Source organism: Tateyamaria sp. Alg231-49, from assembly GCF_900143535.1.
Lineage (GTDB): Bacteria > Pseudomonadota > Alphaproteobacteria > Rhodobacterales > Rhodobacteraceae > Tateyamaria.
The window spans coordinates 112,742-169,866 of sequence record NZ_FRFA01000007.1; the positions used below are offsets into that span (position 1 = coordinate 112,742).

Sequence of the window (57,125 nt, forward strand, 5' to 3'; positions counted from 1 at the left end):
CTCACCACGCAGATGCGGGCAGAGATTGACGTCGCTGTCACGCATGCGGGCAAGACAGCGCGTGTGGTGGTGATCACCGGGGCAGGGCGCGCGTTCTGCTCTGGGCAAGACCTTGGGGATCGGGCGAATGCCTCTGACCTCAACCTCGAGCGTACGCTACGTGATGAGTACGCGCCGATGCTGCGTGCAATCATCAACTGCCCGATCCCGACGATTGCGGCCGTGAACGGGGCCGCCGCTGGGGCAGGGGCAAACCTCGCGTTGGCCTGTGATGTGGTGATCGCGTCGGAAAGCGCGTATTTTCTGCAGGCGTTTACCCGGATCGGATTGATCCCGGATGCCGGCGGCACCTATGCGCTGCCGCGTTCCATGGGCATGGCCAAGGCGTTGGGGGCTGCGCTGTTTGCTGACAAGATCACGGCCCGTCAGGCGGACAACTGGGGGATGATCTGGGAGGCTGTGGCGGATGATACCTTTGATGCGCATTGGCGCGGGCGTGCGGCACATCTGGCCAGCGGTCCAACCAAAGCATTCGGAGCGGTCAAGCGCGTGATCCGTGACAGTTGGGAAAACGATCTTGAGGCGCAGTTGGCGCTTGAAGCGTCCGAACAGGGTATCTGCGGCCAAAGCCGGGACTTCCGCGAGGGCGTACTGGCCTTTGTTGAAAAGCGCAAACCGGATTTCGAAGGGCGCTGAGCCACAAAAAGGGCGCCCCGGGTCGGGGCGCCTTTCACAGTCCTACAGCTTGTGATGCAGGTTCGACTTAACCGCCCTAAACCACTGCCGCGGCGTTTGGATCGATCAAGTTCGTCGCGACGCCGCTGACGACTGAAATATCATCGGCACTGATTTTGCCAGCTCCGGCAACAACAACGCCGACGATCACTCCATCCAACAGGATCTCGGCATCAGCCCCATTGTCGTTGACAGTGACAACAGGATCCGTTTCGCGGGTATCAAACGTTGGATCAAGGATGATCACACGGTCTTCGGCGCTGTCATAGTCTGTGATTATCGCAGACGCATTACCCCCTGAAATCACGCCAAACAGGTCAGCCCCAGATCCACCCGTTGCAGTGTCACCTGCGCCAAAGAAGAGACTGTCGTCACCTCCACCACCGTCAAGTGTATCGACTGCACCATCATCTTCGAGGGTGATCGTGGCACCTATCTCAACGCCGCTCAACGCATCATTCAACGTCGCACCACCGCGCACGGCATTCAGAGCTGTGGTGGACAAAGGATCCGCCAGCGCTTCGCCCGCGACAAGGATATCGTTATCGTCGCCGCCGGTCAGCGCATCCGCGCCAAGGCCACCGATCACGGTGTCATTGTTTTCGCCGCCATCGACGGTATCAGCGTTGTCATTGCCATCGACCCAATCATCGTCTGCGCCACCACTTAGTGAATCGCTGCCGCCACGGCCTTGAATGAGGTCGTTGCCCGCATCGCCGTTGACCTCGTCAAAGCCAGCTTGCCCTTGGATCACATCGTTGCCTTCACCTCCGCTGACCGTGTCAGCGCCGCCGCCACCTTCGATGTCATCATCGCCGCCAAGACCGTTAATGGTTTCAGCCGCGCCCGTTCCAGTCAGGGTGTCGGGGTCTTCGGTGCCATCAATTGTAATCTCGGCCTGAACCGGAGGCTCCGGTGCGGCCTCGGCCTGAACAAACTCGAAGTCCTCAGGCATCACTTGGCCGGCAGCACCTATGATGCGCGCAACTTCCTCGTCATCGACGCTGACAACGGCGTCTTCACCGTCATCCTCGACGGTGACCACCGCATCGTCTGGCGACGCGTCCGATTGAAAGTACAAAAGCAGCGAATCTTCTTCGGCTGCGTAATCTTCGATTACGGCCGGGCCTGCTTCGTCGCCAGCGGAGTCTGCAAACACTGCGAACACATCCATGCCCGTGCCGCCGGTTGCCGAGTCTCCGGCGCCAAAGACCAGAATGTCATCGCCCGTGCCACCATCCAAAGTGTCGGCGTCGCCGTCATCAGTCAGTTCAACTGAATCAACACTTTCTACGTCGCCAGTCTCGCGGAGTTCAGCAAGTTCGGCATCACTCAAGGGGGAGCCGGGAGCCGCACCGGAGATCAGAAAATCGTCGCCTGCGCGGCCTTCAATTACATCGGCTCCAGTGCCACCGGCGACCACATCATCGTCTTCGCCGCCGCGCACCAGATCATCGCCGTCATTGCCATCAACCCAGTCATCGCCGGAAAAGCCCTGCACGGTGTCATTCCCACCGCGCCCTTGCAGCACGTCGTTGCCTTCGTTGCCGATGATCAGATCGGCCCCGGCGTTGCCTTGTGCGATGTCGTCGCCTTCACCACCTTCGATGGTGTCATCGCCAAAGCCACCAAACAGGTCGTCATCACCGCCTGCACCTGTGATGGAGTCGTTACCTTCATCGCCCGTCAGCGTATCCGCCCCTGACGTACCTTCCAGAACAAGACCCTCGATCTGTTCCTGCCCGACAGGCGGTTCTTCGGCGCTTTGGGTGACGACTTCATTGTCATCATCATCGTCATCAAAAATGTTAACCAAAAGAGCGATGCCAAGAAGGCTTAATAGTGCAATGCCAATTTCCATGCTTCCCCAACTCCAACTAATTACAACGCCACTAAGGGGCACATTCATGGGGCTGGTCGACAAAGCGCGCCTCATTGTTGCCGCAAAAGAAACACAATTTATTAAGTATCGGGATTAAACGAAAAAACGCCCCGACAGTGCGGAGCGTTTGAATTTTTTTAGCATGCTTGCGCCGAATTAACGGTTTTCGATGTCCACGTAATCGCGCGCGCTTTCGCCCAAGTACAACTGGCGCGGACGGCCGATCTTGTTTTGTGGATCTGCAATCATTTCTTTCCACTGCGAAATCCAACCGACGGTGCGCGACAGCGCAAAGATGGGTGTGAACATTGACGTCGGGAAACCCATCGCCTCAAGAATGACCCCTGAATAGAAGTCCACATTGGGGAACAGCTTTTTCTCAGAGAAGTAGGGATCAGCCAGTGCGGCGGCTTCCAGCTCCTTGGCCACAGCCAGAACCGGGTTGTTTTCCACACCCAGCAGCTCAAGAACTTCGTCAGCAGACTGTTTCATTACCGTCGCACGTGGGTCAAAGTTCTTGTAGACCCGGTGGCCAAAGCCCATCAGACGGAACGGATCGTTCTTGTCTTTAGCGCGCGCAATGAACTCGGGGATGCGATCTGGTGTGCCGATTTCCTTGAGCATCTCAAGGCAGGCTTGGTTCGCACCACCATGAGCAGGGCCCCAAAGGCAGGCGATGCCAGCGGCGATACAGGCAAACGGGTTCGCACCCGAGGACGAGGCAAGACGTACAGTCGATGTCGACGCGTTTTGTTCGTGATCCGCGTGCAACGTAAAGATGCGGTCCATCGCCCTGCTCAGGATTGGGTTCACTTCGTAGTCTTCAGCAGGCACAGCAAAGCACATGCGCAAGAAGTTGGATGCGTAATCCAAATCGTTGCGAGGATAGACAAAGGGCTGGCCAATCGAAAATTTGTAGGCCCATGCAGCAATTGTCGGCATCTTGGCAATCAGACGGATCGACGCCACTTCGCGTTGGTGCGCATCGTGGATGTCTGTGCTGTCATGATAAAAGGCCGACATCGCGCCGACCACGCCGGTCATGATCGCCATCGGGTGGGCGTCCCTGCGGAACCCGCGATAGAAATAAACCATCTGTTCGTGCAGCATGGTGTGGTTGGTCACCAGGCTTTCGAACTTTTCCAGTTCTTGCGCGGACGGAAGGGCACCATACAAAAGCAGATAGCAAACTTCGAGATAGTGTGATTTTTCAGCCAGTTGACCAATAGGATAGCCCCTGTGCAGCAGCACGCCTTCATCACCATCGATAAAGGTGATGGTGCTGTCGCAACTGGCAGTCGAGGTGAAACCGGGGTCATAGGTGAACACGCCCGCCTGACCATAAAGCTTCCGAATATCGACAACATCGGGGCCTTCGGTGGGCGAATGTATCGGCAGATCGTAAGCGTCGTCGCCTATCGTGAGTTTCGCGGATTTGGGACTATCAGCCATCGGGTTGTTCCTTTCGTCGCAGGGTGGCGCATGCCACCTGGATCTCGGCAAGGGCCGCGATCCGATCATTTGGCCACCAACGGAATCGATCCCCGTATCAGATGGCAGCATCCTCAAGCCGCGCCAGGGTTTCATCGCGCCCCAGCACCAGCATCATGTCAAAAACCGAAGGCGTTACGGCCCGACCTGCAAGGGCCGCGCGAAGCGGGCCAGCGAGCTTGCCGAATTTTGTGTCCTGAGACGCAGCAAAGTCGTTCAGGACAACCTCCAAACTGTCACGGTCCCAACTAACGCTTTGCAGGTGCGGCGTCAATTGTTTGAGTATACCACGGGATACCGGATCAAGAGCCTTCGCCGCTTTTTCATCTGTTGTGATTGGGCGGTCTGTCAGTATAAATTGAGCCTTATCAAGAAGTTCAGGGAAGGTTTTGGACCGTTCTTTGACAAATGGCAAAGCGGCGCGCAACCCATCCATATGCGCAATTGTGATCGCGGGCAGGTCTGCTGCGCTTAGATATGCACCGATTTCTTGCTGCAACGCAGCGTCATCTATCTGCGCCATGTGTTGACCACACAGATTCTGCAGTTTTTTGACATCAAACCGGGCCGGGCTTTTGCCGATCCCGCCAAGATCAAACCATTCGAGGGCCTGCGCGTCGGTGAAAAATTCATCATCGCCATGGCTCCAGCCCAGCCGCGCCAGATAGTTGCGCATGCCAGCCGCCGGATAGCCCATCGCCTGGTATTCCTGCGCACCCAATGCACCATGGCGTTTTGACAGCTTTTTGCCGTCCTCCCCATGGATCAGCGGGATGTGCGCCCACACGGGCACGTCCCAGCCCATCGCATCATAGATCATCATCTGGCGCGCGGCGTTGTTGAGGTGATCGTCGCCCCGGATCACGTGGGTGACGCCCATATCGTGATCGTCCACAACGACGGCCAACATGTAGACCGGCGTGCCGTCCCCGCGCAGCAGAACCATATCGTCCAGTTGCTCATTGCTGATGGTCACATCGCCCTGCACCTGATCCTTGATCACGGTCTGACCACTTTGGGGGGCCTTTATGCGCACAACGTATGGCGCATCCGGATACGTGCTGGCGTCTGCCTCCCGCCAAGGCGAGCGGAACAATGTTGATTTTCCTTCGGCGCGCGCTGCGTCACGAAAGGCGGCGATTTCTTCTTGGGTGGCAAAACACTTGTAGGCCTTCCCCTCGGCCAAAAGTTGGTTGGCGACCTCCGCATGCCGGTCTGCACGCTCAAACTGACTGATCACGTCGCCATCATGGTCCAGACCCAGCCACGTCATCCCGTCCAGAATCGCCTGTGTCGCTTCGGGGGTCGAGCGTGCCCTGTCTGTGTCTTCAATCCGCAACAGGAACGTGCCGCCATTGGCGCGGGCATAAAGCCAGTTGAACAGCGCCGTGCGCGCGCCGCCGATGTGCAAGAAGCCAGTGGGCGAGGGGGCAAAGCGGGTGACGACGGGAAGGGACATAAGAGCGATCTTTACCTTTGTTTAACCATGACGGTCCTAGGGTTCGGCCTCCTGATACTCACCAAGGGCGACAGGGGCAAGCATGGGCCTGATCGGGCACTTTGGCCAAACGTTGTTGTTTCAGAAGGGCAGTCTGTTTGGCTGGTTGCCCGTGGGCATGGCCATGGGCATTGCCCTGTTTTTCGGACTGACATTTGAACCTTCGCTGGCGTTGCTTGCGGGCATTGGAGTGGGCGGTGCAGCACTTGTTTGGGTGGCGCGCATCAGCGATCAAAGCCTGTCTCCGGTGCCCGTATTTCTTTTTATGATGGTCCTTGGATTTGAACTGGCTGCGTGGCGCGCTCATTCGGTCGCGGGGCCCGTGTTAAGCTGGCGATATTATGGCCCGGTCGAAGGGCGGATCGTGGGCATGGATCGCAGCAGCTCTGACGCGGTGCGCCTCACATTGGATCGGGTCAAACTGGACCGGGTTGGCCCCGACAAAACCCCGCACCGCGTGCGCATATCTTTGCATGGTGATGCGACCCTTGGGGTGCCGCCCGAACCGGGGCTGCGTGTGATGACCACCGCCCACATTAGCCCGCCCAGCGGGCCGGTGGAGCCGGGCGGCTTTGATTTCCAACGCCATGCATGGTTCGCCGAACTGGGGGGCGTAGGATACACGCGCGTGCCCCTGATGGCGATTTCCAAAGCCGAGTTCGACCTGCGTCAAACCGTATTCCGCATCCGCATGATCGCCTCGATGCGGGTGCGTGACGTCCTTCCTGGGGACGTTGGAGGCTTTGCCGCCGCTGTGACGACCGGCGATCGCAGTGGGATCAGTCAGGACGGTCTGGAGGACTTGCGTGCCTCAAATACGGCCCACCTGTTGGCCATTTCGGGGCTGCATATGGGGCTTTTGTCTGGGTTCGTGTTCTCACTGCTGCGGCTGATCTTTGCACTCATTCCCGCTATCGCCCTGCGGTGGCCCGCGCGCAAAATGGCTGCCGTCGGCGCGCTCATCGCGGCCTCAGTCTACCTCGCACTGTCAGGGGGCAACGTGGCGACTGAGCGGGCGTTTATCATGGTTGCTGTTGCGTTGTGCGCGGTTCTGGTCAACCGGCGTGCCTTTTCCCTGCGCGGCGTGGCCATTGCCGCGATGATCGTGCTGACATTGCGGCCCGAGGCGCTGATGGGGCCGGGCTTCCAGATGTCATTTGCCGCGACGACGGCGCTCGTGGCGGTGTTTGGCTGGATGCGGGATGGGCAGATATCCATGGGGCCCAAGTGGCTGGCTCCGGTGGTGGCCGTCGTGATTTCGTCGAGTGTTGCGGGGCTTGCGACGGCACCCATCGGGGCGGCGCATTTCAATGCCATTGCCCATTATGGGCTGATTGCCAACCTCGCTTCTGTCCCGCTCATGGGGGTTTTGGTCATCCCAGCCGCTGTTTTGGCGCTGCTTTTGGCACCTTTCGGTCTGGATTGGATCGGGCTGTGGATCATGGGCTGTGGGCTGCGCTGGATTCTGTGGGTTGCCGATACGGTCGCCAACCTGGACGGCGCGCGTGGGTTCGTGGCGGGGCCGGGGCCTTGGGTGCTGCCGGTTATGGCGCTTGGAGCGCTGTTTGTCGTCTTATGGCAGGGCCGGGGGCGCTATGCTGGGATTGCAGGTGTCGGGTTGGCCATTGCGCTTTGGCAGTTCAGTGACCGGCCGCGGGCCCTGATCGCGGACACCGGGGGGCTGATCGGTGTGATGACAGACGCGGGCCGCGCGCTCAGTCGTGAAAAAGGCACTGGATTCGTTGCGCGCAACTGGCTTGAGAACGACGGGGATGGCGTCGCACAGGATGTGGCGGCGGCACGTTGGTCGGCTGGCAAAGTTGGGGCCTTCAACCTGATCCAGGTGAGCGGCAAGCGCGCCATCGCCAGCTTTGCAGGCTGTCGTCCCGGCGACATCGTGGTGATGAACGGTGAATTGGCGCAGCCAGCGCTGCCAGACTGTTTGGTTCTTGACCCTAAAACGCTGCGTGCAACGGGGGCCGTGGCCCTTGTGGGCGAAGGAAAAGACGCACGGCTCGTCTCTGCCCGCGACGTGGGCGGGGACCGCATGTGGTCAGGCTGGGCACGTTATCCAAAGGCCACGCTGGCCTTGCCGGAAATCCAGAACAAACTGGCCCATCAAAAGCAGTAAGGCGGACCTGTTGGCCCGCCCATCTGTCAGATTTTCGCAGTGTATCAGTATGTGCGGATCAAACCGACCAATTTGCCTTGCACCTTGACGTGGCCCACCGGGAACACGCGAGTTTCATAGGCGGGGTTGGCGGCCTCAAGCGCGATGCTGTCACCCTTGCGCTTGTAGCGTTTGAGTGTCGCCTCGTGATCCTCAACCAATGCAACAACGATATCGCCATTTTCGGCAACAGACGTTTCTTGGATTACAACCACATCGCCATCGTTGATCCCGGCATCGATCATCGAATCGCCTTTGACCTCAAGGGCATAGTGATCGCCCTTGCCAGATAGCATCTGACCCGGAACAGCGACGGAGTGGGACACTTCTGAGATGGCGGAAATCGGAACACCCGCTGCAATCCGGCCCATCACGGGCAGTTCAACCGCGTGTGCCGTTTCAACGTTAAGGGCGGCTGGGGGCGGCGGCCCATCGGGGCGGTCGCCATCAATTACACGGGGAGTGAACCCGCCAGTTGTGCTTGCTCCGCCCATGCTTTCGGGCAGTTTCACGACCTCGATCGCACGCGCGCGGTGCGCAAGACGGCGGATGAAGCCGCGTTCCTCAAGGGCAGTGATCAGGCGGTGAATGCCGGATTTTGAGCGCAGGTCCAGCGCCTCTTTCATCTCGTCAAAACTGGGCGGCACACCGTCGCGCTGCACCCGCTTGTGAATGAATGCCAGTAGATCCAGCTGCTTTTTCGTCAACATGCCCTGTCCTCCGAAACAATGGTCACCACCTATGCGTGGTTTGGGTTTGTTCTACGGACGTTCTTGTTTTGTGTCAACTGTTCAACTTAGGGTTAGAACATCCACCAGGTCGCCAACATCCCGCGCAGGGTCGTGGGGTGGCCGGATGATCAGGGCGTTGGCACGCGCCAAGACGCTCAGCAGTGAACTGTCCTGCGCACCTGCATCCGCGACTGCGCCGTCTGACACGATGGCGCGCATATAATGTTCGCGTGGCCCGTTCTTGCCCAGCGGCGCAGACAAAGGCATCACGATCCGTGGGGCCGGTGCCCGCCCAAGACCCAACATCGCGTTTATCATGGGTGTCAGAAATACCGCGCCACACACCATGGCCGAGACCGGGTTGCCGGGCAGGCCAACCATCGCAGTGCCGTTCAAACGCCCCGCCATCAGCGGTTTCCCGGGACGCATCGCAACTTTGTAAAATGCCTGCTCCATGCCAAGCTTGGCGGCCACACCCGCAACCAGATCGTGATCGCCCACTGACGCTCCGCCAATGGTCACGATCAGGTCTGCATCCTGTGCCAAGCCAAGGACGGTCTGAAGTGAACTTTCGGTGTCACGCGCAATGGGCAGAATACGCGCGCGCGCGCCAACCCCTTCAAGCATCGCAGCTAGCCCAAAGGTGTTGGACGCAATGATCTGATCGGGGCCCGGATCTTCGCCTGGCACAACCAATTCATCCCCTGTCGAAATCAGCGCAACCACGGGCGCGCGTCGCACAGGCACCTCGGGAACGTTCATCGAAGCAAGCAAGGCAATGTCACCGGGGGACAGGCGGCGTGGCGCGTCGATCACCATGCCCTGTTCGAAATCGACACCTGCGGGGCGGATGTTGTCCTTGGGGCCGGGATCGTCCGTGATTGAAATCATGTCACCCGAGCGCGTGACATCCTCTTGGATGACAACCTTGTCGGCACCTTCGGGCACAGGCGCGCCAGTAAAGATGCGCACCGCCTGTCCGGGGCCCAATGTGCCGTTCCAACGATGCCCAGCAGCAGATTCGCCCACCACTTTGAACTGCGCGTGCAAGTCAGCCTCAACCGCTTTGAGAGCGTAGCCATCCATGGAAGAGGCCGGGAATGGGGGCTGTGTTCTGCGCGCGCTCACCGACTGTGCAAGAATCCGACCAGCGGCCGCGCGCAAAGGTACGGTTTCGATGTCGATGGGATCGGCCAGAGCGAACAAGTGGTCCAGCGCAGTTAAAACTGGGATCATGTCGCCTCGTAACGGCCTGATTTTCCGCCATCTTTCAATACAACGCGCAGTCCGCCAATCTCCATGCCCTTATCGACAGCCTTGGCCATGTCATAGACCGTTAGTGCAGTCGTTGAGGCCGCAGTCAGCGCTTCCATTTCTACACCGGTTTGGCCCGTCGTCTTGACCGTGGCCGTGATGCGCAGGCCTGGCAGCGCCGCGTCAGGTTCCAGATCAACGGCCACTTTGGTGATCGGCAGCGGGTGGCACAGCGGAATAAGGTCTGACGTCCGTTTCGCGGCCATGATCCCGGCAAGGCGTGCCACGCCGATCACATCGCCCTTTTTGGCGCGACCTTGCGTAATGATATCAAAGGTTTCTGGCTGCATTTTGATCCATGCTTCAGCCACGGCAACCCGGTCAGTCACGTCTTTGTCCGACACATCGACCATATGGGCCGCGCCGTCTGCATCAAAGTGGGTCAGTGCCATCTACATACCCCCGCCTGAGGTTAGCGGATTGGCCAGCAGCGTCCGCGTGGCATTCGCCACATCGTCCTGTCGCATCAGGCTTTCCCCGATCAAAAAGGTGCGCGCACCATACATCGCGAGGTCGGCGAGGTCGGCTGGGCTGTTCAGCCCGCTTTCTGCCACGATGGTGCGGTCGGCAGGCACATGCCGCGACAGCTGGCGCGTCGTGTCGAGCGTGACATCGAAGGTCTTGAGATTGCGGTTGTTGATGCCCATCAGCTTGCTCTTAAGGCCGCAAGCACGCTCCAACTCTTCGGCGTCATGCACTTCCAGCAGCACGTCCATACCCCATTCTATGGCGGCCTCTTCCAGCTCTTGGGCCTGTGCATCGCTGACGCTGGCCATAATGATGAGAATGCAATCGGCCTCAAGCGCGCGTGCCTCGGCGACCTGATAGGTGTCGTACATGAAATCCTTGCGCAAGGCGGGCAGGGCACAAGCAGAACGGGCTTCGCTCAGAAATGCCTTGGCTCCCTGAAAACTGGGGGTGTCCGTCAGGACCGAAAGGCAGGTCGCACCACCTGCCTCATAGGCGGCAGCCAACGTGGCGGGATCAAAGTCTTCACGAATCAAACCTTTGGATGGACTGGCTTTTTTGATCTCGGCGATCAGACCGTATCCTTCGCGGTTGGCGCGCTGGAGGGCGGCGGCAAAGGGGCGCACGGGCCCCGCTTCACGCGCTTCGGCCTCGATCGCTTCAAGCGGCTTGGCGGCCTTGTCGGCGGCGACCTCTTCCAGCTTGTAGGCTTTGATTTTGTCGAGGATCGTTTCAGTCATGATGCGGTTCTTTTTGTGAGTACGTGCGCGGAGGCAAACCCCCGCAGCTTATTTGGCGAGACGAAGCGGGTCAGCTTCCGTGAGTAATTTGGGTCACTGCCTTGATCTTGGCCTTGGCAGCGCCCGTGTCGATGCTTTCTTTGGCGAGCGCGACCCCGTCTTTGAGGTCAGAGACCTTTCCGGCCACTTTCAGTGCAGCAGCGGAGTTGAGCAATACCGCGTCGCGATACGCGCCGGGCGCGCCGTCAAGCAGGGCGGTAAAGGCGATTGCGTTCTCTTCAGGGCTGCCGCCAAGGATGTCGCTGAACGGGTGGATGGGCAGGCCGGCCTCTTCGGGATGTACTTCGAATTCACTGACTGCGCCGTTTTCCAGTGCCGCCACCCATGAGGTGCCGCAGATTGTCAGCTCATCTGTTCCGTCAGAGCCATGGACCAACCATGCGGCCTCTGATCCCAACTGCCCAAGCGTTTCGGCCATAGGGCGGATCAGGTCGCGGTTGAAGGCGCCGGTGAGTTGCCGTTTGACCCCAGCGGGGTTGGTCAGGGGCCCGAGAATGTTAAAGATGGTGCGCGTGCCCAATTCAGCCCGCGTTGGCATCACATGCGCAATGGCTGGGTGGTGCATGGGGGCCATCATGAACCCGATGCCTGCGCCCGCCAGCGACGCCTCGACCACGTCCGGGCCAACCATCACGTTGATGCCCATCTGGGTCAGCGCATCTGCCGCCCCTGATTTGGAACTGAGGTTGCGGTTGCCGTGTTTGGCCACGGTGACGCCTGCACCCGCGACGACAAAGGCTGTGGCGGTCGAAATGTTAAGCGTGCCCTTGCCATCCCCACCGGTGCCGACGATGTCCATTGCCCCCTCGGGCGCACGCACCGCGTTGCATTTGGCGCGCATGACTGCGGCAGCGGCGGCAAATTCGTCGACCGTTTCGCCCCGCGTGCGCAAAGCCATCAACAGGCCGCCGATCTGGCTTGGCGTTGCCTCTCCTTCAAACAGAATCTGAAACGCCGCCTCGGCCTGATCCCGGGTTAGTGGGCCATTGGCAGCGGCATCAATCAGCGGTTTAAGTGCGTCGCTCATGCGGTCACCGGCATCAAGTCTGTAAAGTTCTTGAGCAGCGCGTGGCCATGTTCCGACCTGATGGATTCGGGGTGAAACTGAACCCCATGGATCGGCAGTGTCTTGTGAGACAGTCCCATGATCGTGCCATCGTCAATCTCTGCGGTGATCTCTAGGCAGTCGGGCACGCTTTCGCGCTCGACCGTCAGCGAATGGTATCGCGTGGCCTCGAACGGGCTTGGCAGGCCGGCAAAAACGCCGCGGCCTTTGTGCTGCATCACGCCCATCTTGCCATGCACAATATCGGGCGCGCGCACCACCTTGCCGCCAAAGGCCTGCCCAATTGTCTGGTGCCCAAGGCACACGCCCATCAGCGGCGTGCGGGTTTCCGCCGCCGCCAGAGTAAGAGGCAGACAGATGCCCGCCTGATCTGGATCGCAGGGACCGGGGGACAGCAGGATGCCCGCAGGGCGCATAGCCATTGCTTCTTGTACATCCAGCGCGTCGTTGCGGCGCACCACAACGTCGGTGCCCAACTCGCCCAGATAGTGCACGAGGTTGTAGGTAAAACTGTCGTAATTATCGATCAGCAGCAGCATGGCGAAATCTCATGTTCCAAGGGGGGCCGTTGGCCCTTATAGTTGCGCGCATACATGCTCAGGCTCGCCCCCCTTCGTCAAGAGGACGGCGCGGTTCAGGCAAGTGAGGTAAAGCAGACCGGGGCGACACATCGCAAAGCGAGGTCGGGCCCGGGCAGGACATAGGGACAAAGACATGGCCAGAGGATTTCTGAGCGGCATTATCTGGGGCGGGGTGGTCAGCGTGATCGGGGCCGGTGTGGTGTCGGTGATGTCAGAGGACCGCGTTGCGCCATTGGCTGAGGTCACCGCGCCCAGCAGCACCGATGCGCCAGAGGCCAGTGAAAACGGCGCGGCGATGGCTGTGACAGACGCGGATTTGGTGCAGGATGAAAGTGCACCGCAGGTCAGCACACCTGAAGCTGACGATGTAACAGCCGCGACTGCGGCGGGTGACGATACGCCTTTGGTCCCTGAAACAGGGCAAGCCGACGATCTGGCCGACCCGGCAAACACCGCAGAAGCAGGTGCACTGGCTGTGGTGGATGACACGCCAGTGGCGCCCAGTGCCCCGGCAGTGGCCCCCGAGGCTCCGCAAGCTGAAACGGAACTGTCGATTTCGACCGAACCCGCCCAGCCCGCGCCGCCCTCTGTGCCAGAGGCTCCGACAGCTTTTGCCGAGGAGGAAACCTCAGCACCCGAAGCTCCAGCTTCCGAAGCCCCCGCGCCCGAAACCCCTGAGGTGGCTGAGGCGCCTTCAGCGGCAGAAGCGGATGCGCCCGCTGCCGCAAATGAAACAGCACCAACGCCCCCGGCATCGGATGACGACGCGGGCGAACAGATCGCAGCTCTGCCGAGCGCGGACGATCCAACGCCGAACACGGGCCCCAAGATTGGCAAACCAGCGATTTCGCTTGTCGACCGCACGCCAGACGTTCCCGATGCAGACGCGGATGCCATAATCGAAGATGCACTCCTCGACCCGCGCGCAATCGTCGCCTATGCCACGCCCTTCGAAAACCCCGAAGACAAGCCACTGATGGCCATCGTTCTGATGGACGGTGGCGTCGACCTCTCCGGGGGCGCTGTCGGGCTGGCCGCGTTGCAGAGCTTTCCCTATCCGCTCAGCTTTGCGGTCGACGCCTCGCTAGAAGATGCAACGAAGCGGATGGCCGACTACCGCGCGCGAGGGTTTGAAGTGATGGCGCTGATTGACTTGCCCACAGGTGCGACGGCGGGTGATGCCGAAGTGGCACTGTCGGCCGCACTTGATGCAGTTCCGGAGGCCGTTGGCGTCATGGAAGGGATGAGAACCGGTCTGCAAAACAGCCGCGATGCGTCCGAACAGATCGCACAGGCGGTGCTCGACACAGGCCACGGCCTCGTCTTGCAGTCAAAAGGGCTCAATACCACACACAAGCTGGCCGTGCGTGACGGCGTGCCGGCTGGCCTGATCTTCCGAGACTTTGACAGCGCGGATCAGACGCCCTCAACCATCCGCCGGTTTCTTGATCAAGCGGCGTTCCGCGCAGCGCAAGAGGGCGGCGTGATTATGGTGGGGCGGGTGCGGCCTGACACGATCTCGGCCCTGTTGCTCTGGGGGCTGCAAGACCGGGCAGAACGGGTGGCACTCGCGCCCATTTCTGCGGTGTTGACGGCATTGGTGCCTGCACCTGAATAAAGATCAGATGATCTCATCCTCATCAAACAGAGGGTCGGCTTCTAGCTGAGCAGTAAGGGCGTCCACGGTGTCTTCATTGGCCGATGCGCTCAGCTCGGCCAGATGAAACACCGCATCGCCCTCATTCACCACAGGCAGCACCGCGCGCCCGATCAGGATGCCGGGGCCGGGGGCGAGCAATTCGGTTTCAACATCACCCGCCGGGTCCGAGATCGCTGCCAAAACGTCGCCTTCGTCCACAATCTCGCCTTCGGCACGAAAGGTGCGCAGCAAGCCGCCCACCGGCGCGCGCAACCAGCTGGAGGCGCGGCAGATCAGAGACGGGGTGCGGGCCTTGGCAATGCCTTTGGCCGCCAGCATGCCTTCGTCCCGCATGACGCGCAGGATACCGGCAACGCCGACGCGCACGCCAAATTCGTCAAACCGCAATCCTTCGCCAGCCTCATAAAGCAAAACCGGGGTGCCCCGTTCAGCGGCCTCACCGCGCAAAGATTTATCGCGCAAGGCCGAGGTCAGAATCACCGGCGCTCCGAAGGCACGGGCCATGCGGGCCGTGGTGGCATCCTGCGGCGTCACACGGATTTGGGGCAGGTTGGTGCGATGTTCGGCGGCAGAATGCAGATCGATGCCAAAATCACATCGCAACACCACCTCACGCAAAAAGATGTAGGCAAGGCGTGATCCCAAAGATCCCGACTCCGAGCCAGGAAAACATCGGTTAAGGTCGCGGCGGTCTGGCAGGTAACGCGACCGCGCCAAGAACCCAAAGCTGTTGACCACAGGAACCACCAAAAGGGTGCCCCGCAGATTGCTCAGTTGAGGCGTGCGCAGCAACCGGCGCACAATCTCTACGCCGATCACCTCATCGCCGTGCACCGCGGCGCTGACGAACATCACAGGGCCTGCGCGTTTACCGTGAATAACTTCGACGTTCAGACCAACAGCCGTGTGATCGGGCAGGGCAGAGACAGGCAGGGTGACACTGCGGCGCGTTCCAGGCGCAACATTGACGCCTCCGATCGAAAACGCCTCACGCGGCATGGATCAACGCCTTTCGTTCCCGCACACGTACACCTCGCCCAAAAACGGGATCACTGGTTCCCACCACCAAAGCGGGCCGCATCCTTGGCCGCGCGGCGGATGGCACCGGCCTTGTGCACCGTCTCCATAAATTCTGCCTCGGGGTCGCTGTCATAAACCACACCGCCCCCAGCCTGGATATAAAGCTTTTGATCCTGCACCACGGCAGTGCGCAACGCGATACACATGTCCATATCGCCGCCCGCACTGAAATACCCGACACCGCCGCCGTAGACGCCGCGCTTTTCGGGCTCCAACTCGTCGATGATCTCCATCGCGCGCACCTTGGGGGCACCCGAGACTGTGCCCGCAGGCATCCCGGCAAAGAAAGCGTCCAGCGCATCCTTGCCCTCATCCAATTCACCCACAACGTTGCTGACGATATGCATCACGTGGGAATAACGTTCGACGATGAACTCTTCGGTCGGACGCACTGTGCCGATACGCGCCACGCGGCCCACATCGTTGCGGCCCAGATCGAGCAGCATAAGATGCTCGGCCAGTTCCTTTTTGTCGGCCAGCAGATCAGCCTCAAGGGCGTTGTCTTCTTCGGGCGTGGCGCCGCGCGGACGGGTGCCTGCGATTGGGCGAATGGTGACTTCGTTGCCAAACACCCGAACCAAGATCTCGGGGCTTGCTCCAACGACCTGAAAGTCGCCGAAGTTAAAATAGAACATGAAAGGCGACGGGTTGGTGCGGCGCAGCGAGCGATAGAGCGCAAATGGCGGCTCGGTAAAGGATTGGGTCCAGCGCTGTGCCGGGACCACCTGAAAGATATCGCCCGCCTTGATATAGTCGCGCGCTTTCTCGACGGCCTCCATATATCCGGACTTGGTAAAGTTGCTGACTGGTTCAGGCGCTTCGACGGCATCGCCCAGATTGCGGGTCTCAGACGGCATGGCCCGTTCCAGATCGCGGACCGCGTCCATAACCCGTTCGGCGGCCTGCGCATAGGCCGCGCGCGCGGTCTGCCCGTCGCTGACCCAGGCAGGAGAGACCACAGTGACCTCTCCCTTTACCCCGTCCAACACGGCGATGACGGACGGACGCAGCATAATCGCGTCCGGAAGGCCCAGAACGTCTGTATTTACGTCCGGCAAATGTTCCACCAACCGGATCATGTCATAGCCAAGATAGCCAAAAAGGCCGGCGGCCGATTGGGGCATGTCGATAGGCAGGTCTATGCAGCTTTCGGCGATCAGATCGCGCAGCACATCCAGTGGGTTTCCGGACACGTCTTCAAACGCATCCGCGTCATAACGGGCTTGCCTGTTGATGGCAGATGTCTCGCCCTGACTGCGCCAGATCAGGTCGGGTTTCATGCCCACGATTGAATAGCGCCCGCGCACTTCGCCGCCCGTGACGGACTCAAGCACAAAGGCGTCTTTTTGCGCCCCCGTCAGCTTGAGCATCAGCGATACTGGCGTGTCCAGATCGGCGGCTAGTCGTGTATAGACCACCTGATTTTGCCCCGCCGCATAGGCCGCAGCAAAGCTGTCAAATTCAGGGACCAGAGCCATCAGGGAAAGTTCACATGCACCGCGTCCAGTGCCTGTTGATTGATCTGTGGGCCTGCACGCAACACCACGTCTTCACCAAACAAACTGAACAGTTCTGTGGCCACCGACTGACCGATTTCAGCGCTAAGGGCCTGCGTCTCGGTTGTCACCTCGTCGTTGGTTTCGACGGCGGTGATCTTGTCCAGCCGGACCATCAGGACCGAGCCAAAGCTTGGGATGATCCGCACGTCGCCGACCTCCATTTCAAACACCGCAGGCATGAAGGCGGGTGGGGTGCCTTGCACAAAGGCCGAGCGATCCAGGTCAATCTCCAAAATCGCATCCAACCCCTGTTCGGCAAAGCTCTCTCCGCCCGTCAAAGCAGGCAATGCAGCCTCGGCTTGGGCCGTCAGGCGCTCTTCGGTCTGTGCGGCCTCCCAATTGGCGCGCACGTTCTCGATTGCGTCTTCGTATGGCGCGGGGCGCGGCGGCAGGGTTTCTTCAAGACGCATTGCAAAGATGCCGCCATCGTCCAGCGAAATGATTTCGGGGAAATCGTCTTCGCTCAATCTCCGCGCAGCCTCGTGAAAGCTGTCATAGGCTGCGATGCCTTCGCCCTGGGCCGGGAACCAATCGATGGTGCCAATGGCCATGTCGGTCTCGGCATCAAGCTCTTCTAGCGTCGCACCACCGGCAAGCATGTCGTCAAATTCTGAGGCCAGCACGTCAACCTGACGGCGGGCGGCATCCCGTGCCAGACGGGTGCGCAACATGCCCGATGCGTCCTCGAAGGATGTTGATTGGGCGGGCAGCACACCGTTGACCCGGAACAGGGCCGGGCCAAGAGACGAGGGCAGAGGGCCGACAACATCGCCGACCTTGGCGCCAAACACAGCCTCACCGGCGGCGTCCAGTTCAAGGCGAGACACATCACCCATATCTACATCGCCCAGATCAAGCCCGCGCTCTTCAACAAGGGTTTCAAAGGTCGTGCCATCCACCTCAAGCTGCGCAACAGCACGCTCGGCCGCCGCTTCGTCAAGATACACCAGACGCTCCACAAGGCGGCGCTCGGGCTTGTTGAACTCTTCGGCTGCGGCCTCGTATTCGGCGCGCAGCGTCGCCTCGTCAATTTCCATTGAATCAAGGATCATGTCGGGCAGCAAGGCGGCGTAGGTGATGCGCTTGGTCTCGGGCATTTCATAATCGCCGAGGTTGGCCTCGTAATAGGCGCGCAATGTGGCATCGTCCGGAGTAGGCAGCGGTTCGGCCAGATCGGCCTGTCCGAGGCGCACCCACGTGAAATCGCGGGTTTCGCCCAGAAAATCGACCAGCGTGCGCGCGTAAACCTCGGGCATGCTCACGCCCGACATGATGGCGGCCTGCAACAAAGAACGGGCAACCTCATCGCGCAGCTGCGCTTCGAATTCGGCCTCAGAGCGGCCGGAATTGCGCAAGGCAAAGCTGTAGGCATCGCGGTCAAAGCTGCCATCAAGCCCCTGAAACGCAGGGATGTTCAGGATTTCGTCGCGCAGCGTTTCATCGCCCACGCTCAAACCCATTTCGGCAGCCTCATGATCAAGTGCACGGGCGCGCACCAACTGGGCCAGCACCGCTTGATCCAGACCAACTGCCTGAGCCTGCGCAAATGTCAGCTGGCTGCCAGTTTGGCGGCTTACGGCCTGAATTTCCTGTTGCAGCGTGCGCGCGTAATCGTCGATGTCGATATACTTGTCACCAACACTGCCCACGGTCCGGATGGTGCCTGACAAATTGGTCGCGCCAAAGCCGCCAAGGCCAAGGATCAGCAGACCCAAAAGGATCCAGACTGCAGTTTTTGAGATGGAGTTCGAGCCCTTGGCCATGCGTGCCCTCTTTTCGGGGAAATTTCAGTTTGGCGATGTCTATCTGTGCAAAGACGGACGGGCAAGGGCGGTTGGGCTCAGATGGCCAGTGCTGACAGCCTTTTGTAAAGCGTATCGATCCCGGCAGCATCCAGATTGGCAAAGGCGATGCGCAGTTGCGCTTTGCCCTCGGGCGCACCTTCCGGCCAGAACATGGTGCCGGGCAGGCACAGAATACCTGCCTCACGCACCAAAAGCGGGGCCAGATCGGCAGATGACATTTCGAAGGGATGGGCCACATAGGCGAAATAAGCGCCCAACCCCAGCAACTCCCAACCTTTGGCTTGGAGGACAGGAAAACCGGTCTCAATCGCGGCACGGCGGGCAAGGATTTCGTCCCGCTCGCTCGCTACCCACTGGCTTAGGTTCTCCACGCCCCAAAGTGCGGCGTACTGGCCAATCTGACCGGGACAGATCGCGACTGTATCAAGAAACTTTTCAGCTTCTGCCAGACGTGCCGGTGACGCCACCAGCGCGCCCACCCGGTGACCGGTCAGGCGGTAGGCTTTGGAGAACGAATAAAGATGGATAAACGTGTCTTCCCATCCGTCCTGCTGGAACAGCGGGTGCGGGGCACCAGAACGGCTGTCAAAATCGCGGTAGGTTTCATCCACGATCAACGCGATCCCGTGGGCGCGGGCCAGTTCATAGAAGGCCAGCACCAGATCAGACGGGTACTCAACGCCCGCTGGGTTGTTCGGGGTGACCAGCGCAATGGCGCGGGTCTTGGGGGTGATCAACGCCGCGGCTGCGTCCACATCCGGAAGCAAACCAGCGCCCACAGGCAGCGGGATGGAGGCAACCCCGGTCATGTCCAGCCACATTTTGTGATTGAAATACCACGGGGTTGGAAGGATAACCTCATCCCCTTCGGCACATAGGGTAGACAGGGCGGCGGCAAAGGCCTGATTGCAGCCCGAGGTGATGCAGATATTCTCTGCGCGCGTGTCAGCGCCGTAATGAGTGTTGATCTGTGCGCTCAACGCGGTGCGCAAAGCGGGCATGCCCAACACGGGGCCGTAAAGATGCGCATCGTCCTTGGTCAGGGCTGCATCCGCCATTGCCTGACGTAAGGCAGGTGGGGGCGGATCAACTGGCGCGGCCTGGCTCACGTTGATCAAAGGACGGTCGGGTGTAAATTCCACACCCTCCAGCCAGCGGCGGGCCTCCATTACCGGGGGCGGAAAGGTGGTCGCGGTGCGTGTCTGGGTCATGGGGCCGCTCCGGTGATCTGCGCCGGAGGCTCCGGCGCGCGTTTTCGGGCAAGTAAAACAGTCTGCGCGCGGGGATCAATCTGTCCCGCGATAGGGTTCCACATATTGCAAAGCCATATCCCACGGGAAAAAGATCCACGTGTCCTGAGAGACGCCTGTGATGAAGGTGTCTACCTGTGGTTCTCCGGATGGCTTGGCATAGACGGTCGCGAAATGGGCGTTGGGATACAAGCTGCGCACCAATTCCAGCGTCTTGCCGCTGTCCACAAGGTCATCGACGATCAGAATGCCGGTGCCGTCGCCCATCATCTCGGCGTTTGGGGCCTTGAGGACCTCTGCGTCGCGGCGCTGGTCGGCCTTGCCGCCGCCCGAATGATAGGATTTCACGCTGATCGTATCGACAGTGCGAATATCAAGCTCGCGCGCGACGATCATCGCGGGGGCCATGCCACCGCGCGTGATGGCCACCACCGCGCGCCAGCCGCCTTCGTCCGGGCCCTTGCCATCCAGTCGCCAGGCAAGCGCTCGGCTGTCGCGGTGCATCTGGTCCCAGCTGACGTGGAACCCTTTTTCGTGTGGTAGGCGATCAGCCATGGTTATTTCTCCAAAATCAAACGTAGCCCAAGCGCCCCCAGCAAGGTGGCGGCGATGCGGTCAAGAACGGGTTTGAGGCCGATATAAGCGCGCCGGGCAGGGGGCGAACTCAGCAGAACGGCGAAAACTGCATAAAAGGTGAGTTCGAGAACAAGGTGATTGGCAACAATGATCGCGATATCCACCGCGCCCAACCCTTGGGGAAAGACGACCACGATGACAGCGGCGGCAAATAGCATCGACTTGGGATTGCCAAAGTTCAGCAACAGCCCCGAAACAATGGCCCGGCCATGGGGCATCGGTGCCTCACCAAGCGGGTTGTGCGCATGACGCCATGTCTGAATCGCGATCCAGATCAGATAGAGTGCCCCGCCAATCTTGAGCGCGGTATAAGTCCACGGAAACACAGTGAATACAGCCTCAAGGCCCAAGAGGGCGGCCAAGGTCCAGAGTGCGGCAGCGATGCCAAGACCAACGCCAGTGAGCATGCCCGCAACGCGGCCAGAGCTCACGGTTGTTTTGATGAAATACAAAAGAGCAGCTCCCGGTGCGGCAATGGCTGCCATCAGCACAGCATTGAACGCGATCAGGTCTGCAAGCGTCAGAGACATGCGCTACCCTTTTGAGATGTCAGGGGCATCCACTGCCTTCATACCCACGACGTGATAGCCCGCATCCACGTGCAGGTTTTCACCTGTCGTGCCGCTCGACAAATCCGACAGCAGATACAGCGCTGATTTGCCCACATCTTCGATGGTCACATTGCGGCGCATGGGGGAATTGTATTCGTTCCACTTCATGATGTAGCGGAAATCGCCAATACCACTGGCGGCCAGTGTCTTGATGGGGCCAGCTGAAATCGCATTCACGCGGATGCCGTCTTTGCCCAAATCCTCGGCCAGATACTTGACCGAAGCCTCTAGGGCCGCCTTGGCCACGCCCATCACATTATAATGCGGCATGACCTGCTCGGCCCCGTAATAGGTAAGGGTCACGGCACTGCCGCCGGGGTTCATCATCTTTTCGGCACGCGCCATCACGGCGGTGAAGGAATAGACAGAGATGTCCATAGTCATGGTGAAATTGTCACGGCTGGTGTCGACATAGCGCCCGCGCAACTCGTTCTTGTCGGAAAAGCCAATGGCGTGGACCAAGAAATCAAGGGTCCCCCAACGCTCTTTGAGATCGGCAAAAAGCGCATCCATCGACGCCTCGTCACCCACATCGCAGGGCAGAACGATGTTGCTGTCCAACTGTGCCGCCAAAGGATCAACGCGTTTCTTCAGCGCATCCCCCTGATAGGAAAAGGCCAATTCTGCGCCAGCCCCATAAAGCGCGCGGGCAATCCCCCACGCGATCGACTTGTCGTTGGCCAGCCCCATGATAAGGCCTCGTTTTCCTGCCATCAGGTCTGTTGCCATGTCTCTGCCCACCTGTCCCATACTTCTGGCGATCAGCTTTAGGCCATTGCCCAGACAGCATCAAGGGAGCGCGATGTGGTTGATCATGCCCCCCAGCAAGGCTAGCTGAGATGTAAGGGGACGAAGGAGAAACGAGATGGCAGACCGGAGCGACATTTTTGCAGGCGATGACCCGTTCGACATTATACGTCGATGGATGAGCGAAGCAGAGGCGAGCGAGGTCAATGACCCCAACGCCGTGGCGCTCAGCACGGTGGACGCCGATGGGATGCCCAATGCGCGTGTCGTCCTGCTCAAGGAAATCGAAGACGATGCCTTTGTCTTTTACACCAACTACGAAAGCGCCAAGGCTCGCGAACTGGATCACGCCGAAAAAGCGGCCTTTGTGATGCACTGGAAATCCCTGAGGCGACAGGTGCGTGTGCGGGGATACGTAAGCAAAGAGGATGGGCCACAGGCGGATGCCTACTATGCTTCGCGCTCGCTCAAATCCCGTCTTGGAGCGTGGGCGTCCGCACAAAGCCGGCCTCTGGAGGGACGCAAAACGCTCATGGCCGAGGTCGCCAGGGTGACTGCGCAACACGGAACAAACCCGTCGCGCCCGCCATTTTGGGGTGGTTACCGGATCACACCGATTGAGATTGAATTCTGGGCCGATGGTGCCTTTCGGCTACATGATCGGTTCCGCTGGAGTCGCGAAAAACCGGGGGCCCAATGGACCGATTTGCGGCTTTGCCCGTAATTTTCATGCGACGTGAAATGCAATTAATTGAAAATAAATGGGTTTAACTTCTTGAAACTGGTGGGTGAAATAGAGCAAGTCTTGTGTAACGACGCAAAAAGCGCAGAGAGATGAAGCGTGTCAGAGTTTTTGGAACATCCTGAATCCGTGTCCGGCACGGTAAAATGGTTCGACCCGGTAAAAGGTTTCGGCTTCATTGTGTCAGGCGATGAGGGCCCGGATATTTTGTTGCACGTCAACGTCTTGCGTAATTTCGGGCAGTCCTCTGTTGCCGATGGTTCAGACGTCACAGTACGGATTCAAAAAACGGATCGTGGGGTTCAGGCGGTCGAAGTTCTGACGATCCTGCCACCCGCTCTGATTGAAAGCGAACCGCTGGCCGATATTGCCGAACTGGATCAGGATGCTGTAGCAAATGCGCCGCTCGAACCTGGACGTGTAAAATGGTTCGACAAGGGCAAGGGATTCGGATTCGCCAACGTGTTCGGCGCGCCCGAGGATGTATTTCTGCATGTCGAAGTGTTGCGTCGCTCGGGTCTGTCTGACCTTGGTCCCGGAGAAGCGCTTGCTTTGCGGGTGATCGACGGAAAACGCGGCCGTATGGCGGCAGAGGTGCACGCGTGGGAATCTGCGATCACCAAAGACACGGATGACTGACATCGCGGCCCGCGCCCGTTCATGGGCGTTCCGATCGATCCTCGCCACCTTTATTTCGATTTTCGCAGCGCCGACCCTTTGGGCTGCCTGTAGCGACGGAACCGTGTGGATCTGGGGCGCGTTTGGGCAGGCCCGGTTTACCGTCGAAATCGCCGACGATGCCGAAGAGCGCGCCATAGGGTTGATGAATCGCCCATCCATGCCGACCTCTGCGGGGATGCTGTTCGTTTATGAGCGCCCCGGCACCCTGTCTTTCTGGATGCGGAACACGCTGATTGAATTGGATATGCTGTTCGCGGACGCCACCGGGACGATCCAAAATATCCACCACCGCGCGATCCCGCTAGACGAAACGCCGATATTTGGCGGTGATGGCCTGACGCACGTGCTTGAAATCAACGGCGGGCTTGCCCGGACGATGGGTATCAAAGCCGGTGATCAGCTGCGCCACCCAAGCTTTTCGCAAACTGATGCCGCTTGGCCGTGCTAAGGGGCTTTTCAATTCCGAAAAGCATGTCTAATAGAGGCGCACGGTCGGAGCGTGGCGCAGCCTGGTAGCGCACCTGTTTTGGGTACAGGGGGTCGGAGGTTCGAATCCTCTCGCTCCGACCATTTCCAAATATCAAAGTGAAGCCGCACAGCGGAGCAACGCTGGTAGTGTGTAACACAGCGCATATCTCAAGCGCGCAACGGCGCGTTCAAATGGCGTTTGCCGCGATTCCGCCTGTTGCCACCAAAAGCTGATCCATCAACTGATCAAGGCTGCGCTGCTTGAAATAGATGCGACGCGGCTTGCCAGATTTCTGCACCACCTCAGCGAAATACGACAGCTCCACAACAAACGCATCCGCATCAGCATCCGTTTCTTTCTGAACAACCAGAGTAGGGGCCTCCAACGCTCCGTCATACTGAACCAGCAAAAAAGCGGCCAAATCGGGCGGCGGCAGTATCCGACATTGAACGACGGTGCGCGAGATGACCCGCAATTCGTCCCCAGGTGAGTCGCAAGACGAGCGGAACGCAACGTCCAGCGGCGCAGGGGTCTGTTCAAAAATGGCGCGGCGAACAGGCAGGTCTTGGTCAGAAGACGCAATTGTCTCTACATATTGTGGTGCGCATCCGCACAAGGCGACCAACAAAACTGCAAAAATGGGTCGCATACCGTGCCTCACTATGGGGATATCTCACACAAACACATTTTCCGCAGCGCGGCAAAAGCTTTCTACTTTGACGGGTGTTAACTGTGGATAACTTAACGTGAAGCATCCACATTTGGGGCTAAGTCGGCCCGTTCCTTGGCAAAATTTGCGGTCGGGACGTGGATGGATTTTGCGGTCTTTCTTTGGGTGTTAACCATTTGAATCAGGTTCGATGCGGCAGGGTGGCCCAAGACCCAATCGTCAAGAAAAAAGATGTCAAAAAAGATTTAAAAATCCGTTGACGTTACGGGGCAAGATACGCCAGTTTGTGCGGGCCGGGTCGATCACCACAACATGTAGTGGGTAACGCTACGAGGGGTCGACCGGGCACGAGGGACAGAATACAGCCAATGAACTCGGGTGCTCGCAAGAGCCTTGGAGATGTGCGCCCATAGCGGTTGCACGTGGCGCTATCGCTTTGTCTTTCGTGCTGGCACGCACACCGGGGTCCCCGCAACGTCGGGCCAACCTGATACTGACACAAGCTGAAGTAAGAGGCAGCGCGATGAAAATTGAAAGACAGTTCACCAAGGCCGGACAGGACGCATATGCAGACCTGAATTTCGTGACAACCTTGTCCGAAATCCGCAATCCCGACGGGACAATCGTCTTCCGCTTGGACGAGGTCGAAGTGCCTGCCAAATGGAGCCAGGTGGCCAGCGACGTCATCGCGCAGAAATACTTCCGCAAGGCGGGCGTGCCCAGCAAGCTGCAAAAAGTTAAAGAAGACGATGTGCCCGAGTTCCTGTGGCGCTCCGAAGCGGCCCCCGGCGCCGAAATGGGCGGTGAAACGTCCTCCAAGCAGGTGTTTGACCGTCTGGCGGGCGCCTGGGCCTATTGGGGCTGGAAAGGCGGCTACTTCACCACAGAAGAAGACGCTCAGGCCTACTACGACGAAATGCGCCACATGCTGGCGACACAGCGCGCCGCACCAAACAGCCCGCAGTGGTTCAACACAGGCTTGCACTGGGCCTACGGCATCGACGGTCCGGCCCAAGGCCACCACTATGTCGACTACAAGACCGGCAAGCTGACAAAATCCAAATCCTCTTACGAACACCCCCAGCCACACGCCTGCTTTATCCAATCGGTCTCTGACGATCTGGTCAACGATGGCGGCATCATGGACCTGTGGGTGCGCGAAGCACGCCTGTTCAAATACGGCTCCGGTACTGGCACAAACTTCTCGTCCTTGCGCGGAGAGGGCGAAAAGCTCTCCGGCGGTGGCAAATCCTCCGGCCTCATGGGCTTCCTCAAAATCGGTGACCGCGCCGCCGGCGCGATCAAATCCGGCGGCACAACACGCCGCGCGGCCAAGATGGTGATCGTTGATGCCGACCACCCCGATATCGAAGACTTCATCAACTGGAAGGTCATCGAAGAGCAAAAAGTGGCGTCCATCGTCGCTGGCTCCAAGATGCACGAGGAAAAGCTGAACGGCCTGTTCGCCGCGATCAAGGCATGGGACGGCGCAGAAGAAGATGCGTATGACCCAAAGAAAAACGACTCGCTGAAAGAAGCAGTCAAAGCGGCCAAAAAGGTCGCCATCCCCGAAACTTATGTCAAACGCGTGCTGGACTATGCCCGCCAAGGCCACACCAGCATCGAGTTCCCCACCTACGATACCGACTGGGATTCCGAGGCCTACAATTCAGTCTCCGGTCAGAACTCCAACAACTCGATCCGCGTCACCAATGCCTTCCTGACAGCTGTTGAAAAAGACGCCGACTGGGAATTGATCAGCCGCGTGAACGGCAAGGTGGAAAAGACCATCAAGGCACGTGAACTCTGGGCGCAAGTCGGCCATGCCGCATGGGCCTGTGCCGATCCCGGCATCCAGTACCACGACACCGTGAACGACTGGCACACGTGCCCCGAAGACGGTGCAATCCGGGGCTCAAACCCTTGTTCTGAATACATGTTCCTAGACGACACGGCCTGTAACCTTGCGTCGATGAACCTGCTGACTTTCCTCAAGGACGGCGTGTTTCAGGTCGAAGACTACATTCACGCCTCGCGCCTCTGGACCATCACCCTCGAAATCTCGGTCATGATGGCACAGTTCCCGTCCAAGGAAATCGCGCAGCGCTCTTATGACTTCCGCACGCTGGGTCTGGGCTATGCAAACATCGGTGGTCTGCTGATGAACATGGGCCACGGCTATGACAGTGACGAAGGCCGCGCTCTTTGCGGCGCACTCACCGCGATCATGACGGGCGTGGCGTATGCCACATCGGCCGAAATGGCGGGCGAGTTGGGGCCATTCCCCGGCTACAAGAAGAACGCCAACCACATGCTGCGCGTGATGAAGAATCACCGCACAGCGGCCTACGGATCGACCGAAGGCTATGAAAAGCTGGCAGTGAAACCTGTCGCACTGGATCACGCCAACTGCCCAGATACCCGCCTGATCGATCTGGCGATGTCCACATGGGACGAGGCGCTGAAACTGGGCGAACAACACGGCTACCGCAACGCGCAATCCACTGTGATCGCGCCGACCGGCACCATTGGTCTGGTCATGGACTGCGACACAACCGGGATCGAACCAGATTTCGCTCTGGTAAAGTTTAAAAAGCTCGCAGGCGGCGGATACTTCAAGATCATCAACCGCTCTGTGCCCGCTGCTCTGGAAAACCTCGGCTACGGCTCGGCCCAGATCGAAGAGATCGTGTCCTACGCAGTCGGCCACGGCTCCATCGGCAACAGCCCCGGCATCAACCACACGTCGCTGGCAGGTCACGGCTTTGGCCCCAATGAACTGGCCAAAGTGGATGCGGCACTCGAATCGGCTTTCGACATCCGCTTTGTCTTCAACCAGTGGACACTGGGAGAAGAGTTCTGCACCGGCGTCCTTGGCATCCCGGCTGAAAAGCTGAACGACCCTACCTTTGATCTGCTGAAATCGCTTGGTTTCTCCAAGGCGGACATCGATGCGGCCAACGACCACGTCTGCGGAACAATGACGCTCGAAGGCGCGCCACACCTCAAGGAAGACCACTACCACATCTTTGACTGTGCCAACCCATGCGGCAAAAAAGGCAAGCGTTTCCTGAACGTTGACAGCCACATCACCATGATGGCCGCAGCACAATCGTTCATCTCGGGCGCGATCTCCAAAACCATCAACATGCCCAACGATGCCACGATCGAAGACTGCCAAAAGGCCTATGAACTCAGCTGGTCGCTGGGCGTCAAAGCCAACGCGCTGTATCGGGATGGTTCGAAACTCAGCCAACCTCTGGCCGCATCGCTGGTCGAGGATGACGATGAAGCCCAAGAGGTTCTGGAAACCGGAAACCCAGTGGAAAAAGCCGCTGCTCTGGCCGAAAAGATCATCGAAAAGGTCATCGTCAAAGAGATCGTCAAATCGCACCGCGAAAAGATGCCTCAGCGCCGCAAGGGCTACACCCAAAAAGCCATCGTGGGCGGGCACAAAGTCTACCTGCGCACCGGTGAGTACGAAGACGGCAACTTGGGCGAAATCTTTATCGATATGCACAAGGAAGGGGCGGGCTTCCGCGCCATGATGAACAACTTCGCCATCGCGGTGTCCGTTGGTCTTCAATACGGTGTGCCGCTCGAAGAGTTCGTCGATGCCTTCACCTTCACCAAGTTCGAACCAGCGGGCATGGTGCAGGGCAATGACAGCATCAAGAACGCAACCTCGATCCTCGACTATGTGTTCCGCGAACTGGCTGTGTCCTACCTTGATCGCACCGATCTGGCCCACGTCAAACCCGAAGGCGCGACCTTTGATGACATCGGCGCGGGCGTAGAAGAAGGCGTGTCCAATGTCTCCGAACTTTCGGAAACTGCGGCCTCCAAGTCCTTGGAAGTGCTGAAACAAATCAGCTCGTCCGGCTACCTGCGCAAGCGTATGCCACAAGATCTGGTCGTGTTGCAGGGCGGCATGGCCGAGGCGGCAACGATTGATGCCGAAACCGCGCTGCAAACGCTGGTGCCCGAAGTGGCCGTAAGCGGAGGGGCCGCGATGGTGACAACCACCACGGCAGTGTCCTCCGGATCAGTCAGCATGGATGCCCGCACCAAAGCCAAAATGCAGGGCTACGAAGGCGAAGCCTGTGGCGAATGTGGCAACTACACACTGGTGCGCAACGGCACCTGCATGAAGTGCAACACCTGCGGCGGGACGTCCGGGTGTAGCTAAACGACTACGCGCCCCGGACATGGGGCGCGAGGGGGCCGGGCTGGCTTTGGGCAGACCGGTCCCCGACGAGACGGGTGGGGCGGTACGTTACGTCCCCCCACCTTTTCCGGGGCGGATGCGTTCGCTCCAGACGACGTTCAGGCCGCAGGCAAAAAAGTACCGGGCGGTTAACATATTGAGCCTGAACGGCGAAACTAAAGGGGAGCGTTCGCGCTCCCCTCTTTTGTTCGAGAAATCTGATGGCTGACTCCGGGTTCGGCTTTGCCAAACCCTCTGTCAAAGGAGTGTGCGTTTGCAATGCAAACACCCACGGAACGGCGAAACTAAAGGGGAGCGTTCGCGCTCCCCTCTTTTGTTCGAGAAATCTGACGGCTGACTCCGGGTTCGGCTTTGCCAAACCCTCTGTCAGAGGAGCGTGCGTTTGCGATGCAAACACCTACGGAACGGCGAAACTAAAGGGGAGCGTTCGCGCTCCCCTCTTTTGTTGGCAAGGCTGCGCATTTGCCCCACCACTCGGGATGCTTTGCGATGGCCTGAGGGCGGTCAGCCTTCAATTATTTCTCCAACTTGATCCGCAAGCGCGCCCGCGCCCGCGCCAGCCGTGACATAACGGTGCCAACCGGCAAACCTGTGCTGTTGGCCAGCGCGCGGGGGGACGTTTCTCCGGCTACAACCAGCTCCATCAACTGACGCTGTGGTTTGGGCAACCCCGAGATTGCCGCAAGCGTGTCGGCGCAATCCAGACGGATCAGGGCGTCGGGTTCGGTGATCCCATGATCGTCTTCCAGCTCCTCAGTTGCTTGCACGCGCCAGCCCCGGCGCGCCCGATTGGACAGGGTACGCATGGCGTAGCTTGGCAAATCGTCAATCCTGTGGCCCGCGCGCAAACATTGGCACAGGCTCAGCAACGTGTCCTGCACCAGATCCTCAGCCTCGGCCGGGCTGCGCGCAAGGCGTCGTGCACGCCGGTTCAGGATCGGGATCAGGGGCACAAGGCGGCGGGGGTTTGGGTGTTTATGTTCCATCATGGATCAAAGGTGGGCGCACACGGCACGGTTGAAAACCCCGGGGATTCTGGCCGATCCAGCCGCGCACCCCTTTTTGGGCAAGGCGCCGCCCATCACACACATCCCAATCGGCAGGCCCTCGCGCGGGGCGCCATACACAGCGACAGACCGGGATGCGCAGGCCCCGTGACGGCTCTTACCTTGTGAGGGCGCCACTCACGGACCCCTCATGAAGCAAACTTAACGGGAGTTACTCATGACGAAATATGCAGCCCTTACCGCCCTTGCGGCCCTGACGTTTCCAGCACTGGCCATGGGGCAAAGCGCGGCTGATCTGGACGTAAACGGCGACGGTGTTCTGACCATCGACGAAGTGCAGGCCAGTATGCCCGAGGTCACAACAGATATGTTCACAACAATGGACCTCAATGCCGATGGCGCGCTGGATGCAGAAGAGATCGCAGCCGCACAAGAAGCGGGGTTGATGCCAGCAACCGACGGCTAGAACGCCCACAGCATTGTGGGTCTCCGGTCGCACAAACGGACGGACGATCTCAGCTGTCGGGGGCGTGAGGCCCGGTCTCCCCCCAGGGGCCGGGCCTCACTGCGTTTTGGGGCGCGCGTTCAGTCGGCCCAAGCCGGGAAATGGATGTTAAACCGCGCACGGACAGCGGCCTCAACATCAGGCGGCAGGGCGGCGGCGGTCTTCATGGCCAATATCTCTTCCTTGCGCGCAGTGGCGAGGGCCAGCAGGTCAGGCTTGCCCAGTTCCACCCACTCCTTGGGCGATGTGCGGCTGCCAAATGTAGGATAGACGCAGTTGGTCTGCATACCGCTCAGCGTCTGATCGGTACCCAGATAATGGCCGGGTCCGTTCATGCACACATCTGCAATCTGATCCAACGCCAGCGTCTCGTCGTTGACCTCAATCCCGCGCACACAACGCAGGGTCTGCCCAATGATGTCATCGCCCAAAATCAGTGATTCAAGGCAGAACCCAAGCAGCGAAGCATGCATGCCCGCCGCCTCATAGACCATGTTCACGCCAGACAGGCCTGCGGACAGGTTCGAACACATCTGTTCCCACCCGGCCTGCATGTCAGGCAGCTTGCTGTCAGACGCACCACCCGCCGCACCACCGGGAATGTCATAAAACCGGTGCATCTGGCCGCATCCGGCACTCAGCAGCGCCTGTTCGCCTGATCCGATGGACATCGCACCCGTGCGCAGATCAAGGCCAAAGGGCCATGTGCCAAAGATCGCAGGCGCGCCGGGTTTGACTGCGTTTACATAAACAAGGCCCGCAAGGCATTCTGCCGTGGCTTGCATGATCGCTCCGGCGATGGTCGACGGGGCGGTGGCCCCCGACATGCCCGCTGACAGCAGCAGCACAGGCATGCCTGCCTCGATGCAGGCCTCCATCACTTCACAGCTTTCGGGTGCGAATTTCATCGGCGGCACAACAAAGCAGTTGGAATTGGACACGAAGGGGCGCGCCCGCCACGCGTCTTCGCCGCCTGCAATCATGTGCAGCATTTCCATGGCGGGGCCAACACATGTGGTGTCGGTAAAACTGGTGCCCACATGTTTGCCGGTGCCGGACACGCAGGCAAAGACCGAGTTATATTCCATTTCGATCGTGTCGGGGATGTCCCGGCAGATCATCGGACGCTGAAGAAAGTGAATATTGTCGAGCTGATTGGCGATGCGCGCGGCATCGTGCAAGTCCTGCACGGTGCTTTCGCGGTAATTGCGCCCATCGACTTCGACAAGGTTTACGGCCGCGCCGGCGGTCCCGTAATGCACGCGCGATCCCGACAGGTCGAGGTCGTATTGCGGGTCGCGCGCATGCAGCGTCATGGTGCGATTTGCACGTGCGATTGTATCTTCGACCAGCGCGCGTGGGAAACGGATGCGTCCATCCTCGCCCTCAATTGCGCCAGCGTCGGTTAGGTATTTCACGCCACTCGGGGGGGCGTCAGCCAGTCCGATCTGCTCCAGCGCATCAAGCGCGCCCTGGTGGATGCGTTCGACCTGCGCGGGCGTCAGGGGGTTGTATGTGCCCCCTTCAAGGCCGGGGCGAATGGGGCGGAGATGGTCTGCCAGTGGAGCTGCGCGGGCGGCGCGACGCGCCGCGCGCCCACCTGATCTGGATTTTGGTGAAAGGTCATTCATGAGGTCGTTGTCCGGGTCTGATTTCTTAAACGGAGTTAGGTACTGCGTCTAAGTGTTCGGTCGGCCCCGCGCCGCGCGTCCGCGCTCCGCCCCGATGGTGCGGGTGATCAACGCGATCTTGCTTCGGCTTGCCTGCACACTCAGCCTCCCTGACTTGGTGCGACGTTGCGGAAAATCTCCGGTCCTTTCACTCTGGTGCGCCGTTTTTTGCCTGTCTGTCCTGTTTGCGACCTCGTCTTGGCGGGGGATTGCGCATGGTTTTTGTGTTTGAGGGCAAGCCTTTGCCTAGGAGAGGGCGCGCACGGCTTCGTGTCTGGAATTGGTCACTGGGCTTGCCCACGTGATGAGGCGGCGGCGCGCCTTACGTGCCGCGACCACTCACAAATGGAGCAGACAATGAAATCTCAGATTCTTGCCGCATCACTGGCCGCCAGCCTTGCCGGTCTTAGCACTCTTCCGGCGTTCGCGGGCGCCTTGGACGCCCCGGCCGCTGATCCGATTCCACCTGCGGCGCCTGCATCCGTGGCCGTCGTGCCTCAGGGTGGGGACTGGACGGGGGGCTATGCTGGTGTGCAGCTTGGCTACGGCGACGTGGATGGCAGCGGTGCAGCGGACGGCGATGATGTCCTTTACGGTGTGCACCTCGGCTATGACTATGATTTTGGCACCTTCGTGCTGGGCGGAGAGCTGGACTATGACGGCGCCGACATTGACCTCAATGGGGCGGCGACAGTGGACGGTGTCGCAAGGCTGAAACTGCGCGCAGGCTATGATTTCGGGCGCACCCTTGGCTACGTCACTGCTGGCGTGGCCGAAGTCGACACGTCGCTCGGTTCCGAAGGCGGAGAGTTCTACGGCATCGGCGTCGCCTACCAGATCAACGAACGCTACACCGTCGGTGCCGAACTGCTTGAGCACAACTTCAACGACATTTCGGGCACGGGCGTGGATGCAGACGCAACCACGCTGACAGTGCGCGGATCAATCCGCTTCTAGCGCCAAAAAAAGGGGGGGGCAGGGCAGTGACCCGGCCCCCTCTACCACCGCCCCAAAACTGCCCGATACGCGCAAAGACTTGCGCCACGGGTACAGACGCAATGCATCACATCAGAGCAGACACAGGAAACGCAGGCGGTCAGGCCGCGCGGGCCTCGGCAAAACGACACAAGGTGGTCAAGGCGGCCTCAAACGCATCGTCATCAACGGTCATCGCAACGCGCAAATGGCCCGCAGCCGCAGTGCCAAAGCTTTCACCCGGCATGACGGCGATATGCTCGGCCTCCAAAAGGGCATCGGCAAAATCATCGCCTGACATCCCCGTGGCGCGGATATCCAGCATCAGGTACATCGCCCCCTGCGCAGGGATCAAACCCACCGTGTTCTGCGCGGCCAGCACCCTTTGCGCAATCGCGCGGCGGCGTTTGAACGGGGCGCCCACTTCGGCTTCAAATTCATCGCCCTGAGACAGCGCAAACACGCTGGCATCCTGAATGTATCCGGGCACGCCATAGGTCGTATGGGTGGAAAAGTTGATTAACCCTTCAATCGCGTGCTCAGGCCCGATCAGCCAGCCACAGCGCGACCCGGTCATCGCATGGCTTTTGGACATCGAGCCGACGACGAGCGTACGCTCGGCCATGCCGGGCAGGGCGCGGGGGCTCAGATGTGCGCCCTCCCAGACCTGACTGTCATAGACCTCGTCCGAGATCAGCCACAGATCGTGGCGCTGGCATATATCTGCAATCCCCTCCAGCGTGGCGCGAGAATAAACGGTGCCCGTGGGATTGTTCGGAGAGTTGATCAAAAGCGACCTGGCCCCGGCCACACCCGCCTCGATATCTTGCGCGCGCGGCTGAAACGCGTCCTCGGCCCGCGTGGTAATGCTGCGTGGGATCGCCGACACACCCCGGATCGTGCCAGGATACGTGGCATAATAAGGGTCAATAAACAGCGCAACATCGCCCGGATCGCACGCCGCAGCATGGGCAGCAAAAAGGGCGGCCTGACCGCCCGGGGTGATCAACACGTTGTCGCGACTGGTGGGCACGCCGGTGCGCTCAGTTGCGCGCTTGGCCACAATATCGCGCAGTGCATCCGTGCCCGGGACTATCGCATAGCCTGTGTGGCCACCCATCGCACTGCGGTGCATGTCTTGCAGGATCGGGGCGGCGGTGCGGATGTCATGTTCGCCAATGGTCAGTTCGGTCACAGGAACGCCATCCGCAATCATGCGCCGCGCCTTGAGGAACAGATCCCACCCGTCCGAGCCGCCGCCGGTCAGTGTCGAAATACGCTGTGACAAGGCCATGGTGCGCCTCCCTGATGTGGGTTTTGCGCAAGGGGCACGCGCGGCGTGGGGATGTCAACACACCAACAGCGCCTTTGCCACCCATGATCCAAATGAGGGCTTTGCCCGCGCCATTCTTTGAGGGGGCTCTGCCCCCGTCCTTCGGACTCCCCCGGGATTTTTTTTAATCAGAGAAGGGGCGCGTTGCAGGCGTTGCGTTCTAGGCCGATCCGTCGTTCCGCGGCGCAAGCGTGGCCTGAAGCTTTTTGGGCAAGCTCGCGCGGACAATGGCATAGGACGTATGGATGCGGTCACGAAATTCGTCCGCGGCTTTGCCGTCAAATGGGACCCGCACCCAAGAGCGGTGAAAATACTTTGCCTTTTGGGCCGCGCCGATTTCGATAAGGAATTGCGCAGTTTCCACATCCGCGCATTTAACCGACACGCCATCATTGGCCATGCCAATGCAGGCAAACATTTTGTCGCCGATTTTCCACGCATCAAGCCCGCCGTCGTGGTGGCTGGCCCAATGGGCACCCGGCAGGGCGGCACAGATGCTATCGACGGTTTCGCGGCTCATGGGTGCAGTTTGCCCGCCCGGCGCGGCTCAGACAAGGGTTGACCCTTGGGCGCGCCATGGGCTAGCGATAGGGCATGACCCGGACCCCTTGCATCATTTGCTGCATTATCTGCTGATTTCCTCAGCGGGGCGGTTCTTTGTTTTCATGACAGATCAGAATTGCTAGGCCCGCGCCAACCTGCTGTCGCGAGTACGCCTTATGACCATCACGCTCTACAACACCGCCACACGCCGCAAAGAGGCGTTCGAGCCGCTCGATCCAGAGAATGTGCGGATGTATGTCTGCGGGCCAACGGTCTATGACCGCGCACATTTGGGCAACGCGCGCCCCGTTTTGGTGTTTGACGTGCTCTATCGTCTGCTGCGCCACACCTACGGGGCCGATCACGTCACCTATGTGCGCAATTTCACGGATGTAGATGACAAGATCAACGCCACCGCCCTTGCACGCAAAGAAGCAGGGGCGCCCGGCACGATCGAAGAGTTGGTGCGCGAACGCTCGGACGAGACCATTGGCTGGTATCACGCCGACATGGACGCGCTTGGCACGTTGCGCCCGAATGCCGAGCCGCGCGCGACGGAATACATCGATCAGATGGTGGCGATGATATCCCAACTGATCGCGGACGACTTTGCCTATGAAAACGACGGTCACGTGCTGTTTCGGGTGCGCAAATACGCAGAGTACGGCGCACTATCGGGCCGATCTGTCGATGACATGATCGCAGGTGCACGGGTCGAGGTGGCCCCCTACAAAGAAGACCCCATGGATTTTGTATTGTGGAAGCCGTCCACAGACGAATTGCCGGGCTGGAACAGCCCGTGGGGTCGTGGGCGCCCCGGCTGGCATATCGAGTGCTCGGCCATGGCGCATGATCTTTTGGGTGCCGAGTTTGACATCCACGGTGGCGGCAACGATTTGCAGTTTCCCCACCACGAAAACGAGATCGCACAATCCCGCTGCGCAGGCCACGGCTTTGCCAAGGTGTGGATGCACAACGAGATGTTGCAGGTCGAGGGCAAGAAGATGTCCAAGTCGTTGGGCAACTTCTTTACCGTGCGGGATTTGTTGGAGAAGGGCGTCCCGGGCGAGGTGATCCGGTTCGTGATGCTGTCGACGCATTATCGAAAGCCGATGGACTGGACAGAGAAGAAGCGGGCGGAAGCTGAAAAGACTTTGATGGGATGGCTGAATACCCTGCAAAAACACGGGTTTTCATCCAAGATGGTGGAACGATTGCGTGATATGGATCGCTGGAATGGCGATCCGGAGTTCATGGGTGCTCTCGGCAACGACCTGAACACACCGGGCGCATTGGCGCGGCTGCATGTTCTGTCCAAAGCGCATACGGCTGAGGGCTTGGCGCCGATGGCGCACGCATTGGACACGCTGGGTTTGGTATCCGACTGGGACCTCCTTGACCTGTCGCCATCGCAAAACGATGAGATGGAAGACTGGATCGTGGTCGCGATTGACCGGCTCTTGGAAGAACGATCATCTGCGCGGGCGGAAAAGAACTGGGCCGAAGCGGATCGCTTGCGGGACGTGCTGAATGTTATTGGCGTTCAGGTGACGGATATCGGTGGATCTGCCACTTGGTTGCCCGGCCCGGATTTTGACCCTTCCAAACTGGAGGCCCTGCTATGATCCGCACCAACCACAGGCCAATCCCCGACCTTGGGTGGGGGAGTAGCGCCCTCGTCGTGCGGACGCACGCCTTTGACGTGACGGGGCGGTCAGGGGCTGGCCGTGACGCAAACGCCACGGCTCAGACAGATGGCCCACAGCGCGTCTCAAATCTAAACAGAACATTAAACCGTCTCTGTAACCCATTGAATTTTAACGGGAGTATCTCTGTCCCAGTATGGGACACTCAAACATGACCCGCGAACGCCTCTCTCTTTTTGACACCACCCTGCGTGATGGCCAGCAGACCCAAGGGGTGCAATTCTCAGCCTCGGACAAGCACCAGATCGCCCAAGCCCTCGACGCCCTCGGGATCGACTACATCGAAGGCGGCTGGCCCGGGGCGAACCCGACCGACAGCGCCTTTTTCGAAAACGCCCCCCAAACCCGCGCCACATTCACCGCCTTTGGCATGACCAAACGGGCCGGAATGAGCGCCGAAAACGATGACGTGCTGGCCGCCGTCCTCAATGCAAACACCCCCGCCGTCTGCCTGGTCGGCAAGACCCATGAGTTCCATGTCAAAACCGCCCTCGGGATCAGCCTCGAGGAAAACACCGCCAACATCGCCGCCAGCTTTGCTCATATCAAAGCGCAAGGACGCGAGGCGATTTTTGATGCGGAGCACTTCTTTGACGGCTTCAAATCCAACCCCGACTACGCGCTGCAAGCGATCCACGCCGCCTATGACGCCGGCACGCGGTGGATTGCCCTGTGCGACACCAACGGCGGCACGCTGCCCGCAGACATTGCGCGCATCACCAAGGCGGTGATCGACAGCGGCATCCCCGGCGACCACCTTGGTATCCACACGCACAACGACACCGAACAGGCCGTGGCCGGTTCACTGGCGGCGGTCGATGCGGGCGCACGCCAAATTCAAGGTACGCTGAACGGATTGGGCGAACGGTGCGGCAACGCCAACCTGACGGCACTGATCCCGATCCTGCTGCTGAAAGAACCCTATGCGTCGCAGTTCGAAACAGGGGTCACCCTTGAGGCACTCGCGGGGCTGACCCGCACGTCGCGTATGCTGGACGACATTTTGAACCGGGTCTCGCAGAAACAGGCGGCTTTTGTCGGCGCTTCGGCCTTTGCCCACAAGGCGGGACTGCATGCCTCGGCCATTCTGAAAGACCCCACAACATACGAACATATCGACCCCGGTGCTGTTGGAAACGAACGCATTATCCCAATGTCCAATCAGGCGGGGCAATCCAACCTGCGCAAACGCCTGACAGAGATGGGGATCGAGGTCGCGCCCAAGGACCCAGCGCTGGCCCGCATTCTGGACCAGATCAAGGTGCGTGAGGGTCAGGGATATACCTATGACGTCGCCCAAGCCTCGTTCGAATTGCTGGCGCGAAATGAGCTTGGAGTCTTGCCCGAGTTCTTTGAAGTCAAACGCTACAGGGTGACCATTGAGCGGCGCAAGAACAAGCGCGATCAGATGGTTTCGCTGTCCGAAGCGGTTGTCGTGCTGAAGGTCGACGGTAAAAAAATGCTGTCGGTCTCAGAATCTATGGATGAACACGGCACGGATCGCGGGCCTGTCAATGCGCTTTCCAAGGCGCTCGCCAAGGATTTGGGCCGCTATCAGTCTTATGTAGAAGACATCCGATTGGTCGATTTCAAGGTGCGCATCACCCAGGGCGGGACCGAGGCTGTGACCCGCGTCATCATCGATTCCGAAGACGGGAAGGGGCGGCGCTGGTCCACTGTCGGGGTATCGGCGAACCTTGTCGACGCGAGCTTTGAAGCCCTGTTGGATGCGATCCGATGGAAACTGGTACAGGATGGCGTGACATGACCCCGGAACAGATAGATGCCTTTTTGACTGTGCACCGCGATCTACATCGCGAGGGGCCGGGCGAGCCTGCCGACGTTCACTGGGCGCTTGAAAAACTGGGCCTGTCCGGACCATTAGATGTTCTGGATGCGGCTTGTGGTCCGGGTGCGGACCTTTTGACCTTGGCCGAAGCACTGCCAGAAGCGCACATCACAGGTGTAGAAAAGACGGCGCATTTTGCGACAGAGGCTAGTGCGCGAATTGCGGCCTATGCCCCCCGTGTTCAGGCGGTCGAAGGGGATATGAGCACGCCTGAGGGCACCTATGATCTGATCTGGTGTGCGGGTGCGTTGTACTTTCTGGGCGTGACAGAAGGGTTGCAAGGCTGGCGCAGTGTGCTGAACCCTGGCGGTGCCGTGGTGTTCTCGGAACCCGTTTTGCTCGGCACGCCGCCAAGTGACGGTGCGCGTGCGTTTTGGGAAGAGTATCCGCAGATCACCGACCTTGACGGCATCATCGAGCGCGTCACTGCGGCGGGCTATGCAGTTCAAGATCACCGCATGATCGTGGTCAAACCGTGGGCGGATTACTACGGGCCCCTTCAGGCCCGTATTGACATGCTGCGAGAGCAGGACCCAGACGCTGCATTGACCGAGGCATTGGACGAACACCAGCGAGAGATTGATATGTGGCACGCCGCTCAGGATCAGATTGCCTATGCGCTGCTGATCGTCAAACCTGTATGAGCTTGCCCGACGCCATCATTCCTTGCGCGCAAATCGTGGAAAAGGGCGACCCGTTGCGCTTTCGCACGGTCATGGCCGCACCTGTGGCGGCGCGTGCGATTCTGTTTCCGCTGTATGCCTTCAATATCGAAGTGTCCCGTGCGCCTTGGGTCACGCAAGAAGCGATGATCGCCGAGATGCGTCTGCAATGGTGGCGGGATGCACTGGAGGAGATTGCGGAAGGCAAGCCGGTCCGCAAACATGAGGTGACGACGCCTTTGGCGGATATCTTGTCTCCGGCGCAGGCCAAACGGTTGGACGAAAGCGTCGCTGCGCGGCGCTGGGATATCTACCGCGATGCGTTCGAGGATCAGGCGCATATGGACGCCTACATTGATCAGACGGCAGGTCATCTGATGTGGACGGCATGTGACGTTCTTGGGGCTCGGCCCGAGGCTGAACAATCTGTGCGCGACCTTGCCTTTGCGGCGGGGACGGCGGGGTTCTTGCGGGCGGTGCCCGAGTTGGCTGATGCCGGGCGGCTCCCATTGCTGGACGGCACCGATAACGGGGTCGCGGCCCTAGCCGGGCGGGCCGCGGATCGCCTCGCACGTCCGCGCGTGGCACGTTCTGTACAGCCAGCACTATGGCCAGCAATTGGTGCGGCTGTGACGTTGAAGCAGGCCGTGCGCGATCCCGGATCAGTGGCTGAAGCGCGTCTTGATCCGGGTGTCACGCCGTTTCGGCTGGCGCGCACAGCGCTGTTGGGACGTCTTGTGCTTTAGGCAGTGGCCGTGCGGTTGCGCATCACAAGCCAGATCAGCGACCCACCCGCCAGCACCAAAAACGGTACCATCGCGATGTTCACAGCGGCCCAACCCTCAACCGGGTCACCGCCGATACAATTCATCAGGCCGCCGGACGCCAGCGAGGCCACAGTCACTCCGCCAAATACGATCAGATCGTTCATCCCCTGCATACGGCCGCGTTCCTGCGGGGTATGCGCCCCGGCCAGCATTGTGGTCGCGCCAATAAAGCCAAAGTTCCAGCCGATGCCCAACAGAAACAGTGCGCCGTAGAAGTTCATCAGATCAACGCCTTGCAGGGCGACAATCCCGGCAACGCCCAGAATCCCAAGGCCTAGCCCCATGATCCGTTCGACGCCAAAGCGGCTGATCAGGTGCCCGGTGAAGAAGGACGGCGCAAACATGGCCAGCACGTGGATGGTGACCACGTTGGCCGCGTCCGGTTCGCCAAATCCGCATCCCACGACGGCCAGCGGAGTGGACGTCATCACCAGGTTCATCAGCGCATAGGATACGGCTGCGCAGATCACGGCGACCGCAATGCGCGGGCTAGCCAGCAACTCGCGCCGGGTGCGTCCGGGCCCATCTGAAGCGGACGGAGCCGGTGGTTTTGGGATATCGAGTAACAGAAACAGCGCCATGCCCATCACGTTGAATGCAATCGCCCACCAATAGATTGGGATATAGCGCGCCACGGTCGCATCCGCTGTATTGGCGGTGACATAGCCGACCACCTGAGGGCCAATGATGGCCGACAGTAAGCCCCCGGCCATGACGTAGGAGATTGCTTTTGGGCGAAACGCCTCGGACGCGGTATCGGCCGCTGCAAAGCGGTAAAAACCTTGCGCAGACATATAGATACCCGTCATGTAGCTGCCCGCCAGAAACAGCCAAAAGCTGGAGATCGAGAGCGCATAGGCCCCAATGGCCGCCCCGATCAGCCCGCCGCAAGCACCTAGGATAAACCCGGTCTTGCGCCCGAACCTTTGCATGACGTTGGACAGCCACGGCGCGGTGGTCATCGACCCGAAAACGATCAGTGAAATGGGCAGCGTGGCAAGACAGGCATAGGGCGTTATTTGTTGCCCGGCCAAACCGGCAACCACAAACATCATGGTGATCTGGCTGCCTAAAAAGGCTTGGGCGGCCACCAGAACGGCCACATTGCGCTTGGCGCGGGAGTCATCAATTTCAGTCATTGGCTCTGGTTAGCCCGCGGGTGAAGCGGCCACAAGGACTGCAATGCCGCATAGATGCACAGTTGGTTGCGCAGTGCGGTTTTGCGGGTAGGGTGCGGGCATGAACCCCGCTGCCCCCATTCTCGTTCTTGCCGGAGCCCGTGAAACCCCGGAAGCGGTGCACGCACTGTCCGGGTATCCTGCCCGTGTTCTGTGGGCCGATGAAAGCACGCCTGTGCCAGTGGGGGCCGAGGTGGTGCGTCAAATGCCAGAAGAGGTGCGCGCCATTCTGGATGTTACCCATGCTTTTGATACGCAAACGCGCAGCCGTTGGGCGCGGCCGGGTTTGCCATACGCCCGCGTTGCACGCGCGCTTTGGGAGCCGGAGCCGGGTGATCGGTGGACAACTGTAGAAACGATTGAACAAGCTGTCGCGACTTTGCCCAGCGGTGCCCGCGTGTTTGCGGCGACCGGGCAGAGCAGTGGCGCGGTTTTGGCCAAACATAATGGGCCTGTGTTTTTACGCCAGCTGGGCACGCATGATTTGCTCGCCCCGCCAAATTGTACCTATGTCTTTGGTGCGGGCCCCTTTGACGTAGAGGGCGAAGTCGCGGTTTTACGAGAATTGTCCATCGACGTGGTGATCGCTCGCAATGTGGGCGGGCCGGACAGTTATCCCAAGCTTGCAGCGGCCCGGGCGCTTGGATTGCCCGTTGTCCTGTTGGGTCCGCCACCGTTGCCGGATGGTCCAGTCCTGATGTCACCAGAAGACATAGGCAGATGGGCGCAACGCCTGTGAAGATCATCGAGACAGAGAAGGACGTGGCCGAAGGGGCCGCATGGCTTCGGGCACGGGACCCGGCACTCGCGCGTGCGCTTGAGATTGCAGGCCCGCTACCTTTGCGCCGCCGCCCGGATGGGTTTGCAGCACTCCTGAATGCCATCATCGGCCAGCAGGTCAGCACGGCTTCGGCCAATGCGATCTGGGTGCGACTGGAACAGGGCGGGCTGACGCAGCCCTCAGCTGTGATGGCTGCTGGAGAACAGGGCCTGCGCGCCGCTGGGCTAAGCCGTCAAAAGATCGCCTATGCATTGGCTCTGGCCGAGGCAGGGATCGACTATCACGCTTTGCGCCACGCCCCAGACACCGAGGTGATCGCGACACTGACGGCCATCAAGGGCATTGGGGTCTGGACGGCAGAAATCTACGCGATGTTTGCGCTGGGACGCCCGGATGTCTTTGCGCCCGGTGATCTGGCGCTACAAGAAGCGGCGCGGGTGATCTTTGATCTGCCTGATCGGCCCAAGGAAAAAGAACTGCGTGCGATGGCCGAAGATTGGAGCCCGTGGCGCGCGGTGGCAGCACGTCTTTTCTTTACCTATTATCGGGTGATCAAAGGGCGTGAAGGGGTGGGCTAGGTTTTGGATTTATAGATCCAAAAGCTGGTGGTTGGAGGCCAAGTGGGCCTTGGGATGCTCTGCAGCGAAGGGCGGGTTTGAGCGCACAGCGGACGGATTGAAATTGCAGTCTTCGCTAGTGCAGCGCAACGAACGTCCTGATAGGCACCATCGAATATTTTAAGTCAATCGTGAGTGCTTCTCTGATTACTCAAAGCGTTCCGACACGATTTGGTTTGTAGTAAAGCCTTCTGTGGTTCAGTCGTTGCATCTGAAGGTTAATCATTTGGGAAACCGGGACATCTGTCATCAAACCTAATTGCCACTTGTATCGCTCAGGTTTTGGTACAGGCTTTCGGCAGCCCTCACTATACCTGCACTCAGGTGCAAAATTTGTTCGCATGTCCACTCGCGCCCATATTGGTTTGCGATCACAAAAAACTTCCAAATAACCTTTGTCTTCATCGGAGAATTTAATACGCATCTCAACCCGGTGCCATTTGGAAAGATCTGCCGCTGGAATACAAGAGCGCCCAAATACTGTGACGCCAAACTCTAGATCGAGTTTCACCACTGCAATCTCGACGGAGGGGTTTCCTTTGCGGGTCAGTCTAGAAAGTGTAATTTTCTCTTTCCCAAGAAATTTGGGGTCAAGACGAACGTCAAACCCCAAAAGATACGTTTCTCCAGCGCGCCATTCTTCTCCAGCTTGAATAATCGAAGTTCGATCGCCTGGAGCAAGGTGGAAATTGACAACTGGGTCGGAAATGACTGGCGTTTTATCAGAAGTTTTATCGATCGCGCCAGGCAACTTGACCCAATCATTAAGCCAATCAACATCAGGGTATATAGGTCCAGTACCGCATGCGGCCAGGAACAATCCAGCCATCAAGTAGATATTGAGCAACTTCATTCTGCGGGTTGCAATGGCTTGGTTTGGGGCTGAGATCGAGTTGAGTAAGGGAAGGGGACCATACGGTCGTTTTTCTCGTCATAAAGCTTAAGGCGAAAACATCTCAGACCCATGAAAAAGCTTATTTTTTCGGAGTTCAGAAGCCCGTCCGCTTCAAGTTCCCTATGCGCCTCACGCAACTTATATCCTGGAATTTTTGCGTTGAGATGGTGCAAGTCATGGTAACCAATATTCATCGTCACAAGGTCAAAGAGCCGCCCCCAACTAAGTACAGCACTCCCTCGGAGTGCTGCAGTTGTGAATGTTAGCTCAGGACGCTTGCCCCAATGAATACTTTCGAAATTGTGCACAATATAGGGGATCAAAGATCCAAAGGTACAGGCAAGGTAAACAGAAGCGACCCAAACACCAATGCCCGCCCAACCCGCTACCCACCAGATCAAAGCAAGATATGAAGCCAAAAATACATTGTGAAGAAACAACTCACCCAAGCCGGTCTTGAGCGCTTTGAGGGGAAATCGACGTAACACTCCAAAGAACAAAAAGGGTCCGATTAAAACAAGAACAAAGGGGCTTCGGTAGTAACGGTATTGAAGTTGCTTCCACTTTGGCGCTGAATACCATTCATCAAGCGTCATGGTGTATATTTCAAAGGCATCTCTGTGTTCGAGATCGCCTACATATTTGTGGTGAAGTCCATGAATGTAACGCGTTGCCTTGTATGGCGTCATTGCAATTGGAGATAAAAGTGTCCCAATGCGATCGTTGCAGTTTTTTGAGGAGAAGAACGACCGATGCAAGCAATCATGCTGGACCATGTATATTCGTAACCCCATCGCTGCGGCCAGTATTATTGCTGGAGTCATTAACCACCATGTTCCGATTGAGGCCAGTCCTACTGTTATGGCCCCGGTGTATAGTGCTAGGCTGACTGTTAACTCCAACCACGCCCGACGATCATCTGAGTTTGCAAACCGACGTGATGCCGCGTAAATTTTGCGATCAAGCTCCACAAAAAAATTCCGATAAGTATGAAGGTAGTGAAATCGTATATGAAAGCTTGGCAATCAGTCAAGTTGGCGGGCCTGATGCGGCTTACAACATGACCGTACTTTCTGACAATTCACATTGAACAACTAGCTCTATTTAGCGCTTGGCCCACTGTTGGCAGATCGTGGGCCCTGTGAGCCGGGTGTCCCTACAAGAGGAGATCGACCACAGCGCCAATACACCATTCGGTCATGTCGAGCAGAGGCGGGCCGATAAAGCAACGACTTTTGTTTTTTCCGGTCATTGGTCAGGTTAGCCAGCAAAATGGATATTGGTTGGGAGCTGCGGGTAACGGCAGGTTGGTCCGCAACCCGGTCATTGAAGGCCTACGCAAGGAAAGGCCACTTCCGGTCGTTTTGTAGATCCAGAGCTTGCACAAGGCGCCACCGCTCAAACCTGAACGCGTTTCGAAAGATCATAAGTGCCGTTTTGGCTTGCGGGCTGCGGCGAGAGCGGACTTTTATGCCGCCAAAACCCAAAAGCCGGTTCCATCGGCGCGCATGTTTTGGCATGTCGGTCAGGTCGACACGTCGACTGGGAGAGAAACAAACATGACACGAATTCTAAAATCAGAACGGCGCGCGCCCCATTCGGGCGAGTTGCGCTCGATCGTGGTGTTCCTGCACGGATACGGTGCGAATGCCGCTGACCTCATGGGGCTGGCGGATCCATTGGCCGAACACTTGCCGGATACGCTGTTTGTGGCCCCCAATGCGCCCGAAGAGATACCGGGGTATCCGGGTGGCTATCAATGGTTCCCGATCCCATGGATCGACGGGTCAAGCGAGGAAGAGGCAGAGCGTGGGTTGATCGCGGCGAGCGCTGACCTCAACGCCTTTTTAGATGCGCTAATGGTGGACGAAGACGTCATGCCCGAGCAGGTCGTTTTGTTCGGGTTTTCCCAAGGTACAATGATGGCCCTGCATGTGGCACCGCGGCGTGAGGATGAAGTGGCCGGGATCGTGGCCTTTTCGGGCCGCCTGCTGAACCCCGAAAGCCTTGCGGACGAAGTGGTCAGCCGACCGCCTATTCTTCTGGTGCATGGTGATCAGGATGATGTTGTGCCGCCCCAGTCCCTGCCGCAAGCGGCCGAAGCCCTGCAAGAAGCCGGGTGGAAGGACGTGTACGCGCACGTCATGGAGGGCACTGCCCACGGCATCGCACAAGACGGGTTAAGCGTCGCCTTGGCCTTTTTGCGGGACAAATTGGGCCTGTAGCCTATGCGGATGCTGGTCGGAATTGGCGGATGTATGGTCGCTGTTCTGCGTGTGGCGCTTGCGTGGAGTTTTTGGCCAGATAAGCGCGCGCCGGACGCGCCGTTAAAGCCCTAAACGCTGAAAGACGCGTTGGACCTACCGTTTGGTCTTTATGTTTGCGGGGCTGTGTCTGCGGTTGTCGTCGACGCCCTGTTAGACCTTGATGCGACGGTCGGCGCGTTTGCGGCCGTCGCGTCGGCAGGATTAGCAGATCGCTTCAAACCCGACAGGCCGATGCGGCGCAATAACGATGCCCTGTTGGGCAGGCGCATCCGATTGTGCGCGCAGCCAGGCTGCATGAATGATGAACCCGATGCTGGGCTGAACCGTCATCAGCGCGGCGGCTGTGCGTCCGGATATTTTGCCATGGCCAAACAGGCCTGCGAGCGCCAATACGCCTTTCAAAGCTGAGGCCCGCAAAGGTACGTTGCGTACATCTTCTGCGCGCACATCAAAGTCGAGTGTCCCATTGCGCAGGTCCCGCGCAAGACGCTCGATATGCGCCCACCGACGGTTCAGATCAGTTTGTGCACCCAGCGCGACTGTTGCATGTTCAATCGCCTCGAAAGGATCAGAACACTGAGCGTGATAAACGGGGGCATCTCCTTGGGGCGCGACGTACCACAGCAGATCGCCCGACGTTGTGATGGCCCGGTAAGCGTTCATGCCACCACATTTTGACTGGATCGCGTGGCCCGGATCATACCAAAGCGTGACCCATGTGCGGTCCACGTAAGTAAAGGCGCTGGCATCCGCGATGACCTCTTTCTCGCTTGCAGACAGAGTTTTGCGTTCACTGATCAGTTTCTGAAACAGGGCACCGGGTCTCTGTGGGGCAGGGGCGGGGGCAAAATCTTGTTCGGCGGACATGGGGTAGCTCCAAGGCTGGATACGAACGGGTTGAATTCAGTGGGCCAAATTGGCTCTTTCGGTTTTTCGAATGTGACCAATAATTGGGGTATTAATTCTCTCTCGTCGAGTGATGTATTCCTTACCTTTGGTTGATTCCATGAGCCAAGCTGACGCAGGGGAAACCTGTGGCAAACGTCACAAGGTGGTCATAAATTCAGCATATATGAATTGCGACATCCTGTGGTCACCTGAGGTCTTGCAGATCGATTTCCACAAGATATAGTCAAACTCAAAGCTGGGGCGGTTTCCCCGACCCGGTGCGCTCAAGCGGACAAAGCGAGGACGGGTGCAGTAATGATGGACGGTGACTTCAGGACAGAATTCGTGCGCAGCCCGTCTGCGCTGAAACATCACCCTGCATTGGTGCTGAATGCGGATTATCGACCGCTCAGTTACTACCCCTTGTCGCTGTGGCCCTGGCAAGAGGCGGTCAAGGCGGCGTGGCTCGACCGGGTCGATATCGTGGCCGAATACGAAGAAGTGGTCCGCAGTCCCAGTACCGAGATCAGGATACCCTCGGTCGTTGTCCTCAAAGACTATGTCAAACCTCAAAAGCGCGTGGCCTTCACGCGCTTTAATTTATTTCTGAGGGACGAATTTCGGTGTCAGTACTGTGGGGCGAAGGGTGACCTGACTTTTGACCACGTGGTGCCGCGCGCCAGTGGCGGTGTCACAAGCTGGCAAAACGTCGTTGCCGCCTGTTCCCCGTGTAACTTGCACAAAGGGTCCAAGGCGTTGCACCGCACGGGCATGTCCTTGCGCAAACCTCCACGTCAGCCCGGTGCCGAGGAATTGCGAAACATGGGGCGTAAGTTCCCGCCAAACCATCTGCACGAAAGCTGGATGGACTTTTTGTATTGGGATGCAGAGTTGCAGGCATGATACGTTCACACCGATGAACGCATCAGGTGGCAAGGGCTGCTTTTTGCAAAAACGCTGCCAGCCACACAGGCGATCCAAGAAGCACCAGGGCTTTTTTCGATTTGTTGATCTTTGGCTGTATCAAGCCGCCCAAGACTCGATCTGTGCGCTAAGCAGTCTTCTGGCGACCTTCACGCCGGCCGAACGCGATTCAGGCCGCCAGATCCACCCAGACGGGCACGTGATCGGATGGTTTTTCCTCACCCCGTACCTGTTTGTCGATCTGACAGTCCGTCATCATGTCGGCACAGGCTGGTGACATCAGGAAGTGATCGATGCGGATGCCATCATCGCGATTCCAAGCGCCTGCCTGATAGTCCCAGAAGGAATAGTGCCCCGGACCGTGGGTGCGGGCACGAAACGCCTCGGTCAGGCCAAGGTTGATCAGGCGGCGATATGCGGTGCGCGACTCGAGGCGAAACAACGCATCCTCGCGCCACGCATCGGGGCGCTTGGCGTCTTCGGCCTGAGGGATAATGTTATAGTCGCCCGTCATCAAAAACGGGGTTTCTTCTGCCAGCAGGGCAATGGCGCGCTGGCGCAAGCGTTCCATCCAGGCCAGTTTATAGTCGTATTTCGGCCCCGGTACAGGGTTTCCGTTGGGCAGGTAAAGCCCGCATATCCGCACGGCGTCCCGTTCGCCCATCACTGTGGCCTCGATGTAGCGGGCCTGTTCGTCTTCATCATCACCGGGGAGGCCCCGACTGACATCTTCCAAGGGCAGTTTGGATAGGATCGCCACGCCGTTGAACGACTTTTGCCCATGGGTTTCGATGTTGTACCCACGCTCTTCGAATATCTCGCGAGGGAAGTTCTCATCAACGGATTTGATTTCCTGCAACAGCACCACATCGGGGGTTGCGGCATCCAGCCAGCGGGGCAGGGCGTCAATGCGCGCCTTGATACCGTTTATGTTGAATGTGGCGATTTTCATGATGCGACCTCGATGCTGGGGACATCACAGGTGTGACGGATGCCTTGAGGGACTGCAAGGGCGAGTACGGCGCGCATTGAATTAACTATTTCTTAACCACTTGATTCGGGGTACACTTTACTTTCTGAAGTGCATTATTCTGTAAAATGCAATGAAATCAGACTTGTGGATAAGTTTTTTTCAACGTGCCGTGCGTGTGTTGAATTGACCAAACACCAATCCTTTCTGTGGCTTTTCTTATGTGGATAACTGGGGCGTTGCGCATCTTTTGGGGGATTTTTCATTTGCGAAAACACCTTTGGCGAGCATTGCTTGGGGCATCACAACCCAGAGATGAAAAGGATTGCCCAATGACTGCTCAACGTAAAATCGCCTTCGCCCTGACCGCAACCGAACTGAGCGCTATGCACAGCGGAAGCGACGTGGAAATGTTTTCTTCCGGCAGTGCGCCAACAGCCACTGACGCCATGACGGGCGACGCGGTTTCCATGTTCTCATCCGGCTCGGCCCCGGCAAGCAGTACGCTTGCGGCAACCGGTGAGGCGGTCGAGATGTTTTCTTCTGGCTCGGCCCCAATGCACAGCGACCTGAGCGCGGGGGACGCCGTGCACATGTTCTCGTCCGGTTCTGCGCCAATGGGGAATGCCGCCGCGACAGGGGACTTGGTTGAAATGTTTTCCTCAGGGTCTGCACCGTCTGGCGCGGCGACCGTCTCAGGGGATGCAACCGACATGTTTTCATCTGGTTCAGCTCCGACCAGCGGCACGCTGACGGATGGTGCGGTCACTGGCCTGTTCTCTTCAGGTTCCTGAACCTGCTGCGGCGGGACGTTTGTGAAAAACGCATTGAAAGGACAGATCTTATGTCAAACATCGTTGCCCTGAACGCCCCGCCGCGCCGCCAACGCCTGTGTGATCGCACAAGCGCACTGGTAGACTGCTTTGCCCGCCATCGCCGCATCCCAGATGATGTGTTTTGGCTGAAAGAGAATGCTGAACTGCTTAACATTCTGGAATGCACGGGCCAAAAGCCGTCCTGTGCGGACCTTGACCCGCACCAGGCGTTTTACGACCAACTGCCTGATCGCATTTCGTTTTTCCCGCAATATTACCGTTTCTTGCTGTCCATCGGCCTCGATCTTGAAGACCTCGGCTTGCCGGGAGGCCAGATGGAGCGTTTATGTGCCTGGGTCGGCACCCAGAAGCTTGCCGAAGCGGAGCTAAGCGACCTTCAGCGCGCCGAGGCCCGCAGGTTGTTGGCCCGCCGTGGTGTCGGGATGGGACACGTCGACGCGCATCTTGATGATCGTCTACGCGCCTTTATCAATCGCCCGGAAACCTTTGCAGTGCCCAACAAAAAGGCTGCGTACGAGCTGACGCATATCGTGTTCTACCTGTCTGAATATGGCCGTCGCGATCCGCGGTTGGATGCGCAGGCCCTGATGAGCCTCGAATATGCAGGTATTCTTGCCCATCTTGAACAGAACATGGATTTGCTGGCCGAAGTTTGTGTTGCCATTCGACAGGCAGGCAGGTTGCCAAGCCCGATCTGGGAAGACGCTGTGCGCGCCAATCTGTCTGGATTCTCAATTGTTGCGGATGATCAGACGGCGCTGACCGATCACTATCACGAATACCTTGTCTCGACTTGGGCAATGGTTGCGGCAGGGGCCGATGATACGGGCTGTGCCGTGCCGGTTGGTCGCTGCGTTTTTGTCCAACCGGATGGTGCAGCACCTGTCTTGAGGGCGATGTCGGCGGCGCTCATGTCCTTTGGACAGACCCGCAGTGCAGATTGGGAACAAATGCAATCAGGCGTGTTGGATATGCTTGATGAGGAAAGCGCGCTAACCTTGCAAACGACGATCGCCTCAAGCCCATTGTTCGGAAAGTTCTTCGAATTCTTTGCCCGCGCGACACAGATGTGACGACAAAACCGCCGATGTCACATCGAAAAGGACGTGCCGCATCCGCATGAACTGGTTGCATTGGGGTTTTCGATCACAAAGCGTGCGCCGATCAGTTCCTCGGAAAAGTCGATCACCGCATTGGACAGAAACGGCAAGCTGATCGCGTCCACAACAACCTTTTGGCCGGCACCTTCCAGCACCAGATCATCATCCTTGGGTGCATCCAGCGCGATTTCGTACTGAAAGCCCGAGCATCCGCCGCCTTCAACGGCCACGCGTAGCGCTTGCCCTTCGTTCGCAGCACCGATTTCGGCCAGCCGTTCAAAGGCGCGGGGGGTCACTGTGGGTGGCAATTGCATCAGCTGCTCCTTGGCAAATGGCGCGTTTCATCTTTGCTGCACTTGCAATATATGAAGCAAAAGAACTGGCGACAAGGACAAGGCAGATGTCTGCGCCCTTTGCTTCTGATCCAGCCCGTGCCCGGGGAAGGCGCTGGCCCGAGGATGAATCCCCTTTTCGCTCGTGCTTTCAGCGCGACCGCGACAGGATTATCCATGCCTCGGCCTTTCGTCGGCTCAAGCACAAGACCCAAGTTTTTGTGGAACATGAGGGCGATTATTTCCGCACCCGACTGACCCATTCGATTGAGGTGGCTCAAGTCGCGCGCACGATTGCCGGTGCGCTTGATCTGAACCCTGAATTGACCGAAGCGGTTGCGCTTGCCCACGACCTTGGCCATCCGCCGTTCGGACATACAGGCGAAGACGCGCTGCAAGCGTTGATGGCCCCCTATGGCGGTTTTGATCACAACGCTCAGGCCGTCAAGATCGTGACGAAACTGGAATGCCATTACGCCGCCTTTGACGGGCTGAACCTGACATGGGAAAGCCTTGAGGGGATTGCCAAGCACAACGGCCCGGTGGTTGGTGACCTGCCCTTTGCGCTGGCAGAGTATGACGCGCAGGACGATCTGGAGCTGGCCACCCATGCCAGTGCCGAGGCGCAGGTTGCAGCCCTTTCCGACGACATCGCCTACAACAATCACGACCTGCACGATGGCCTGCGCGCCGGGCTGCTGAACGAAGAGGACGTGGCCGCTTTGCCCATAGCGCGCGAGGCCTACCTTGAGGTGGATCACAAGTATCCCGACCTTGATCCGATCCGGCGTCGGCATGAGGCGCTGCGACAGGTCTTTGGCGCGATGGTCAGTGATGTGATTGAAACCTCGCGGACTCTGCTTGCAGACAGTGGTGCCGCGTCAGTCGAAGACATTCGCAATCTGGGCCGCCCCGTGATCCGGTTTTCCGACCCGATGTGGGCTGATCTGCAAGTGATCCGCGCGTATCTCTTCAAAAACATGTACCGCGCGCCCAGCGTTATGACCAAACGCGCAGAGGTCACGAAAGTGGTCGAAGACCTGTTCCCGGCCCTGATGGCACAACCGGACCTGCTGCCTGCCGGTTGGCAAACTGACGTCAGCGAGGCGCAGGGCGACGCCACGGCACTGGCCCGTCTAACTGCAGACTACATTGCAGGCATGACGGATCGCTTTGCCTTGCAAGAACATGCAAGGCTGTTTCACGCCAGTTAGGCGCGCGCCACTACGTCGCGCGCGCCAAGTGGGTCAGGCGGTTCCGGCATAATGCAAATGCAGCAGCCTTTGACCTGTGGGTTCGTGCACGCTGATGTCATCTCCGACAAAGCCATAGGCGGTGTAAAACTTTCGCCCGATGGTATTTTGTTCGAATACCTCGACGCTCAACGGACCAGTATGGGTCACAGCCGCATCGACAAGCGCACGACCGTATCCACGCCCGTGCACCGCCGGGTCAAGGAAAAGACCGGCCAAAGCATCCTCCACCACTGACGCAAAGCCCACGACGCGCCCCTCGACCTCAATCACCCATGTTCGGGCAAAATTCAGGTAGACGCTGCGCAGGTTCTCGGCCTCCGCCTCGATAAAATCGGCCGTCAGAAACGGGTGGGCAAGGGTAGAGGCCTTCCGCCAGATGGTAACAAGAGTTTCAGTATCATTGATGTCAAAGTCTCTGATCATTGTCAGATGTGTCCTTTTTGGTGCCACAACGTCCGAAGCGCGCGGCCTGAGATATGGATTGTATTTGGACAAACGAAACAAAACTGCGCCTTTACAGGCGCGGTGAATGCGTTTCAGTTTGATAGGGCGCGCATCATGCGAGCCACAGTAATCAGGACATCAAATCTCCATGTCTGCCCCCTTATGCCTCAACAAAGGCGGGCGCTCAAGCTTGCGGGGATGGTTGACCCGGCCCTTGGGCGTGATAGACCGCCCCAACACACTCCGAAAGACCCCGAAAATGAACCTCTTTGCCGATATCCGCGCCGTAGTGCTGTCCAACCTTGCCGCGATGGTGGAGGCCGGGGATTTGCCCGCAGGCCTCTCATTCGACAACGTCACAGTTGAACCCCCGCGCGATACTGCGCACGGGGACATGGCCACCAATGCGGCGATGGTCCTTGCAAAACCTGCAGGCCTCAAACCTCGCGACATCGCAGAGGCACTGGCCACCCGCCTGAGTGCGGATGACCGCATTACCAGCGCAGAAGTGGCAGGACCTGGGTTTTTGAACCTGCGTCTGGCGCCATATGCATGGCAAAACGTGGTTGGCGCCGTTCTGGCTGCTGGCACTGGTTTTGGCCGCTCAGACCTTGGCGCTGGCAAAAAGGTCAATGTCGAATACGTCTCGGCGAACCCCACGGGGCCTTTGCATGTCGGTCACACTCGCGGGGCGGTGTTTGGTGATGCTTTGGCGTCTTTGCTGGACTTTTCCGGGTTTGACGTGACCCGCGAATACTACATCAACGATGGCGGCGCGCAGGTCGATGTGCTCGCCCGGTCAGTCTACCTGCGGTATCTTGAGGCGCATGGCCAAGAGGTTGCCTTTCCTGACGGAACATATCCGGGTGATTATCTGGTCACGGTTGGTGAGGTGCTCAAAGCCAAAGTGGGCGATGCCTATGTTGGCAAGGGCGAACAATTTTGGCTGGAAGAGATCCGCGAATTTGCGACCGAAGCGATGATGGACCTGATCCGCGCCGATCTGGCCGCGCTTGGGGTCGAAATGGACGTATTTTATTCCGAAAAGTCGCTTTATGGGACGGGTCGGATCGAGGCAGCGTTGGAAGATCTGCGCAGCAAGGGCCTGATCTACGAAGGTGTTTTGGAACCGCCCAAGGGCAAAAAGCCCGAGGATTGGGAACCACGCGAACAAACCCTGTTCAAATCCACCGAACATGGCGACGATGTGGACCGACCCGTGATGAAATCGGACGGGGGCTGGACCTATTTTGCACCCGATATTGCCTATCACTATGACAAGGTGCAGCGCGGTTATGATGCGCTGATCGATGTGTTTGGCGCCGACCACGGCGGCTATGTCAAACGGATGAAAGCGGCTGTCAGCGCGCTGTCCGGGGGCACCGTTCCGCTCGACATCAAGCTCACGCAACTGGTCAAACTCTATAAGAACGGCGAGCCGTTCAAAATGTCCAAGCGGGCAGGGACTTTTGTCACCCTGCGCGATGTGGTGGATCAGGTCGGGGCAGGGGCCACGCGTTTTCACATGCTGACGCGCAAGAACGACGCGCCACTTGATTTCGATTTCGACAAAGTGCTGGAGCAAAGCCGCGAAAACCCTGTGTTTTACGTGCAATACGCCCATGCGCGGGTCGCATCGGTTCTGCGCAAGGCGGCTGAGGCGGGCATTGCTGTTGATGATGCGACTTTGGCCGCTGCCAACCTGTCCATGTTGGATCACGAAGCGGAATTGGCGCTGGCCGCCAAGCTTGCGGAATGGCCCCGACTGGTAGAATCGGCTGCGCGCAGCAATGAACCCCACCGGGTGGCGTTTTACCTCAGCGATCTGGCCAGCGCTTTTCATGGGCTTTGGAACCGGGGCAATGATGTGCCCTCATTGCGCTTTGTGCAGGACGACGCGACCACCACACAGGCAAAAATCGCCCTTGCGCGTGCCTGCGGCGTTGTAATTGCCGCCGGCCTTGGTATTCTTGGCGTAGAACCAGCCGAAGAGTTGCGTTAAGCCCCGCAAAAAGGGGCGTTACAGGCACGTTTTCCAAGATGCACCCAGGGCTTTCGGGTGCCGTACAATCAGATGACCCGCGCGGGCACGTATCGGCGTGGGCAACGAGGCAGAGATGGCAGATATGCACTATACCCACAACGTGGGTCATGTGGGGCACGCACCAGAAACAACTTCAACGTCGCGCTCTAATCCTTTTAGAAACATGGCAAACCTTGCGGGGGGTGTCACGTCGATTGCCTTGATCGCAGGGGTCGCGGTGTGGGGCTATCAATTGGTTGTGCGCGATGTAACAGGCATTCCAGTTGTGCGTGCCACGCAAGGCGAGATGCGCATTCGACCCGAAGAACCGGGTGGGCAGTTGGCACAAAACACAGGCCTTGCCGTGAACGAAGTCGCCGGTGCCGGTGAGGCTTCGGGCCCTGTAGATAGCCTGACGCTCGCGCCGCGGCCGGTAGATCTGAGTGAGGAAGATCAGCCAATGATCACCGAGCCAGTGGCCCCTGTGCAACAACCCGCTCCTCTTGACGTGGTTGCCAGCTTGGAAGCGGAACCAATCAACGTAGCACTTGCGCTGCAAAACGGTGAGGTTGATGAGATTGTGCGCCAGTTGACCCAAGGGACAACCCCAATCGGGACCACTGCAGTTGCCGAAGACGAAATCAAACCCGTGTTGGTCAGTGTCGCCGCCCCGCCAAAACCGGAAGAAATAGCAGCTGTGGTCACCGGCCCCGGCCCAAAGCAAAGCTACCGCCCCCAATTGCGCCCCCGTTCCGCTCCGGCGGTTGTGGTGCCTGCCTCTGCACCGGTCAAAGAAACGGTCAAGGACATTGATGCGGCATCCATTCCCACAGGAACGCGTCTGGTTCAACTTGGTGCCTTCGACACGCCAGAGATTGCCCGCGCCGAGTGGGACAAGATGGAACAGAGATTTGGCGACTATCTGGAGGGTAAAGACCGCATCATTCAAACTGCGGAAAGTGGAGGGCGCACCTTTTACCGGCTTCGAGCGCACGGGTTTACGGATCTGAGCGATGCGCGCCGCTTTTGCTCGGCCCTCGTGACCGAAGGGGCGGACTGTATTCCAGTTGTGACCAGATGAACTTTGGCGCAACCATTCTGGACGCCGACGGGCTGCGTCTGAGCAAGGATGAGGCGGCATTCTTTCGCGAGTCCGATCCGTTCGGGTTCATCCTGTTTGCCCGCAACATTTCTGAGCCTGATCAGATCTATGCTTTGTGCTCCGAGATGCGGGATGCTGTCGGGCGTGAGGCACCGATTACCATTGATCAGGAAGGTGGGCGCGTACAGCGTCTGCGTGGTCCCACGTGGACAGAATGGGCAGCACCGCTTGATTTCATCCGCGCCGCCGGGGATGATGCCGAGCGTGCAATGTATCTACGCCACAGACACATAGCCCACGAACTTAAAGCATTGAGCATCGACAGCAACTGCGCTCCGATGGTCGATCTGATCGTGAACCACACACACGAATTTCTGCGCAACCGCTGCTATGGTAATACCCCGGGCGATGTTGCGACCCTGGGCCGTGCCGCGACCAACGGTCTGTTGGATGGAGGCGTCCTGCCCGTTCTGAAACACATTCCGGGACATGGGCGCACCGATCTGGACAGTCATTTCGATTTGCCCCGTGTCGATACCGAACTGGACGAATTGCGCGAGACGGACTTTGCCCCGTTCCGCACCCTTAACGACCTGCCTATGGGGATGACGGCCCATGTGGTCTACAGCGACATTGATGACGCCCCGGCAACCCTGTCGCCTGACACCATGGCGCTGGTACGGGATGATATCGGCTTTGGCGGGCTGATCATGACCGACGACATCGGGATGAAGGCGCTTAGCGGTACAGTCCCACAGATCGCCAAAGGCGCGTTGGCCGCAGGGTGCGACGTGATCCTCCATTGCAATGCGCCGCTTGCCGATCGCATCGCCTGTGCGGATGCCGCCGGGCAAATGACACAAGCCGCCCAAACCCGCGCCGAGGCCGCTTTGGCCGCGCGCCGCGCCCCTGACGACATTGACATTGCCGAGCTGACAGCCGAACTTGAGACGCTGTTGAGCGGGCGACCATATGGCTGAAGACACATTCCAGGAAGACACGATGTCTGTGGCTGAGCGCCTTGCGGCGGAGGCACTGATTGTCGACGTGGATGGGTATGAAGGGCCGCTTGACCTGCTGCTGACCCTCAGCCGCACGCAAAAGGTGGATCTGCGCAAAATCTCGGTCCTGCAACTGGCCCGCCAGTACCTCGCCTTTGTCGAAAAAGCCAAAGCGCTGCGCCTTGAACTGGCGGCTGACTATCTGGTGATGGCCGCATGGCTCGCTTTTCTTAAATCCCGGCTGTTGCTGCCCCCGGACCCGACCGAAGAGGGGCCATCGGGCGAGGATCTTGCAGCGCACCTCGCCTTTCAACTCGAACGCTTGCAGGCCATGCGCGACGCTGCCGCCAAACTGATGGCGCGCGACCGGCTGGGGCGCGACTTCTTTGCCCGCGGGCAATCCGAAATGGTGACGCGGGTGCGCAAGGTGACCTATTCGGCGACCTTGCTCGACTTGATGCAGGGATACGCCCGCATTCGCACGCGCGACGAATTCCGGCCCTTCGTAATGGACAGAGACGCGGTCTTTACGATGGAGCAGGCATTGGAGCGGATGCGCG

The 57,125-nt window shown here is 58.9% G+C and carries 52 protein-coding genes and 1 tRNA gene (2 of these 53 running past the window's edge); 25 read left to right on the forward strand and 28 right to left on the reverse strand.

Annotated features, from left to right (window positions below; translation table 11 throughout):
- A protein-coding gene (locus tag DHN60_RS12540) for an enoyl-CoA hydratase-related protein (RefSeq protein WP_108837661.1) crosses the window boundary here: on the forward strand, nt 1-696 show its 3' portion. 81 nt of this gene lie to the left of the window's left edge; the window shows 696 of its 777 coding nt (coding positions 82-777); the start codon falls outside the window, past its left edge; its stop codon occupies nt 694-696.
- Between the two features lie 76 nt (nt 697-772).
- Here the strand turns inward: DHN60_RS12540 and DHN60_RS12545 are convergent, their stop codons facing one another.
- The 3 genes from DHN60_RS12545 to gltX all read right to left on the reverse strand — a co-directional run bounded on the left by DHN60_RS12545 (nt 773) and on the right by gltX (nt 5,567).
- Nucleotides 773-2,596, reverse strand: a complete 1,824-nt coding sequence (locus DHN60_RS12545; protein ID WP_159089207.1) for a calcium-binding protein — start codon at nt 2,594-2,596, stop codon at nt 773-775.
- 177 nt (nt 2,597-2,773) lie between these two features.
- Entirely contained in the window at nt 2,774-4,069 is a 1,296-nt protein-coding gene (gene gltA, locus DHN60_RS12550) for a citrate synthase (RefSeq protein ID WP_108837810.1), read from the reverse strand.
- A gap of 97 nt (nt 4,070-4,166) precedes the next feature.
- A complete protein-coding gene (gltX, locus tag DHN60_RS12555; protein WP_108837663.1) occupies nt 4,167-5,567 on the reverse strand; it encodes a glutamate--tRNA ligase in 1,401 nt (466 codons plus the stop codon).
- Between the two features lie 82 nt (nt 5,568-5,649).
- Here gltX and DHN60_RS12560 point away from each other — a divergent pair, with 82 nt between their 5' ends.
- Nucleotides 5,650-7,737, forward strand: coding sequence for a ComEC/Rec2 family competence protein (locus DHN60_RS12560; RefSeq protein ID WP_108837664.1), 2,088 nt, complete (start codon nt 5,650-5,652; stop codon nt 7,735-7,737).
- Nucleotides 7,738-7,781: 44 nt separating this feature from the next.
- Here the strand turns inward: DHN60_RS12560 and lexA are convergent, their stop codons facing one another.
- The 6 genes from lexA to DHN60_RS12590 form a co-directional block, all read right to left on the reverse strand.
- A complete protein-coding gene (gene lexA / locus DHN60_RS12565; protein ID WP_108837665.1) occupies nt 7,782-8,486 on the reverse strand; it encodes a transcriptional repressor LexA in 705 nt (234 codons plus the stop codon).
- A gap of 81 nt (nt 8,487-8,567) precedes the next feature.
- Entirely contained in the window at nt 8,568-9,743 is a 1,176-nt protein-coding gene (gene glp, locus DHN60_RS12570; RefSeq protein ID WP_108837666.1) for a gephyrin-like molybdotransferase Glp, read from the reverse strand.
- Nucleotides 9,740-10,213: a cyclic pyranopterin monophosphate synthase MoaC gene (moaC, locus tag DHN60_RS12575; protein ID WP_108837667.1), complete on the reverse strand. Its 474-nt coding sequence runs from the start codon at nt 10,211-10,213 to the stop codon at nt 9,740-9,742. Before moaC ends, glp begins: the two co-directional genes overlap by 4 nt.
- A complete protein-coding gene (gene trpC, locus DHN60_RS12580) occupies nt 10,214-11,029 on the reverse strand; it encodes an indole-3-glycerol phosphate synthase TrpC (protein WP_108837668.1) in 816 nt (271 codons plus the stop codon).
- Nucleotides 11,030-11,099: 70 nt separating this feature from the next.
- Complete coding sequence (gene trpD / locus DHN60_RS12585; protein ID WP_108837669.1) at nt 11,100-12,116, reverse strand: anthranilate phosphoribosyltransferase; 1,017 nt, start codon at nt 12,114-12,116, stop codon at nt 11,100-11,102.
- Entirely contained in the window at nt 12,113-12,694 is a 582-nt protein-coding gene (locus DHN60_RS12590; protein WP_108837670.1) for an aminodeoxychorismate/anthranilate synthase component II, read from the reverse strand. Before DHN60_RS12590 ends, trpD begins: the two co-directional genes overlap by 4 nt.
- A gap of 175 nt (nt 12,695-12,869) precedes the next feature.
- On the opposite strand from DHN60_RS12590, the gene DHN60_RS12595 reads away from it, so the two are divergent.
- Nucleotides 12,870-14,354: a divergent polysaccharide deacetylase family protein gene (locus DHN60_RS12595; RefSeq protein WP_108837671.1), complete on the forward strand. Its 1,485-nt coding sequence runs from the start codon at nt 12,870-12,872 to the stop codon at nt 14,352-14,354.
- A gap of 3 nt (nt 14,355-14,357) precedes the next feature.
- Here the strand turns inward: DHN60_RS12595 and DHN60_RS12600 are convergent, their stop codons facing one another.
- The 7 genes from DHN60_RS12600 to fabI all read right to left on the reverse strand — a co-directional run bounded on the left by DHN60_RS12600 (nt 14,358) and on the right by fabI (nt 22,066).
- Entirely contained in the window at nt 14,358-15,395 is a 1,038-nt protein-coding gene (locus DHN60_RS12600; protein ID WP_108837672.1) for a succinylglutamate desuccinylase/aspartoacylase family protein, read from the reverse strand.
- 50 nt (nt 15,396-15,445) lie between these two features.
- Complete coding sequence (gene trpE, locus DHN60_RS12605; protein ID WP_108837673.1) at nt 15,446-16,954, reverse strand: anthranilate synthase component I; 1,509 nt, start codon at nt 16,952-16,954, stop codon at nt 15,446-15,448.
- Nucleotides 16,954-18,798, reverse strand: a complete 1,845-nt coding sequence (locus DHN60_RS12610; RefSeq protein ID WP_108837674.1) for a peptidylprolyl isomerase — start codon at nt 18,796-18,798, stop codon at nt 16,954-16,956. Before DHN60_RS12610 ends, trpE begins: the two co-directional genes overlap by 1 nt.
- 77 nt (nt 18,799-18,875) lie before the next feature.
- Entirely contained in the window at nt 18,876-20,051 is a 1,176-nt protein-coding gene (locus DHN60_RS12615; protein ID WP_108837675.1) for an aminotransferase, read from the reverse strand.
- Nucleotides 20,052-20,126: 75 nt separating this feature from the next.
- Nucleotides 20,127-20,645 carry a xanthine phosphoribosyltransferase gene (gene gpt, locus DHN60_RS12620; RefSeq protein WP_108837676.1) on the reverse strand — a complete coding sequence of 173 codons (519 nt, stop codon included), beginning with the start codon at nt 20,643-20,645 and terminating at the stop codon, nt 20,127-20,129.
- Nucleotides 20,646-20,647: 2 nt separating this feature from the next.
- Nucleotides 20,648-21,256 (reverse strand): LysE family translocator, encoded by a 609-nt coding sequence (locus DHN60_RS12625; protein WP_306416002.1) that lies wholly within the window; start codon nt 21,254-21,256, stop codon nt 20,648-20,650.
- A 3-nt stretch (nt 21,257-21,259) separates the two neighbouring features.
- On the reverse strand, nt 21,260-22,066 hold the full coding sequence (fabI, locus tag DHN60_RS12630; RefSeq protein ID WP_108837812.1) for an enoyl-ACP reductase FabI: 807 nt from the start codon (nt 22,064-22,066) through the stop codon (nt 21,260-21,262).
- 136 nt (nt 22,067-22,202) lie between these two features.
- On the opposite strand from fabI, the gene pdxH reads away from it, so the two are divergent.
- From pdxH to DHN60_RS12650, 4 genes are all read left to right on the forward strand, one after another.
- Complete coding sequence (pdxH, locus tag DHN60_RS12635) at nt 22,203-22,808, forward strand: pyridoxamine 5'-phosphate oxidase (protein WP_108837677.1); 606 nt, start codon at nt 22,203-22,205, stop codon at nt 22,806-22,808.
- A 117-nt stretch (nt 22,809-22,925) separates the two neighbouring features.
- On the forward strand, nt 22,926-23,465 hold the full coding sequence (locus tag DHN60_RS12640) for a cold-shock protein (protein WP_108837678.1): 540 nt from the start codon (nt 22,926-22,928) through the stop codon (nt 23,463-23,465).
- Entirely contained in the window at nt 23,458-23,955 is a 498-nt protein-coding gene (locus tag DHN60_RS12645; RefSeq protein ID WP_108837679.1) for a DUF192 domain-containing protein, read from the forward strand. The genes DHN60_RS12640 and DHN60_RS12645 overlap by 8 nt, the downstream gene beginning before the upstream one ends.
- A gap of 45 nt (nt 23,956-24,000) precedes the next feature.
- Nucleotides 24,001-24,077, forward strand: a tRNA-Pro gene (locus DHN60_RS12650).
- Between the two features lie 86 nt (nt 24,078-24,163).
- Here the strand turns inward: DHN60_RS12650 and DHN60_RS12655 are convergent.
- Entirely contained in the window at nt 24,164-24,625 is a 462-nt protein-coding gene (locus DHN60_RS12655; RefSeq protein ID WP_108837680.1) for a hypothetical protein, read from the reverse strand.
- Nucleotides 24,626-25,169: 544 nt separating this feature from the next.
- Between DHN60_RS12655 and DHN60_RS12660 the strand changes: the two genes are divergently transcribed.
- Nucleotides 25,170-28,835 (forward strand): vitamin B12-dependent ribonucleotide reductase, encoded by a 3,666-nt coding sequence (locus tag DHN60_RS12660; RefSeq protein WP_108837681.1) that lies wholly within the window; start codon nt 25,170-25,172, stop codon nt 28,833-28,835.
- Between the two features lie 554 nt (nt 28,836-29,389).
- Here DHN60_RS12660 and DHN60_RS12665 read toward each other — a convergent pair.
- Nucleotides 29,390-29,863: an RNA polymerase sigma factor gene (locus DHN60_RS12665; protein WP_108837682.1), complete on the reverse strand. Its 474-nt coding sequence runs from the start codon at nt 29,861-29,863 to the stop codon at nt 29,390-29,392.
- Nucleotides 29,864-30,098: 235 nt separating this feature from the next.
- On the opposite strand from DHN60_RS12665, the gene DHN60_RS12670 reads away from it, so the two are divergent.
- Nucleotides 30,099-30,347, forward strand: coding sequence for a hypothetical protein (locus DHN60_RS12670; protein ID WP_108837683.1), 249 nt, complete (start codon nt 30,099-30,101; stop codon nt 30,345-30,347).
- Between the two features lie 119 nt (nt 30,348-30,466).
- On the opposite strand, the gene DHN60_RS12675 is transcribed toward DHN60_RS12670, so the two are convergent.
- A complete protein-coding gene (locus tag DHN60_RS12675; RefSeq protein WP_108837684.1) occupies nt 30,467-32,017 on the reverse strand; it encodes a trimethylamine methyltransferase family protein in 1,551 nt (516 codons plus the stop codon).
- A gap of 396 nt (nt 32,018-32,413) precedes the next feature.
- On the opposite strand from DHN60_RS12675, the gene DHN60_RS12680 reads away from it, so the two are divergent.
- Entirely contained in the window at nt 32,414-33,013 is a 600-nt protein-coding gene (locus DHN60_RS12680) for an outer membrane protein (protein WP_234423629.1), read from the forward strand.
- A 139-nt stretch (nt 33,014-33,152) separates the two neighbouring features.
- Here DHN60_RS12680 and DHN60_RS12685 read toward each other — a convergent pair whose 3' ends face one another.
- Together DHN60_RS12685 and DHN60_RS12690 are read right to left on the reverse strand one after the other, a co-directional pair.
- Nucleotides 33,153-34,325, reverse strand: coding sequence for a pyridoxal phosphate-dependent aminotransferase (locus tag DHN60_RS12685; protein WP_108837686.1), 1,173 nt, complete (start codon nt 34,323-34,325; stop codon nt 33,153-33,155).
- Nucleotides 34,326-34,524: 199 nt separating this feature from the next.
- Nucleotides 34,525-34,884 (reverse strand): MmcQ/YjbR family DNA-binding protein, encoded by a 360-nt coding sequence (locus DHN60_RS12690; RefSeq protein ID WP_108837687.1) that lies wholly within the window; start codon nt 34,882-34,884, stop codon nt 34,525-34,527.
- A 199-nt stretch (nt 34,885-35,083) separates the two neighbouring features.
- Here DHN60_RS12690 and cysS point away from each other — a divergent pair, with 199 nt between their 5' ends.
- From cysS to DHN60_RS12710, 4 genes are all read left to right on the forward strand, one after another.
- Entirely contained in the window at nt 35,084-36,532 is a 1,449-nt protein-coding gene (cysS, locus tag DHN60_RS12695; RefSeq protein ID WP_108837688.1) for a cysteine--tRNA ligase, read from the forward strand.
- Between the two features lie 232 nt (nt 36,533-36,764).
- Nucleotides 36,765-38,381 (forward strand): citramalate synthase, encoded by a 1,617-nt coding sequence (gene cimA, locus DHN60_RS12700; protein ID WP_108837813.1) that lies wholly within the window; start codon nt 36,765-36,767, stop codon nt 38,379-38,381.
- Entirely contained in the window at nt 38,378-39,106 is a 729-nt protein-coding gene (locus tag DHN60_RS12705; RefSeq protein WP_108837814.1) for a trans-aconitate 2-methyltransferase, read from the forward strand. Before cimA ends, DHN60_RS12705 begins: the two co-directional genes overlap by 4 nt.
- Entirely contained in the window at nt 39,103-39,870 is a 768-nt protein-coding gene (locus tag DHN60_RS12710) for a squalene/phytoene synthase family protein (protein ID WP_108837689.1), read from the forward strand. The genes DHN60_RS12705 and DHN60_RS12710 overlap by 4 nt, the downstream gene beginning before the upstream one ends.
- Here DHN60_RS12710 and DHN60_RS12715 read toward each other — a convergent pair.
- The gene (locus tag DHN60_RS12715; RefSeq protein ID WP_108837690.1) at nt 39,867-41,090 is read right to left on the reverse strand and encodes an MFS transporter; all 1,224 of its coding nucleotides are present in this window, start codon (nt 41,088-41,090) and stop codon (nt 39,867-39,869) included. The genes DHN60_RS12710 and DHN60_RS12715 overlap by 4 nt on opposite strands.
- Nucleotides 41,091-41,190: 100 nt before the next feature.
- On the opposite strand from DHN60_RS12715, the gene DHN60_RS12720 reads away from it, so the two are divergent.
- Together DHN60_RS12720 and DHN60_RS12725 are read left to right on the forward strand one after the other, a co-directional pair.
- On the forward strand, nt 41,191-41,868 hold the full coding sequence (locus tag DHN60_RS12720) for a precorrin-6A/cobalt-precorrin-6A reductase (protein WP_108837691.1): 678 nt from the start codon (nt 41,191-41,193) through the stop codon (nt 41,866-41,868).
- Nucleotides 41,850-42,488, forward strand: coding sequence for a DNA-3-methyladenine glycosylase (locus tag DHN60_RS12725; protein WP_108837692.1), 639 nt, complete (start codon nt 41,850-41,852; stop codon nt 42,486-42,488). Before DHN60_RS12720 ends, DHN60_RS12725 begins: the two co-directional genes overlap by 19 nt.
- Before the next feature lie 190 nt (nt 42,489-42,678).
- Here the strand turns inward: DHN60_RS12725 and DHN60_RS12730 are convergent, their stop codons facing one another.
- The gene (locus DHN60_RS12730) at nt 42,679-43,380 is read right to left on the reverse strand and encodes a hypothetical protein (protein WP_108837693.1); all 702 of its coding nucleotides are present in this window, start codon (nt 43,378-43,380) and stop codon (nt 42,679-42,681) included.
- Nucleotides 43,377-44,393, reverse strand: coding sequence for a fatty acid desaturase (locus DHN60_RS12735; RefSeq protein ID WP_159089208.1), 1,017 nt, complete (start codon nt 44,391-44,393; stop codon nt 43,377-43,379). The genes DHN60_RS12730 and DHN60_RS12735 overlap by 4 nt, the downstream gene beginning before the upstream one ends.
- Nucleotides 44,394-44,981: 588 nt before the next feature.
- On the opposite strand from DHN60_RS12735, the gene DHN60_RS12740 reads away from it, so the two are divergent.
- Nucleotides 44,982-45,647, forward strand: a complete 666-nt coding sequence (locus tag DHN60_RS12740) for an alpha/beta hydrolase (protein WP_108837815.1) — start codon at nt 44,982-44,984, stop codon at nt 45,645-45,647.
- Between the two features lie 243 nt (nt 45,648-45,890).
- Here the strand turns inward: DHN60_RS12740 and DHN60_RS12745 are convergent, their stop codons facing one another.
- Complete coding sequence (locus DHN60_RS12745; RefSeq protein ID WP_108837695.1) at nt 45,891-46,556, reverse strand: hypothetical protein; 666 nt, start codon at nt 46,554-46,556, stop codon at nt 45,891-45,893.
- A gap of 339 nt (nt 46,557-46,895) precedes the next feature.
- Here DHN60_RS12745 and DHN60_RS12750 point away from each other — a divergent pair, with 339 nt between their 5' ends.
- Complete coding sequence (locus tag DHN60_RS12750; protein WP_108837816.1) at nt 46,896-47,480, forward strand: HNH endonuclease; 585 nt, start codon at nt 46,896-46,898, stop codon at nt 47,478-47,480.
- Nucleotides 47,481-47,670: 190 nt separating this feature from the next.
- On the opposite strand, the gene xth is transcribed toward DHN60_RS12750, so the two are convergent.
- The gene (xth, locus tag DHN60_RS12755; RefSeq protein ID WP_108837696.1) at nt 47,671-48,453 is read right to left on the reverse strand and encodes an exodeoxyribonuclease III; all 783 of its coding nucleotides are present in this window, start codon (nt 48,451-48,453) and stop codon (nt 47,671-47,673) included.
- A 350-nt stretch (nt 48,454-48,803) separates the two neighbouring features.
- Here xth and DHN60_RS12760 point away from each other — a divergent pair, with 350 nt between their 5' ends.
- The gene (locus tag DHN60_RS12760; protein ID WP_159089209.1) at nt 48,804-49,265 is read left to right on the forward strand and encodes a DUF6749 family protein; all 462 of its coding nucleotides are present in this window, start codon (nt 48,804-48,806) and stop codon (nt 49,263-49,265) included.
- A gap of 50 nt (nt 49,266-49,315) precedes the next feature.
- Complete coding sequence (locus DHN60_RS12765) at nt 49,316-50,380, forward strand: hypothetical protein (RefSeq protein WP_108837698.1); 1,065 nt, start codon at nt 49,316-49,318, stop codon at nt 50,378-50,380.
- Nucleotides 50,381-50,397: 17 nt separating this feature from the next.
- Here the strand turns inward: DHN60_RS12765 and DHN60_RS12770 are convergent, their stop codons facing one another.
- Complete coding sequence (locus DHN60_RS12770; protein ID WP_108837699.1) at nt 50,398-50,721, reverse strand: iron-sulfur cluster assembly accessory protein; 324 nt, start codon at nt 50,719-50,721, stop codon at nt 50,398-50,400.
- Between the two features lie 86 nt (nt 50,722-50,807).
- Here DHN60_RS12770 and DHN60_RS12775 point away from each other — a divergent pair, with 86 nt between their 5' ends.
- Nucleotides 50,808-51,953, forward strand: coding sequence for a deoxyguanosinetriphosphate triphosphohydrolase (locus DHN60_RS12775; RefSeq protein WP_108837817.1), 1,146 nt, complete (start codon nt 50,808-50,810; stop codon nt 51,951-51,953).
- Nucleotides 51,954-51,986: 33 nt separating this feature from the next.
- Here DHN60_RS12775 and DHN60_RS12780 read toward each other — a convergent pair whose 3' ends face one another.
- The gene (locus tag DHN60_RS12780) at nt 51,987-52,418 is read right to left on the reverse strand and encodes a GNAT family N-acetyltransferase (protein WP_108837700.1); all 432 of its coding nucleotides are present in this window, start codon (nt 52,416-52,418) and stop codon (nt 51,987-51,989) included.
- A 280-nt stretch (nt 52,419-52,698) separates the two neighbouring features.
- Here DHN60_RS12780 and argS point away from each other — a divergent pair, with 280 nt between their 5' ends.
- From argS to DHN60_RS12800, 4 genes are all read left to right on the forward strand, one after another.
- Nucleotides 52,699-54,441 (forward strand): arginine--tRNA ligase, encoded by a 1,743-nt coding sequence (argS, locus tag DHN60_RS12785; protein WP_108837701.1) that lies wholly within the window; start codon nt 52,699-52,701, stop codon nt 54,439-54,441.
- Nucleotides 54,442-54,646: 205 nt separating this feature from the next.
- A complete protein-coding gene (locus DHN60_RS12790) occupies nt 54,647-55,543 on the forward strand; it encodes an SPOR domain-containing protein (RefSeq protein WP_234423630.1) in 897 nt (298 codons plus the stop codon).
- Nucleotides 55,540-56,544, forward strand: a complete 1,005-nt coding sequence (nagZ, locus tag DHN60_RS12795; RefSeq protein ID WP_108837702.1) for a beta-N-acetylhexosaminidase — start codon at nt 55,540-55,542, stop codon at nt 56,542-56,544. The genes DHN60_RS12790 and nagZ overlap by 4 nt, the downstream gene beginning before the upstream one ends.
- Nucleotides 56,537-57,125: the 5' portion of a ScpA family protein gene (locus DHN60_RS12800; protein WP_108837703.1), read on the forward strand. Its footprint extends 215 nt past the window's final position; 589 of the gene's 804 nt are visible here — the first part of the coding sequence; the start codon lies at nt 56,537-56,539; the stop codon falls past the right edge of the window. The genes nagZ and DHN60_RS12800 overlap by 8 nt, the downstream gene beginning before the upstream one ends.

Bases quoted from the DNA above. Each gene is read 5' to 3' on its own strand.
- DHN60_RS12770 (WP_108837699.1), bottom strand. From the start codon at position 50,721: ATGCAATTGCCACCCACAGTGACCCCCCGCGCCTTTGAACGGCTGGCC.
- DHN60_RS12600 (WP_108837672.1), bottom strand. From the start codon at position 15,395: ATGCCGCGTGAGGCGTTTTCGATCGGAGGCGTCAATGTTGCGCCTGGA.
- trpD (WP_108837669.1), bottom strand. From the start codon at position 12,116: ATGAGCGACGCACTTAAACCGCTGATTGATGCCGCTGCCAATGGCCCA.
- DHN60_RS12750 (WP_108837816.1), top strand. From the start codon at position 46,896: ATGGACGGTGACTTCAGGACAGAATTCGTGCGCAGCCCGTCTGCGCTG.
- DHN60_RS12665 (WP_108837682.1), bottom strand. From the start codon at position 29,863: ATGATGGAACATAAACACCCAAACCCCCGCCGCCTTGTGCCCCTGATC.
- glp (WP_108837666.1), bottom strand. From the start codon at position 9,743: ATGATCCCAGTTTTAACTGCGCTGGACCACTTGTTCGCTCTGGCCGAT.
- DHN60_RS12730 (WP_108837693.1), bottom strand. From the start codon at position 43,380: ATGAAGTTGCTCAATATCTACTTGATGGCTGGATTGTTCCTGGCCGCA.
- DHN60_RS12615 (WP_108837675.1), bottom strand. From the start codon at position 20,051: ATGACCCAGACACGCACCGCGACCACCTTTCCGCCCCCGGTAATGGAG.
- gpt (WP_108837676.1), bottom strand. From the start codon at position 20,645: ATGGCTGATCGCCTACCACACGAAAAAGGGTTCCACGTCAGCTGGGAC.
- argS (WP_108837701.1), top strand. From the start codon at position 52,699: ATGAACCTCTTTGCCGATATCCGCGCCGTAGTGCTGTCCAACCTTGCC.
- DHN60_RS12680 (WP_234423629.1), top strand. From the start codon at position 32,414: ATGAAATCTCAGATTCTTGCCGCATCACTGGCCGCCAGCCTTGCCGGT.
- nagZ (WP_108837702.1), top strand. From the start codon at position 55,540: ATGAACTTTGGCGCAACCATTCTGGACGCCGACGGGCTGCGTCTGAGC.
- DHN60_RS12645 (WP_108837679.1), top strand. From the start codon at position 23,458: ATGACTGACATCGCGGCCCGCGCCCGTTCATGGGCGTTCCGATCGATC.
- trpE (WP_108837673.1), bottom strand. From the start codon at position 16,954: ATGGCTCTGGTCCCTGAATTTGACAGCTTTGCTGCGGCCTATGCGGCG.
- xth (WP_108837696.1), bottom strand. From the start codon at position 48,453: ATGAAAATCGCCACATTCAACATAAACGGTATCAAGGCGCGCATTGAC.
- DHN60_RS12775 (WP_108837817.1), top strand. From the start codon at position 50,808: ATGTCTGCGCCCTTTGCTTCTGATCCAGCCCGTGCCCGGGGAAGGCGC.
- DHN60_RS12625 (WP_306416002.1), bottom strand. From the start codon at position 21,256: ATGTCTCTGACGCTTGCAGACCTGATCGCGTTCAATGCTGTGCTGATG.
- DHN60_RS12740 (WP_108837815.1), top strand. From the start codon at position 44,982: ATGACACGAATTCTAAAATCAGAACGGCGCGCGCCCCATTCGGGCGAG.
- cimA (WP_108837813.1), top strand. From the start codon at position 36,765: ATGACCCGCGAACGCCTCTCTCTTTTTGACACCACCCTGCGTGATGGC.
- DHN60_RS12675 (WP_108837684.1), bottom strand. From the start codon at position 32,017: ATGAATGACCTTTCACCAAAATCCAGATCAGGTGGGCGCGCGGCGCGT.
- gltX (WP_108837663.1), bottom strand. From the start codon at position 5,567: ATGTCCCTTCCCGTCGTCACCCGCTTTGCCCCCTCGCCCACTGGCTTC.
- DHN60_RS12610 (WP_108837674.1), bottom strand. From the start codon at position 18,798: ATGGCCAAGGGCTCGAACTCCATCTCAAAAACTGCAGTCTGGATCCTT.
- DHN60_RS12690 (WP_108837687.1), bottom strand. From the start codon at position 34,884: ATGAGCCGCGAAACCGTCGATAGCATCTGTGCCGCCCTGCCGGGTGCC.
- DHN60_RS12560 (WP_108837664.1), top strand. From the start codon at position 5,650: ATGGGCCTGATCGGGCACTTTGGCCAAACGTTGTTGTTTCAGAAGGGC.
- cysS (WP_108837688.1), top strand. From the start codon at position 35,084: ATGACCATCACGCTCTACAACACCGCCACACGCCGCAAAGAGGCGTTC.
- DHN60_RS12765 (WP_108837698.1), top strand. From the start codon at position 49,316: ATGTCAAACATCGTTGCCCTGAACGCCCCGCCGCGCCGCCAACGCCTG.
- DHN60_RS12595 (WP_108837671.1), top strand. From the start codon at position 12,870: ATGGCCAGAGGATTTCTGAGCGGCATTATCTGGGGCGGGGTGGTCAGC.
- DHN60_RS12670 (WP_108837683.1), top strand. From the start codon at position 30,099: ATGACGAAATATGCAGCCCTTACCGCCCTTGCGGCCCTGACGTTTCCA.
- DHN60_RS12715 (WP_108837690.1), bottom strand. From the start codon at position 41,090: ATGACTGAAATTGATGACTCCCGCGCCAAGCGCAATGTGGCCGTTCTG.
- DHN60_RS12725 (WP_108837692.1), top strand. From the start codon at position 41,850: ATGGGCGCAACGCCTGTGAAGATCATCGAGACAGAGAAGGACGTGGCC.
- lexA (WP_108837665.1), bottom strand. From the start codon at position 8,486: ATGTTGACGAAAAAGCAGCTGGATCTACTGGCATTCATTCACAAGCGG.
- DHN60_RS12790 (WP_234423630.1), top strand. From the start codon at position 54,647: ATGGCAAACCTTGCGGGGGGTGTCACGTCGATTGCCTTGATCGCAGGG.
- DHN60_RS12720 (WP_108837691.1), top strand. From the start codon at position 41,191: ATGAACCCCGCTGCCCCCATTCTCGTTCTTGCCGGAGCCCGTGAAACC.
- DHN60_RS12545 (WP_159089207.1), bottom strand. From the start codon at position 2,596: ATGGAAATTGGCATTGCACTATTAAGCCTTCTTGGCATCGCTCTTTTG.
- trpC (WP_108837668.1), bottom strand. From the start codon at position 11,029: ATGACTGAAACGATCCTCGACAAAATCAAAGCCTACAAGCTGGAAGAG.
- DHN60_RS12685 (WP_108837686.1), bottom strand. From the start codon at position 34,325: ATGGCCTTGTCACAGCGTATTTCGACACTGACCGGCGGCGGCTCGGAC.
- pdxH (WP_108837677.1), top strand. From the start codon at position 22,203: ATGGCAGACCGGAGCGACATTTTTGCAGGCGATGACCCGTTCGACATT.
- DHN60_RS12660 (WP_108837681.1), top strand. From the start codon at position 25,170: ATGAAAATTGAAAGACAGTTCACCAAGGCCGGACAGGACGCATATGCA.
- DHN60_RS12710 (WP_108837689.1), top strand. From the start codon at position 39,103: ATGAGCTTGCCCGACGCCATCATTCCTTGCGCGCAAATCGTGGAAAAG.
- gltA (WP_108837810.1), bottom strand. From the start codon at position 4,069: ATGGCTGATAGTCCCAAATCCGCGAAACTCACGATAGGCGACGACGCT.
- DHN60_RS12760 (WP_159089209.1), top strand. From the start codon at position 48,804: ATGACTGCTCAACGTAAAATCGCCTTCGCCCTGACCGCAACCGAACTG.
- DHN60_RS12780 (WP_108837700.1), bottom strand. From the start codon at position 52,418: ATGATCAGAGACTTTGACATCAATGATACTGAAACTCTTGTTACCATC.
- DHN60_RS12655 (WP_108837680.1), bottom strand. From the start codon at position 24,625: ATGCGACCCATTTTTGCAGTTTTGTTGGTCGCCTTGTGCGGATGCGCA.
- fabI (WP_108837812.1), bottom strand. From the start codon at position 22,066: ATGGCAACAGACCTGATGGCAGGAAAACGAGGCCTTATCATGGGGCTG.
- DHN60_RS12705 (WP_108837814.1), top strand. From the start codon at position 38,378: ATGACCCCGGAACAGATAGATGCCTTTTTGACTGTGCACCGCGATCTA.
- moaC (WP_108837667.1), bottom strand. From the start codon at position 10,213: ATGGCACTGACCCACTTTGATGCAGACGGCGCGGCCCATATGGTCGAT.
- DHN60_RS12745 (WP_108837695.1), bottom strand. From the start codon at position 46,556: ATGTCCGCCGAACAAGATTTTGCCCCCGCCCCTGCCCCACAGAGACCC.
- DHN60_RS12590 (WP_108837670.1), bottom strand. From the start codon at position 12,694: ATGCTGCTGCTGATCGATAATTACGACAGTTTTACCTACAACCTCGTG.